This window comes from Rhizobium yanglingense, from assembly GCF_977109285.1.
In genome coordinates this window covers 1598326-1655431 of the sequence record NZ_CDSAWY010000005.1, presented here as the reverse complement: position 1 = coordinate 1655431, position 57106 = coordinate 1598326, and the positions used below count along the sequence as shown (strand labels likewise).

Annotated in this window: 47 protein-coding genes and 15 pseudogenes (1 of these 62 cut by a window edge); 22 read left to right on the top strand and 40 right to left on the bottom strand. The window is 60.1% G+C overall.

Features of this window, described 5'->3' with window-relative positions:
• Positions 1-151: 151 nt before the first annotated feature.
• The 3 genes and pseudogenes from ACW4PC_RS17925 to ACW4PC_RS17915 form a co-directional block, all read right to left on the bottom strand.
• Positions 152-1059 (bottom strand): annotated as a pseudogene (locus ACW4PC_RS17925) (flagellin N-terminal helical domain-containing protein).
• Between the two features lie 245 nt (positions 1060-1304).
• Positions 1305-2216, bottom strand: a complete 912-nt coding sequence (locus ACW4PC_RS17920) for a flagellin N-terminal helical domain-containing protein (protein WP_455874656.1) — start codon at positions 2214-2216, stop codon at positions 1305-1307.
• Between the two features lie 285 nt (positions 2217-2501).
• Positions 2502-3410 carry a flagellin N-terminal helical domain-containing protein gene (locus tag ACW4PC_RS17915; RefSeq protein ID WP_455874655.1) on the bottom strand — a complete coding sequence of 303 codons (909 nt, stop codon included), beginning with the start codon at positions 3408-3410 and terminating at the stop codon, positions 2502-2504.
• Positions 3411-3799: 389 nt separating this feature from the next.
• Here ACW4PC_RS17915 and ACW4PC_RS17910 point away from each other — a divergent pair, with 389 nt between their 5' ends.
• A complete protein-coding gene (locus tag ACW4PC_RS17910; protein WP_455874654.1) occupies positions 3800-4981 on the top strand; it encodes an O-linked N-acetylglucosamine transferase family protein in 1182 nt (393 codons plus the stop codon).
• Positions 4957-5721 (top strand): O-linked N-acetylglucosamine transferase family protein, encoded by a 765-nt coding sequence (locus ACW4PC_RS17905; RefSeq protein ID WP_455874653.1) that lies wholly within the window; start codon positions 4957-4959, stop codon positions 5719-5721. The genes ACW4PC_RS17910 and ACW4PC_RS17905 overlap by 25 nt, the downstream gene beginning before the upstream one ends.
• A gap of 91 nt (positions 5722-5812) precedes the next feature.
• Here ACW4PC_RS17905 and fliP read toward each other — a convergent pair whose 3' ends face one another.
• From fliP to flgF, 13 genes and pseudogenes are all read right to left on the bottom strand, one after another.
• Entirely contained in the window at positions 5813-6520 is a 708-nt protein-coding gene (gene fliP / locus ACW4PC_RS17900) for a flagellar type III secretion system pore protein FliP (RefSeq protein ID WP_455874652.1), read from the bottom strand.
• Between the two features lie 27 nt (positions 6521-6547).
• A pseudogene (locus ACW4PC_RS17895) lies at positions 6548-7071 on the bottom strand (flagellar basal body-associated FliL family protein).
• 12 nt (positions 7072-7083) lie between these two features.
• Positions 7084-7801 (bottom strand): annotated as a pseudogene (flgH, locus tag ACW4PC_RS17890) (flagellar basal body L-ring protein FlgH).
• Complete coding sequence (locus ACW4PC_RS17885) at positions 7798-8340, bottom strand: MotE family protein (protein ID WP_455874651.1); 543 nt, start codon at positions 8338-8340, stop codon at positions 7798-7800. Before ACW4PC_RS17885 ends, flgH begins: the two are co-directional and overlap by 4 nt.
• Complete coding sequence (locus ACW4PC_RS17880; protein WP_183925440.1) at positions 8337-9458, bottom strand: flagellar basal body P-ring protein FlgI; 1122 nt, start codon at positions 9456-9458, stop codon at positions 8337-8339. Before ACW4PC_RS17880 ends, ACW4PC_RS17885 begins: the two co-directional genes overlap by 4 nt.
• Positions 9455-9937: a flagellar basal body P-ring formation chaperone FlgA gene (flgA, locus tag ACW4PC_RS17875; RefSeq protein WP_455874650.1), complete on the bottom strand. Its 483-nt coding sequence runs from the start codon at positions 9935-9937 to the stop codon at positions 9455-9457. The genes ACW4PC_RS17880 and flgA overlap by 4 nt, the downstream gene beginning before the upstream one ends.
• A gap of 17 nt (positions 9938-9954) precedes the next feature.
• Positions 9955-10743: a flagellar basal-body rod protein FlgG gene (flgG, locus tag ACW4PC_RS17870; protein ID WP_022718690.1), complete on the bottom strand. Its 789-nt coding sequence runs from the start codon at positions 10741-10743 to the stop codon at positions 9955-9957.
• Positions 10744-10763: 20 nt separating this feature from the next.
• Positions 10764-11093, bottom strand: coding sequence for a flagellar hook-basal body complex protein FliE (locus tag ACW4PC_RS17865; RefSeq protein ID WP_455874649.1), 330 nt, complete (start codon positions 11091-11093; stop codon positions 10764-10766).
• Positions 11093-11509, bottom strand: a complete 417-nt coding sequence (gene flgC / locus ACW4PC_RS17860) for a flagellar basal body rod protein FlgC (RefSeq protein ID WP_455874648.1) — start codon at positions 11507-11509, stop codon at positions 11093-11095. Before flgC ends, ACW4PC_RS17865 begins: the two co-directional genes overlap by 1 nt.
• A 4-nt stretch (positions 11510-11513) precedes the next feature.
• On the bottom strand, positions 11514-11906 hold the full coding sequence (gene flgB / locus ACW4PC_RS17855) for a flagellar basal body rod protein FlgB (RefSeq protein ID WP_074066678.1): 393 nt from the start codon (positions 11904-11906) through the stop codon (positions 11514-11516).
• Positions 11907-12065: 159 nt separating this feature from the next.
• The gene (locus tag ACW4PC_RS17850) at positions 12066-12623 is read right to left on the bottom strand and encodes a flagellar protein (RefSeq protein ID WP_455874647.1); all 558 of its coding nucleotides are present in this window, start codon (positions 12621-12623) and stop codon (positions 12066-12068) included.
• A 2-nt stretch (positions 12624-12625) separates the two neighbouring features.
• Positions 12626-14032, bottom strand: a complete 1407-nt coding sequence (gene fliI, locus ACW4PC_RS17845; RefSeq protein ID WP_455874646.1) for a flagellar protein export ATPase FliI — start codon at positions 14030-14032, stop codon at positions 12626-12628.
• Positions 14033-14048: 16 nt separating this feature from the next.
• Complete coding sequence (gene flgF, locus ACW4PC_RS17840; protein ID WP_022718684.1) at positions 14049-14783, bottom strand: flagellar basal-body rod protein FlgF; 735 nt, start codon at positions 14781-14783, stop codon at positions 14049-14051.
• Between the two features lie 249 nt (positions 14784-15032).
• Between flgF and motA the strand changes: the two genes are divergently transcribed.
• From motA to ACW4PC_RS17810, 6 genes and pseudogenes are all read left to right on the top strand, one after another.
• Positions 15033-15905 carry a flagellar motor stator protein MotA gene (gene motA / locus ACW4PC_RS17835; RefSeq protein ID WP_455874645.1) on the top strand — a complete coding sequence of 291 codons (873 nt, stop codon included), beginning with the start codon at positions 15033-15035 and terminating at the stop codon, positions 15903-15905.
• A gap of 6 nt (positions 15906-15911) precedes the next feature.
• Entirely contained in the window at positions 15912-16853 is a 942-nt protein-coding gene (locus tag ACW4PC_RS17830) for a FliM/FliN family flagellar motor switch protein (protein ID WP_455874644.1), read from the top strand.
• A 64-nt stretch (positions 16854-16917) separates the two neighbouring features.
• Positions 16918-17506, top strand: a pseudogene (fliN, locus tag ACW4PC_RS17825) (flagellar motor switch protein FliN).
• A gap of 28 nt (positions 17507-17534) precedes the next feature.
• Positions 17535-18576: pseudogene (fliG, locus tag ACW4PC_RS17820) on the top strand (flagellar motor switch protein FliG).
• Positions 18577-18705: 129 nt separating this feature from the next.
• A pseudogene (gene flhB, locus ACW4PC_RS17815) lies at positions 18706-19786 on the top strand (flagellar biosynthesis protein FlhB).
• A 5-nt stretch (positions 19787-19791) separates the two neighbouring features.
• Positions 19792-20231 (top strand): annotated as a pseudogene (locus ACW4PC_RS17810) (hypothetical protein).
• A 56-nt stretch (positions 20232-20287) separates the two neighbouring features.
• Here ACW4PC_RS17810 and visR read toward each other — a convergent pair.
• From visR to ACW4PC_RS17725, 17 genes and pseudogenes are all read right to left on the bottom strand, one after another.
• Complete coding sequence (gene visR / locus ACW4PC_RS17805; RefSeq protein WP_455874643.1) at positions 20288-21037, bottom strand: transcriptional regulator VisR; 750 nt, start codon at positions 21035-21037, stop codon at positions 20288-20290.
• Between the two features lie 9 nt (positions 21038-21046).
• A pseudogene (gene visN / locus ACW4PC_RS17800) lies at positions 21047-21790 on the bottom strand (transcriptional regulator VisN).
• 561 nt (positions 21791-22351) lie between these two features.
• Complete coding sequence (locus ACW4PC_RS17795; RefSeq protein ID WP_455874642.1) at positions 22352-22906, bottom strand: hypothetical protein; 555 nt, start codon at positions 22904-22906, stop codon at positions 22352-22354.
• Positions 22866-23438, bottom strand: coding sequence for a flagellar M-ring protein FliF C-terminal domain-containing protein (locus ACW4PC_RS17790; RefSeq protein WP_455874641.1), 573 nt, complete (start codon positions 23436-23438; stop codon positions 22866-22868). Before ACW4PC_RS17790 ends, ACW4PC_RS17795 begins: the two co-directional genes overlap by 41 nt.
• Before the next feature lie 39 nt (positions 23439-23477).
• Positions 23478-23834 carry a hypothetical protein gene (locus ACW4PC_RS17785; RefSeq protein ID WP_455874640.1) on the bottom strand — a complete coding sequence of 119 codons (357 nt, stop codon included), beginning with the start codon at positions 23832-23834 and terminating at the stop codon, positions 23478-23480.
• A 376-nt stretch (positions 23835-24210) separates the two neighbouring features.
• The gene (gene cheT / locus ACW4PC_RS17780; protein ID WP_039843953.1) at positions 24211-24600 is read right to left on the bottom strand and encodes a chemotaxis protein CheT; all 390 of its coding nucleotides are present in this window, start codon (positions 24598-24600) and stop codon (positions 24211-24213) included.
• 16 nt (positions 24601-24616) lie between these two features.
• A pseudogene (gene cheD, locus ACW4PC_RS17775) lies at positions 24617-25166 on the bottom strand (chemoreceptor glutamine deamidase CheD).
• A gap of 10 nt (positions 25167-25176) precedes the next feature.
• Positions 25177-25564, bottom strand: a pseudogene (locus tag ACW4PC_RS17770) (response regulator); the annotation flags it as partial.
• Positions 25565-25567: 3 nt separating this feature from the next.
• Positions 25568-25732, bottom strand: coding sequence for a chemotaxis protein CheB (locus ACW4PC_RS17765; RefSeq protein WP_455875050.1), 165 nt, complete (start codon positions 25730-25732; stop codon positions 25568-25570).
• Complete coding sequence (locus ACW4PC_RS17760) at positions 25659-25922, bottom strand: chemotaxis protein CheB (RefSeq protein ID WP_455875049.1); 264 nt, start codon at positions 25920-25922, stop codon at positions 25659-25661. The genes ACW4PC_RS17765 and ACW4PC_RS17760 overlap by 74 nt, the downstream gene beginning before the upstream one ends.
• 100 nt (positions 25923-26022) lie before the next feature.
• Positions 26023-26622 (bottom strand): annotated as a pseudogene (locus tag ACW4PC_RS17755) (response regulator); the annotation flags it as partial.
• Between the two features lies 1 nt (position 26623).
• Positions 26624-27533: pseudogene (locus ACW4PC_RS17750) on the bottom strand (protein-glutamate O-methyltransferase); the annotation flags it as partial.
• Positions 27530-27999: pseudogene (locus tag ACW4PC_RS17745) on the bottom strand (chemotaxis protein CheW). The pseudogenes ACW4PC_RS17745 and ACW4PC_RS17750, both read right to left, overlap by 4 nt.
• A 4-nt stretch (positions 28000-28003) precedes the next feature.
• Complete coding sequence (locus tag ACW4PC_RS17740) at positions 28004-30286, bottom strand: chemotaxis protein CheA (protein WP_455874639.1); 2283 nt, start codon at positions 30284-30286, stop codon at positions 28004-28006.
• A 17-nt stretch (positions 30287-30303) separates the two neighbouring features.
• The gene (cheY1, locus tag ACW4PC_RS17735; protein ID WP_003570362.1) at positions 30304-30669 is read right to left on the bottom strand and encodes a chemotaxis response regulator CheY1; all 366 of its coding nucleotides are present in this window, start codon (positions 30667-30669) and stop codon (positions 30304-30306) included.
• The gene (locus tag ACW4PC_RS17730; RefSeq protein WP_455874638.1) at positions 30666-30962 is read right to left on the bottom strand and encodes an STAS domain-containing protein; all 297 of its coding nucleotides are present in this window, start codon (positions 30960-30962) and stop codon (positions 30666-30668) included. Before ACW4PC_RS17730 ends, cheY1 begins: the two co-directional genes overlap by 4 nt.
• A 63-nt stretch (positions 30963-31025) precedes the next feature.
• Positions 31026-32654 carry a methyl-accepting chemotaxis protein gene (locus tag ACW4PC_RS17725; protein WP_455874637.1) on the bottom strand — a complete coding sequence of 543 codons (1629 nt, stop codon included), beginning with the start codon at positions 32652-32654 and terminating at the stop codon, positions 31026-31028.
• 652 nt (positions 32655-33306) lie between these two features.
• Here ACW4PC_RS17725 and ACW4PC_RS17720 point away from each other — a divergent pair.
• Positions 33307-34734: an ArnT family glycosyltransferase gene (locus ACW4PC_RS17720; protein ID WP_455874636.1), complete on the top strand. Its 1428-nt coding sequence runs from the start codon at positions 33307-33309 to the stop codon at positions 34732-34734.
• Here ACW4PC_RS17720 and ACW4PC_RS17715 read toward each other — a convergent pair.
• Positions 34731-35039 carry a helix-turn-helix domain-containing protein gene (locus tag ACW4PC_RS17715; RefSeq protein WP_455874635.1) on the bottom strand — a complete coding sequence of 103 codons (309 nt, stop codon included), beginning with the start codon at positions 35037-35039 and terminating at the stop codon, positions 34731-34733. The genes ACW4PC_RS17720 and ACW4PC_RS17715 overlap by 4 nt on opposite strands.
• Before the next feature lie 33 nt (positions 35040-35072).
• Between ACW4PC_RS17715 and ybaL the strand changes: the two genes are divergently transcribed.
• The 4 genes from ybaL (at position 35073) to ACW4PC_RS17695 (ending at position 40763) form a co-directional block, all read left to right on the top strand.
• Positions 35073-36875, top strand: coding sequence for a YbaL family putative K(+) efflux transporter (gene ybaL / locus ACW4PC_RS17710; RefSeq protein ID WP_455874634.1), 1803 nt, complete (start codon positions 35073-35075; stop codon positions 36873-36875).
• Between the two features lie 79 nt (positions 36876-36954).
• On the top strand, positions 36955-37314 hold the full coding sequence (locus ACW4PC_RS17705; protein ID WP_455874633.1) for a hypothetical protein: 360 nt from the start codon (positions 36955-36957) through the stop codon (positions 37312-37314).
• 87 nt (positions 37315-37401) lie between these two features.
• Entirely contained in the window at positions 37402-39963 is a 2562-nt protein-coding gene (gene secD / locus ACW4PC_RS17700) for a protein translocase subunit SecD (protein ID WP_455874632.1), read from the top strand.
• A 95-nt stretch (positions 39964-40058) separates the two neighbouring features.
• The gene (locus ACW4PC_RS17695) at positions 40059-40763 is read left to right on the top strand and encodes a sensor histidine kinase (protein WP_455874631.1); all 705 of its coding nucleotides are present in this window, start codon (positions 40059-40061) and stop codon (positions 40761-40763) included.
• A 6-nt stretch (positions 40764-40769) separates the two neighbouring features.
• Here ACW4PC_RS17695 and ACW4PC_RS17690 read toward each other — a convergent pair whose 3' ends face one another.
• The 3 genes from ACW4PC_RS17690 to ACW4PC_RS17680 all read right to left on the bottom strand — a co-directional run bounded on the left by ACW4PC_RS17690 (position 40770) and on the right by ACW4PC_RS17680 (position 42762).
• Complete coding sequence (locus tag ACW4PC_RS17690; protein WP_455874630.1) at positions 40770-41207, bottom strand: response regulator; 438 nt, start codon at positions 41205-41207, stop codon at positions 40770-40772.
• Positions 41208-41221: 14 nt separating this feature from the next.
• Positions 41222-41917, bottom strand: a complete 696-nt coding sequence (locus ACW4PC_RS17685) for a response regulator transcription factor (protein ID WP_455874629.1) — start codon at positions 41915-41917, stop codon at positions 41222-41224.
• 464 nt (positions 41918-42381) lie between these two features.
• On the bottom strand, positions 42382-42762 hold the full coding sequence (locus ACW4PC_RS17680; protein WP_455874628.1) for a response regulator: 381 nt from the start codon (positions 42760-42762) through the stop codon (positions 42382-42384).
• A gap of 190 nt (positions 42763-42952) precedes the next feature.
• On the opposite strand from ACW4PC_RS17680, the gene ACW4PC_RS17675 reads away from it, so the two are divergent.
• The 8 genes and pseudogenes from ACW4PC_RS17675 (at position 42953) to ACW4PC_RS17640 (ending at position 52792) form a co-directional block, all read left to right on the top strand.
• Entirely contained in the window at positions 42953-45103 is a 2151-nt protein-coding gene (locus tag ACW4PC_RS17675; protein ID WP_455874627.1) for a PAS domain S-box protein, read from the top strand.
• Positions 45090-45515: a response regulator gene (locus tag ACW4PC_RS17670; protein WP_022718654.1), complete on the top strand. Its 426-nt coding sequence runs from the start codon at positions 45090-45092 to the stop codon at positions 45513-45515. Before ACW4PC_RS17675 ends, ACW4PC_RS17670 begins: the two co-directional genes overlap by 14 nt.
• A gap of 3 nt (positions 45516-45518) precedes the next feature.
• Positions 45519-47136, top strand: a pseudogene (locus tag ACW4PC_RS17665) (response regulator).
• Positions 47133-48776: a VOC family protein gene (locus ACW4PC_RS17660; protein WP_455874626.1), complete on the top strand. Its 1644-nt coding sequence runs from the start codon at positions 47133-47135 to the stop codon at positions 48774-48776. The pseudogene ACW4PC_RS17665 and the gene ACW4PC_RS17660 overlap by 4 nt, the downstream one beginning before the upstream one ends.
• Before the next feature lie 499 nt (positions 48777-49275).
• A complete protein-coding gene (locus ACW4PC_RS17655) occupies positions 49276-50208 on the top strand; it encodes a glycosyltransferase family 2 protein (protein ID WP_455874625.1) in 933 nt (310 codons plus the stop codon).
• 39 nt (positions 50209-50247) lie between these two features.
• Positions 50248-50580 (top strand): annotated as a pseudogene (locus tag ACW4PC_RS17650) (oligosaccharide flippase family protein); the annotation flags it as partial.
• A gap of 38 nt (positions 50581-50618) precedes the next feature.
• On the top strand, positions 50619-51737 hold the full coding sequence (locus ACW4PC_RS17645; protein ID WP_455874624.1) for an oligosaccharide flippase family protein: 1119 nt from the start codon (positions 50619-50621) through the stop codon (positions 51735-51737).
• Between the two features lie 32 nt (positions 51738-51769).
• Complete coding sequence (locus tag ACW4PC_RS17640; protein WP_455874623.1) at positions 51770-52792, top strand: polysaccharide pyruvyl transferase family protein; 1023 nt, start codon at positions 51770-51772, stop codon at positions 52790-52792.
• Between the two features lie 5 nt (positions 52793-52797).
• Here the strand turns inward: ACW4PC_RS17640 and ACW4PC_RS17635 are convergent, their stop codons facing one another.
• A complete protein-coding gene (locus ACW4PC_RS17635; protein ID WP_455874622.1) occupies positions 52798-53697 on the bottom strand; it encodes a DMT family transporter in 900 nt (299 codons plus the stop codon).
• A gap of 125 nt (positions 53698-53822) precedes the next feature.
• Positions 53823-54248: an OsmC family protein gene (locus ACW4PC_RS17630; protein ID WP_455874621.1), complete on the bottom strand. Its 426-nt coding sequence runs from the start codon at positions 54246-54248 to the stop codon at positions 53823-53825.
• A 114-nt stretch (positions 54249-54362) separates the two neighbouring features.
• Between ACW4PC_RS17630 and ACW4PC_RS17625 the strand changes: the two genes are divergently transcribed.
• Positions 54363-55610, top strand: a complete 1248-nt coding sequence (locus tag ACW4PC_RS17625; protein ID WP_455874620.1) for a TIGR03862 family flavoprotein — start codon at positions 54363-54365, stop codon at positions 55608-55610.
• A gap of 42 nt (positions 55611-55652) precedes the next feature.
• On the opposite strand, the gene acs is transcribed toward ACW4PC_RS17625, so the two are convergent.
• On the bottom strand, positions 55653-57106 hold the 3' portion of the coding sequence (gene acs, locus ACW4PC_RS17620; RefSeq protein WP_455874619.1) for an acetate--CoA ligase. 487 nt of this gene lie beyond the right edge of the window; the window shows 1454 of its 1941 coding nt (coding positions 488-1941); its start codon lies beyond the right edge, outside the window; it ends in the stop codon at positions 55653-55655.

Genomic DNA, 57106 nt, shown 5'->3' with positions numbered 1-57106 from the left:
ACGCATCCCCCGAACGCACCGGCAAGCTTGACGCAAGCTCTTGATTTCCAAAATCGAAATCGCGCCATAACGGCGCGATTTGCTGTCTGTTATTGCGGCCGCAAGCCGCCGCTTGCCAGGATCTGTGCCTGGCTTAGCTTCAACCTGAAGCTTAACTGCGGAAGAGCGAGAGAATGTTCTGCGCGCTGGAATTGGCAATCGACAGCGACTGGATCGCTAGCTGTTGCTGCGTCTGCAATGCCGTCAGCTTGCTGGATTCCTCTTCCATGTTTGCATCGACGAGACGGCCGACACCCGAGTTCGATCGAGTCGCTGAGCGCTGAGACGAAATCCTCCTGTAGCTGGATGCGTGTCGAGATCGACCCGAGCTGCGAGGCTGCCCTCGTCATCGCCTCGAGGCCGAGTTCGACGGCCGTCAGAGCGAGTGAAATCCCCTCCGTTCCGAAGGAAGTGATGTCCATCGAGTAGATTGAACCGATGGTCCCGTTCGAAGAGCCGATAATGCCCGACGAGGTTTCGATTGCGCCACCGCTCACGCCAAACAGAACGTTGCCGGTCGACGAGGAGTTCGAGCTTATAGTCGGTGGTCGTAACGGAAGTGTTTCCGTTGCCGTCGCGGACGAAGGAGGAGACAACGCTTTTCGTTTCGTTGCCTGCGACCCAGTTTTCGCCGGAGAAGGATGCGGATTGCGCAATGCTGAGGAGCTGCGCCTGCAGCTGCTTGATCTCTTCCTGGATTTTCGTTCTGTCGACACCCTTCTCGGTCGCTGCAACCAGCTTGGCCTTGATTTCTGTCACCACGTCGACGGCGCTGTCCATCGCAGAATAGGCAGTGTCGACCTTGGCGGCACCGAGGCCCAGAGCGTCGGAGACCGCCGAAAGCGCCTTATTGTCGGAGCGCATGGTCGTTGCGATCGACCAATAGGCGGCATTATCGGCTGCTTTTTCTACGCGATAACCGGATGAAACATGATTTTGAGTTTCCTCCAGACTGTCATTGATGGCGCGCAGCGTCTGGAGAGCGGCCATTGCAGCGACATTGGTCAAAATACTGGTCATAAAATGATTGCCCCTTGTTGGCATATATTGGGAAGGGACATTCCGGACTACCGGGAGCGGCGGTCAGCTTTCATGCCTGTTAACCGAAAATCAATATTGGTTAACCCGCCGTTTCGTTGAGCGCAGAAGACGCCAAAATGGTTAACGAATAGTTAACGCCAACAGAAAAAGCCGCGCTCCAACAAAGCGCGGCTTGCTTATCGTGGCCTGCCGGACGAGCCGGCAGGAGTATGTTCTTCGACCTGTTAGCCGCGGAAGAGCGACAGGATGTTCTGCGAAGAGGAGTTGGCAATCGAGAGAGACTGGATCGCCAGCTGCTGCTGCGTCTGCAGGGCGCTGAGCTTGGAGGATTCTTCTTCCATGTCGGCGTCGACGAGACGGCCGATACCGGAGTTGATCGAGTTGCTCAGAGCCGAGACGAAATCGTCCTGCATTTCGATGCGGGTAGAGATCGAGCCGAGCTCGGCACCAGCCGAAGTCATCGCCTTCAGTGCGGCTTCGACGTTGGACAGAGCCGTCGAGAGCTGGCCCAGCGTGAAGTTGGTGATGTCCATCGAGTAGACGGAACCGGTTGCGCCCGTCGAGGTGCCGAGGATGCCGGTGGAGGTTTCGATCGAGCCGCCGCTCATGCCGAACAGCACGTTGCCGGCCGAGGTGTTGTCGAGCTTGTAGTCGGTCATCTTGACCGAGACGCCGTTCGAACCGTCGCGAACGAAGGTCGAAACAACGCTCTTCGTTGTGTTGTTTGCGCCGGCAACCCAGTTTTCGCCAGAGAAGGCAGCCGACTGAGCAATGCTCAGCAATTGTTCCTGAAGCTGGTCGATTTCTTCCTGGACCTTCGCCTTGTCGACGCCGTTTTCAGTCGCGGCAACCAGCTTGGCCTTGATTTCGGAAACAACGTCGATGGCGCTGTCCATCGCAGCATAGGCCGTGTCGACCTTGGCGGCACCGAGGCCGAGAGCGTCGGAAACGGCCGAAAGCGCCTTGTTGTCGGAACGCATGGTCGTTGCGATCGACCAGTAGGCAGCATTGTCAGCGGCCTTGCCGACGCGCAGGCCGGACGAAACATGATCCTGGGTTTCGCCGAGGCCCTGGTTGATGCCGCGGAGAGTCTGGAGAGCTGCCATTGCAGCGTTATTGGTAACGATACTCGTCATGTCTATTTGCCCCTTTGGCAGGAAAAACAAGGAAGGGACATTCCGGAATTTTTAGCCGGCCCACAGCGATCAGCCTCATGCCTGTTAACCGTATCCATTAAGGTTAACTCGCCGTTTCGATGGGCTTAGGAAACAGCAAGATGGTTAAGGAATACTGAAGCCAAGAAAGAAATTTAGTTAATGAATTCTGAATGTTAAATGTGGTTTGATTAACCTGTTCTTAAAACATTTCGCGGCCGGGATGACCCGGCCGCGAAAACCCGTGCTTGTCGATTTCGACCGCTCTTAGCGGAAGAGCGACAGGATGTTCTGCGAAGAGGAGTTGGCGATCGAGAGAGACTGGATCGCCAGCTGCTGCTGCGTCTGCAGGGCGCTGAGCTTGGAGGATTCTTCTTCCATGTCGGCGTCGACGAGACGGCCGATACCGGAGTCGATCGAGTCGCTCAGAGCCGAGACGAAATCGTCTTGCAGTTCGATGCGGGTGGAGAGCGAGCCGAGCTCGGCACCAGCCGAAGTCATCGCCTTCAGTGCGGATTCGACGTTGGACAGAGCCGTCGAGATCTGGCCCAGCGTGAAGTTGGTGATGTCCATCGAGTAGACGGAACCGGTTGCGCCCGTCGAGGTGCCGAGGATGCCGGTGGAGGTTTCGATCGAGCCGCCGCTCATGCCGAACAGCACGTTGCCGGCCGAGGTGTTGTCGAGCTTGTAGTCGGTGGTCTTGACCGAGACGCCGTTCGAACCGTCGCGAACGAAGGACGAAACAACGCTCTTCGTGGTGTTGTTTGCGCCGGCAACCCAGTTTTCGCCATTGAAGGAAGCCGACTGAGCGATGCTCATCAACTGCGCTTGCAGCTGGCTGATTTCTTCCTGGACCTTCGCCTTGTCGACGCCGTTTTCAGTCGCGGCAACCAGCTTGGCCTTGATTTCGGAAACAACGTCGATGGCGCTGTCCATCGCGGTGTAAGCGGTGTCGACCTTGGCGGCACCCATGCCGAGTGCGTCGGAAACGGCCGAAAGCGCCTTGTTGTCGGAACGCATGGTCGTTGCGATCGACCAGTAGGCAGCATTGTCGGAAGCCGAGCCGACGCGCAGACCCGTCGAAACGTGGTTCTGAGTTCGGTTCAGGCCCTTGTTGACGTTACGCAGCGTCTGGAGAGCTGCCATGGAAGAGTTGTTCGTATTAATACTTGTCATAAGTCTGTCCCCTAGAAAACTAGATACAAAAGGAGGACATTACCGGACTGCTTACCGGCGATGACGGAGCAGCTTCATGCCCCTCGGTGCCCTGTGTTCTTGGCCCAAACCCGTCATGTCGGGGAGCAATCTCGCAGCCAATGCTTGCCAACTTCTTAAAAACGAAGCAGTGCCCGAACGCCGACAGCAGGCGTAGTTAATGCGCGGTAAACATCTGTAATCTCAAGCTAAAAATATTTCGTAGAGCGCATCCACTGGTCACCTGTTTCAAGCAAGCTTCGCCCGGCAATATGCGATGAACCAGGGTTGGGATAATTGCGCCTTTGCGGCGCCGTGGGCGCGACCCTGAACGGCGACATTCAAACGGATATTTCCGCACGGAGTTGGTTTTGAACAGCAAAGTTTCGTTTTCGGCAGCCTCCAAAGACTACCAGATGGGCCGCTATACCCAATCGCTTGCAACACTGAACCAGCTCATCGACAGCCAACAGGACGCCAAAACCTACGCGCTGCTTGCAAAGAACCTTCTGCAGTTGGGCTTCAAGGCAGATGCGGCAAGATCCTATGCGCTCGCTGCTCAATACGACAGCCCGAACGCCTACGAATACCACAAGCAGGCCGCACGTCTGCATTTTGAGTGCGGGAACGAAGACGACGCATTGCTGATCGGCATGCGCAATCTTTCGAAGGCGCAGGATGACGCCGAGCTCGCCTATATCCTGACCTCGATCTACCTGAACCGCCAGCAGCGCGACATCGTAAAGCCGTTCAAGAAAGTGCTGTCGGAAAGTTCCAATCCGGACCACTCCAGGCTCGCCGCCCTGCTCCTGACCGACGACCTGCATGATCAGACCAACCAGATGCTCGCGCGCAATCTGTTCAAGCGGTACCCCGGCAATATCGCTTTCCGCTTTCTCTATCTGGTCTTCTTGCGCGAGTTCAACGATTTCGACGAAACCGACAAACACAGCGCTCCGATCATCGAGCGCATCGCCAAAGGCGATCTCGACGTGCTTCGCAAGGACAACCCGTTCTACCATCTCCACTGGAACGGCGACGAGAGCCTGAATCGGTTTGCCACGATCGGTACGACCCCCCTCAATCCAGAACGCGTCGCCATGCGGCGGAAGATGCCGCACGCCTGGTCCGACAAGATCCGCGTTGGCTACATGTCGTCGGACTTCTGGGATCACCACGCGACGATGAAGCTCCTGCAGCGCATCCTCGAACTGCACGACACGAGCCGCTTCGAAATTACGCTGTTCTGCCACACCGAGCCGGAGCATCTGGCGAAGAACACGACCGACCGCAGCCGTTGGGGGAACGTCGTCGATGTGTACGGCCTTTCCAATGAAGCAATCGCTGCCGTCGTTCGCGAGCATAACATCGACATCATGGTCGACCTGAAGGGCCACACCGCCGGCAGCCGGGCATCGTCTTTCAATCTGCCGCTGGCACCTGTTCATGTCGCCCTGGCTCGGTTTTCCGGGCAGCACGCTCAACATCGATCTCGACTACGTCATCGGCGACCGCTTCGTCCTTCCGGATGCGGCAAAGCCGTATTACCATGAGAAATTCTGCCGGATGCCGGAAAGCTACCAGCCGAATGACCCGAACGAATCGTCCGAAACCGAAGCCGATCACGCGGGCCGACCTCGGCCTGCCTGAAGATGCCTTCATCTTCGCTTCGTTCAACGGCAACCGCAAAATCATCGCCGAGACGATCGACATCTGGTGCAATATCCTGAAGCGCGCGCCCAACAGCGTCCTTTGGATCATGTCCAACGGGACGCGGAACCAGGCAAATCTCTCGAAGAGGTTCCAGCAGGCCGGCATCCCGCAAAAGCGCATCATCTTTTGCCCGCGTGTCACCTACGAAGAACATATCACCCGCCAGCAGGCAGCCGACATCGGCATCGACACATTCCCGGTCAATGGTCACACGACCACGTCGGAGCAGCTATGGGGCGGTCTGCCGGTCCTCACAGTCAAGGGCACGAACTTCGCGTCGCGCGTCAGCGAGAGCCTGCAGCACGCCATCGGCCTGCCCGAACTTGTTGCCCCGGACCTGAAGGCTTATGAAGACCTGGCCGTCGAGCTGGCGCAAAATCCCGAAAAGATCGCCGAGTACAAGGCGCGCCTGAAAGCCAACGGCCCGATCATGCCGCTTTTCGATGCGGAGCGCTTCTGCCATCACCTGGAAAAAGCCTATGAAATGATGGCTGAGCGCGCCAGGAACGGCCTTGATCCCGATCACATCGACGTGCCGGCTTTGCCGCGGCGTACAGAGCCGTTCTACTCGGCGGAATAGCTGCTGTATAAGATGAAGGAAACCGCCGGGTGCAATGCCCGGCGGTTTTTCATCGCGGCCATGCCGGCCGATCGGAATTCGTTAGTGGAGATCAGCTGAAGGATCGCACCAGGCTGCCGACCAGCAGGTTCCAGCCGTCGATCAACACGAAGAACAGGATCTTGAACGGCAGCGAGATCGAGGTCGGCGGCAGCATCATCATGCCCATCGCCATCGTAATCGTTGCAACGATCAGGTCGATGACGAGGAACGGCAGGACGATCAGGAAGCCGATCTCAAACCCGCGCCGGATCTCCGAAATCATGAAAGCCGGAATAAGAACACGGTAGTCGATCTGGGCACCGGTCTGGACGGTCTGGCCGCGCTCACGCGCAAGGTCGACGAAGAGCGCCAGATCCTTGTCGCGCGTGTTGGCGGCCATGAAGGTGCGGAAGGGCTCCGCAATGCGCTGTACGGCCTCCTGCTCGTTGATCTGGTTGGAAAGCAGTGGCTGCACGCCGCTCTGCCAGGCCTGATCGAAGGTTGGCGACATGACATAGAAGGTCATGAAGAGCGCCAACGAAAGCAGGATCATGTTGGAAGGGGTGGAAGAAAGCCCCATGCCCGTGCGCAGGATCGAAAAGGCGATGACGAAGCGCGGAAAGCTCGTCACCATGATCAGGATGCCGGGCGCAACCGAAAGGACGGTCAGAAGGCCGAAGGTGCGGATGATCCAGGCGGCGACGGAGCCATCGACGGGTATGTTCAAAAGATCTGTCGGCAGCTGCTGGGCAACCGCCAATTCCGGCGCCGCCATCATGGCAGCGAAGAAAACTATGAATTCGAATCATTCGATGACAAAGGTCCTGAACATGACCTTCGATACTCGTCCTTGCGAACGCAGGTCAACACGTTCCTGTATGTCATCCCGGAGATATTGAAAGCCGCGCGGCCCTTCGATCTGCTGAAGGGAAACGGTGCGGATGTAAGCCAGGACATCCTGGTGGATATCCTCGGCCACTTTCACATCAGGCGGACCGTTGAAGAGCAGCGCCACTTCGAGGCGGACCCAGTTTTCCGAGGGATAGGCGAGGTTCGACGTGATCGGCTCAAGCTGGACGACGTTGTTCGCCTCGGTGGAAATATGGGGAAGTGCGCCCTCGCCTTCCTTTTTCTCTCCGCCGCTGGCCGAAGCCGTTTCGTGCCGCCTCCTCCGCCCGCTCGGCGCTCTTGACGTTCGGGGCAATCATCGTGCCGACGCAGCCAGCCGCCGCCGGCACCGAGTAGGGTGAGCGCGAGCAGCCCCGCCACCATGATCAGCATGGCGGATTTCGCTTTCGGCTTGCCGTCGGTTTCTTCTGCGTCTGCCATGGTCATCCGGCCTTAGAGCGGCGAAAAGAGATCGATGGCCTGCTGGCCGCGCGGCGGCTGCTGCACTTCCATCAGGCGGCCGCGGCCGCCGTAGGAGATGCGGGCTTCGGCGATCTTCTCGTAGGAGATCTGGTTTTCGGCATCGACGTCCTGCGGGCGCACGATACCGGCAACATTGAGGATGCGGATTTCCTGGTTTACGCGGACTTCCTGCGATCCACTGATGACGAGGTTGCCGTTTTCGAGGATGCCGGTGACGACAGCCGCGACGAGGAGCGTCAGCTTTTCGGAACGCTCGATCTTGCCCTTTCCGTCAGTGCTCGTGTCGGAACCGTAGGTGATGTCCGTCTGGGAGGTCGGGTTCCAGCCGAAGATGTTCGCCTGCACATCCCAATTGAGTCCGCTCGAATTCTGGCGACTGCGATTGGTTTCGTTGTCGAACGTCGCCTTGTCGTTGATCTGGATATTGACCGTCAGAATGTCGCCGACGTTGAGTGCGCGCGCATCCTTGAAGAGGGCCGCCTGGGAATTCGCTCCACAGCGAATAACCCTGCGCTACCTGGCGCGGCTGCTTCGGATAAAGCGCCATCTGCGGTGTTTGGCCATAAGCAAGGCCACTGCCGATCGGGCTCATGGCAGGCGCCCGGCCGATCTCCCTCACAGCCTGCGGCGACTGGCAGCCGGCTAGTAGGGCAACAGCGGCCATGACAGCCGGGAAACGCTTGTTCATGAGGGATCCTTCGACGTATTGGGATCGGACGCACTTGCGATGATATTGGCGATGACGGCCGCCTTCAGCGGGTCCATCTCGTTCAGGATCAGGCTCGACTGACGCGAGCCGAGCCGCATGATCACCGCCGCCGCAACCTCGATCTTGACTTCCTGAAGCTGCAGCGCCGCAGCATCCGGCTTCATATTCTTAAAGATGTCGGTAAGGCCCGCCTGGGCCTGCTTCAGGAAGTCGTCGCGACGCTTCAGCCAGTCCTGATACTCGGCCTTGCGCTTGTCCATCTCCGCCATGCGGGCGTCGATATCGGCGCGCAGCTTCTCCAGTTCCTGCTTCTGCAGCAGATAGCGCTGGTCGCGCGCCGGATCGGCAATGTTGGTGCAGAACTGCTTGATTTCCTCTTCCGAGCTCAGGTCGCCGGCAGGTCTTGCGGCTTCCTGGGCGAACGCGCCGGGGATGGAAAGAAGGACGGCCACGGTAGCCGGCAACGAGAGCCGCCGTAGCAGTTTGGAAATTCTGGTGTCGAACTTCGAGCCGATCATTGCAGTACGAGCTCCGCCTGCAGGGCGCCCGCGGACTTGATACCCTGCAGGATTGCGATGATACCATCCGGCTTGACGCCGATGTTGTTGAGACCTGCAACCAGGGTCCGGAGGTCCGGACCGTCGAGGATCGCGACACGTCCGCCGTTTTGCTGCGCGGCGATATCGGTCTGCGGCTGAACGGCTGTGACGCCGCGCGAGAAGGGCTCGGGCTGGATAATCTGCGGCAGCTCGGTAACCTGTACGGTCAGAGTTCCGTAGCTGACGGCGACCGGCGAGACGCGAACGTCCGCTCCGATGACGATCGTGCCGGTGCGCTCATTGACCACGACCTTCGCCGGCGTATCGGTCTCGACGACGAGATTTTCGATATCGGCCATTAATCGCGTCAGGTCCGCCACACGCGGCTTCTGGACGACAACTTCCTGCGCGTCCCTCGCCTCCGCGACCGGACCGCCGAAGCGGGCAGCGGCATAGCCGTTCACCACATCGGCAATGCGCACGGCCGTCGAGAAATCCGGATTGCGAAGCTGCAGCACCAGATTGACGGAATCCTTGAAGTGCGAGGGAAGCTCGCGCTCGATAATTGCGCCGCCCGGAACGCGGCCGGCCGTCGTGACGCCCTCGGTCAGCGTTGCAGCCTGGCCTTGCGCCTGGAAGCCGGAGACAACGACGGAGCCTTGCGCGACGGCATAAATCTGACCGTCGGCGCCCGACAGCGACGTCATGACGAGCGTGCCGCCACGCAGCGAGGTCGCGTCGCCCAGCGAACTGACGCTGACGTCGATGCGGCTGCCGGGGCTCGCAAAGGGCGGAAGGTTCGCCGTGACCATGACAGCCGCGGTATTCTTCGCATTGGATTCGCCGCCCTGCGTCGAAATGCCGAGGTTCTGCAGCATGGCGCGCATCGACTGTTCGGTGAACGGTGAAGCGCGGAAACCGTCGCCCGTGCCCTGAAGACCGACGACGAGACCGTAGCCGATGAGCTGATTATCGCGCCCGGCCTGCAGCGAGGCGATGTCCTTGATGCGCGAGGTCAGCGCAAATGCCGGCGTCACATGCGCCATGCACATGGAAAGGGCCGCGAGTGCGATAAAAATGCGAGAGACAATCTTCATTTTGCCGCCACGTGTATGGTGCCGTCGGCAAGCACGGTGCCGCTGACGATGACGCCTGAATCCATGTTGCGGGCACGAACGACCTGGCCGGTAGAGCCGTCCTCGAGCGGCGAGCCTGCCGCCGAGATCGTCATCGCGCCGATACGAAAGATAAGGCGAATCTGCGATCCGCGGGTGACGGTGTAAGGCTCGCGCAGCGCCGAAACAGGGATCGTCCGTCCCGGCAGCAGCGTGCGCTTCGAGATCATGCCGCGAACTTCGTCGATGGATTTCGCATAGCCACTCGCAAGGTTCGGATTGGTGACTTCGACCTCCTGAAGCTGGCCGCCGCTGATCGTTTCTCCGGGATAGATGATGGCCGTCGGCACGACCGCATAGCCCATGCCGGCGCTCGCGGCGCCGGGCATGAAGATGCCTGCGATCGCAACCGAGGCTAATGCCGTCAAAGCGACGATATTTCTCGCCCGGCGAAACATCATGTTCGGCCCTTTCCTCTTTATTTCAGGTTCTTGCTGACGATGGAGGCCATTTCGTCGGCCGTGGTGATGACCTTGGAGTTCATTTCATAGGCGCGCTGGGCCGATATCAGCTCGGTGATCTCCTTCACCGGATCGACGTTCGAAGATTCCAGGTAGCCCTGCTTCATGTACGCAAAGCCCTCTTCGTCCGGCGTACCGACGACCGGGTCGCCGGAGGCCGGCGTCTGCTGGAAAAGGTTGTCGCCGAGCGGCTGAAGGCCGGCTTCGTTGACGAAACTTGCAAGCGTCAGCTGGCCGAGCGTCGTCGGATCCGTCTGGCCCGGGAGCTTTGCGGTGACTTCACCGGACCGGCTGATCGTCAGTTCCGTCGAACCGGTCGGGATCGTGATGCCCGGGACGACTTCATAACCATCGACGGTGACGAGCTGGCCCTGGTCGTTCTTGTTAAAAGCGCCGGCGCGTGTGTAGAGCGTTGTGCCGTCCGGGGCCTCGATCTGGAAGAAACCCTTGCCAATCAGCGCCACGTCGAGATCGTTGCCGGTCTGGCTGAGCTCGCCCTGAATGTGCAAATTGCGGATCGCAGATGTCTGCACGCCGAGGCCGATATTGGCGCCTTCCGGAACGATCGCCTGATTGGCGCGGTTTGCCACGCCCTTGGCGCGTTCGGTCTGGTAGAGAAGATCGGTGAATTCGGCGCGTGCACGCTTGAAGCCTGTCGTATTGATGTTCGCGATGTTGTTCGCGATCACTTCGAGGTTAGTCTGCTGGGCATCCATGCCCGTAGCCGCAATGGCGAGCGCTCTCATCGGTTCGTCCTTAAATCCAGTTACATCTGCATCTTGGTGACTTCGAGAAAGGCCGACACGACCTTGTCACGGATTGCGATTGCGGTTTGCAGGGTCTGCTCGGCCTGCAGCATGGAGTCGACCACTTCGCGGGTCGTCGCCGTGCCCTTGATGCCGGCGAAGGACATGCTTTCGGCGCCTTTCATGGTATCTACGGCTTGCGTTGCCATGTTTCCGAGAACGGCCGCAAAGCTCTGGTCGTTCTTGGCGCTTTCGGCGGCAGAAGGGCCCGTGGAGGAATTCTCGGTCGCAACGCTGCCGAGGCCGCGCGTTACGGAAAGAGAGCTAACGTTCTGTACGGTGTTGATCATTATTGGCTCTTCAAGAGATCGATCGTGGAGGAGATCAGGTCGCGGGTCTGCTTGATGGTCTGCAGGTTGGCGTCATAGGAGCGGTTGGCTTCGCGCATGTCCGCCATTTCGACCAGCATGTTGACGTTCGGCAGCTTGACGACGCCGCGCTCGTCGGCGCCCGGATTGCTCGGATCGTATTCCGTCGTGAATTCGGATTCGTCGACGCCGAGCTTCTTGACGCCCACTGTCGTCACACCGCCGGCGCGATCGACCTCCTCGCCAAACGTGATCGTCTTGCGGCGATAGGGATCGGCGCCGGGCGTATCGCCGGTCGAACGGGCGTTTGCGATGTTTTCCGAGACGATGCGCAAGCGCGTCGACTGCGCTTCGAGCCCGGAACCTGCGATCTTCATTGCTGCTGACAAGGGATCCACGACATTACTTCCTTACGGTCATCAACATCATTCGATGGAAGGAGCCCACCAAAGAGGTGTTCAACTCGTACTGACGCTTGATCTCGCCGGACTTGGACAGTTCCTCCGCCAGGCCGACGGTATTGCCCGATTCCTGCACGCCGATTTCCTGGTCAAGTGCAGCTTCCTTGACGTCGATGCCGCCGCTGGTGCTGAAATCGTTGCCGCTGAGATGCGCCGGATTGGTGCGGGCCATGGTGATATCGGCCTTGTCGAGGACGGCCTCGAAAGGCGTCACGTCCTTGGCACGAAATTTCGGCGTGTTTGCATTCGCGATATTGCCGGCCACAACCTCCTGACGGATCGTCAGCCATTCCGCCTGCCGCGAGGCCAAGTCGAAAAGTTGAATCGGTTGCATGGGAACTCTCCGTTTTTACTGAGAGGACCCTAGGGCGGCAATCTTGCGTCAGACTTACGGGGAATTTCGGCTTCTCGCCGAAGCTATCTTTATGGAAGCACCAAAAGGAAAGGGACCCCGTCGCACGCGCGGAGCCTCCACTGATCACAGCAATCGCGATCAATTGTTCTGGTAGACTTGACCATTGGACGTGACGATCACCCATTTGCCGTCGCGCTCTTCCAGCGTGGCAAGACGGCTTTCGTCCGGGAGGATCGATCCGACGCGCACGACATACATGCCCGAGGAATCCTCGATCAGCGCGCGGCCGTTGGCGACATGCAGCAGCTTGAAACCGGAAACGGCTGGAAACGGCTGGTCGTCGGGCATGATACCCTTGTTGCTCTCCCTGCCGACATTCGAAACCGTCGCGGTCGTCAGCGGGTCGAAGGGAAGCGCCGGCTTCTTCTCCACCTCGTTCTTGTTGACCATCGCAAGCGGCGAGACGCTGAAAACGTTGCGTTCCGGCCAGTCCGGCAGGTCACGGCTCCGGTCACCTTGTTCGACTCTGATGGAGAACTTGTCCTCGTTGAAGAAGACATACCATGGGAAAAACGCCGCCGCACCCGCGAGCGCAAGCCCGGTCACGGTCAGCACACGGTCGAGCATCAGCACCTGCCGCTTTTCCAGTGGCTTCAAGGGAGCGATGCGCTCGTCATCATCGTCGAAGGTGGTCAAAGCTAGCCTCTGGGTCTCGTCGGGATCGTCGACGGCTGGTTCGAAATCCCGGCAGCCGTCTTGAGCGCTGCCGCCAGGTCAGCAAAGGCATCGGCCGACTCGCGGTCTCCCGGCGACTGTTTCAAAACATCGTAAATAATTGGTACCTGCTTGACCGCCATGTCCAAATCCGGGTCGGCCCCCGGTCGGTAGCCGCCGATCAGGCGCAGGTCGCGCGTTTCCTCGAAGCGATGGATCAGCGCCTTCAGGCGCGAGACCAGCTTTTCCTGATCCGGCGTCCAGGCCTTGCGGGCAAGGCGCGAAATGGAAGCCAGCGGGTCGATCGGCGGATAGCGACCCTCCTCTGCAAGGCTGCGCTGCAGGACGATATGGCCGTCGAGAATGCCGCGCGTGGAGTCGGCGATCGGGTCGTTGTGATTGTCGCCATCGACGAGGATCGAGATGATTGCGGTGATTGTTCCTGTGCCTTCCGGCCCGGGACCCGCACGCTCGAGCAGTCGCGGCAGTTCGGTAAAAACGGATGCGGGATAGCCGCGGGCGATCGGCGGCTCGCCGGATGCCGTCGCCACTTCACGGATTGCATGGGCAAAGCGCGTGACGCTGTCGACAATCAGGAGAACGTTGTCGCCCTGATCGCGGAAATGTTCGGCGATCGTCACCGCCGTCAACGGCGCCATCTTGCGCAGCATCGGGCTCTCGTCGCTGGTCGCGACAACGGCGATCGACTTCTTCATGTTCTCGCCGAGCGTATCCTCGATGAACTCGCGCACTTCGCGGCCGCGTTCGCCGACGAGCGCAATGACTACCCTGTCAAAGGCATCGGCCTTGGCGAGCATCGAGAGCAGCGTCGATTTACCGACGCCGGAGCCTGCGAAGATGCCGAGGCGCTGGCCGTGGCATAGCGGCGAAAAGATATCGATGGCGCGGACACCCGTCCGGAAGCCCTTCTCGACACGCTTGCGGGTCATCGAAGGCGGCGCGGTATTGGAAATCGAGCGGCGATCGAGGCCCTCAACGATCGGGCCAAGGCCATCGATGGGTTCGCAAAGCGAATTGATCGTCCGGCCGCACCAGCTTTCGGCCGGTGATATTCGAAAAGCTCCCTTGCGGATGACCGTGTCATGAATGCCGATCGGCTCACCCGGTTCGATTGGGCAGACATAGGCCAGTTCCGGCTCGACGCGGACGACCTCGCCGAGATGGATGCCGGTCGCCGACTTGTGGGCGACAAATTCGCCGAGACGGACGTGGCGCGAAAGACCGCTTACCGTATAGTGGCCGGCGGCGATCGTCTGGACATGGCCGCCATGTGCGACCGCATATTCCGGCTTGGCATAGCGGCTGACGAGACCGGCCAGATGATCCAGCTTCGGCGAAAGCGCCTCTTCAGTCAGCGGCATGTTGGTCATCCGTCAAACCTTTCACTCAACGGCTGCCACCCAGCGTCTTGATGGCCTCGTTAAAGGAGCTTTCGCTGTCGGCCGTCAGCGAGGCGATGCTCTCGAAGGCGCGGTTGACTTCGATCAGCTGGGTGATTTCGTGCATCGCGTTGACGTTGGAGTTTTCGAGATAGCCTTGCTCGATGCCGATATTGAACCGGTCGGTCACGGCCCGCGGCGTCTCCGTGGTCATGACGCCGCTGTTCTCATAGCGGAGGTAACCCTTGCTGATATCGGCTTCGAAGAGACCGAGCGAGCCAACCTGCCGGCCGCCCTGGTAGATCATGCCGTCATTGCCGACCTTGGGCTCACCGCCCGCCGTGTTCAGCTGAATCGGCGCGCCGCCAGCGTCGAGAACCGGGTATCCGCGGATCGACACAAGCTCGCCCGTGTCCTTCATGGTGAACCGGCCGTCCTTGGTCAGAACCTGACCTGCCGGCGTATCCAGTGCGAACCAGGCGTCGCCCTTGATCGCAAAGTCCAGCATGTTGCCGGTGTGCTGCAGCTCGCCGCTGTCGCCGGATAGATAGTCGTTGCCCTGCGAGACGAAGGCAACCTTTGCGTTCAGCTTGTTGTCGGTGTCGCTCAGCAACTGATTGAACTTCACCTCCGTCCCGCGAAATCCGGTCGTGTTCACGTTCGCCATATTGTCCGCGATTGTCGTCAGGCGCTTTTCGAGCGCCATCTGGGATGACAAGGAAACATAAAGACCGGATTGCATGATAGGCTCCTGGCATTGGCGATGAACGGAACGAAAACCGGGGTTCCTGTCGTTTGTTCGACCACGGTTTCGCTGAGGCGGCATCTCAGAAACGGACGAATTGGTCCATTCGTCACCTTGAACCTGACGGCAAATCCTTGTGCGAAGCTGGCATGCAGAATGCGGGCTCGAAAGTGCCAACCATCAGCCTCACGCAAGCCAGCAACCCTATCCCTGAGGTTGAGAACAACGTTCAGGTTTGGACTGACGATGAATATCATTATCGGATTTGTGATTACCTGCGGCTGCATCGTTGGCAGCTTCATGGCGATGGGTGGCCATGTCGACGCACTCTGGCAGCCTTTCGAACTCGTCATCATCGGCGGTGCCGGCCTGGGCAGCTTCATCATGGCTAACCCGATGAAGGTGGTGAAGGATTCCGGAAAGGCACTCGGTGAAGCCTTCAAGCACACGGTGCCCAAGGAGCGGAATTACCTCGATACGCTGGGTGTCCTCTATTCGCTGATGCGCGACCTGCGCACGAAATCACGCAACGAGATCGAGGCGCATATCGACAATCCGGCCGAATCCTCGATCTTCCTGTCAGCTCCGACGATCCTGAAGAACAAGGAATTGACGGCATTCATCTGCGACTACGTACGCTTGATCATTATCGGCAATGCCCGCTCGCATGAGATCGAGGCTCTGATGGACGAAGAGATCAATACGATCCTGCACGACAAGATGAAGCCCTATCACGCCATCCAGATCATGGGCGACGCTTTCCCCGCGATCGGTATCGTTGCCGCCGTTCTCGGCGTCATCAAGGCCATGGCGCACATCAACGATTCGCCGGAAGTCCTCGGCCACCTGATCGGTTCGGCGCTCGTCGGCACATTCCTCGGCATTCTGCTGTCTTATTGCCTCTGCTCGCCGCTCGTCTCCCAGATCAAGGTCGTGCGCACGAAGCAGCATCGCCTCTACGTCATCGTGAAGCAGACCTTGCTTGCCTACATGAACGGCTCTGTACCGCAAGTGGCCCTCGAATACGGCCGCAAGACGATTTCTGCCTACGAGCGTCCATCAATCGACGCGGTCGAACAGGAAATGATGAACCCGGGTGGCGAGAACAAGGCGGCCTAAACGACGATGAGCAACCTTTCCCCTCAAAGGCCGGCAATGGATCCGGTCCTTCTTGCGAAGCTGACGGGACGCCTCGGCGACCGCGCGACCATAGAAAAGCGCTGCGCTTCATTGTCGGAGGTCTATGGCGAATTCCTGCCGGATATCTTCAAGAGCGAAACCGGGCTGGACATCGCCGTCGCCTATCTCGGCTGCAGTTCCGGCCACAAGAACGATCTGATTGCCGAACTCGACGCCAACGTGACCCTCGTCGAGGCGACGTTGCGCAACTGGTCGCAGAACATCACCTTTGCCTGCGGCAACAGCTTCGTCATCACACTGATGGAAAACCTGCTTGGGGCTGCGTCCGATACGATCGAACAGCCGGCCGATCGGTCGCTTTCGGTCATCGAGCTTGAACTTGCGGTCATGGTTTTCGAGAAGATCGCCAATGTCTTCCGTTCCGCCGTCAATGCACCTGGCGGTTTCGAACCGAACCTTGAGCCGCCGCATCCGCACGAATTCCGCGCCCATCCTTCCAGCGATATGCCGGACGAATTCGCCTCGGCCATCAACATGTCAATCACGCTTTCGGGTATCACCTCGGAGTTCTCGGTGATCGTTCCCCAGGCGCCGCTGCTCAAGACGCAGATTTCCGCACCGAAGGCAACGAACCAGTCCACCAAGTCCACGGAATGGACCGAACAGCTCACCGAACAGGTCCACCGTTCGCATGTGACGCTCGACGCGAAAATCCGCCTTCAGGATCTGACGCTGCGCACCATCTCCAAGCTCGCGCCGGGCGATGTCATTCCGTTCCGCGACACTGGCGACGTCCGTGTCGAGGTCAGCGCCAACAGCAAGGAATTGTATGTGTGCGAATTCGGGCGTTCCGGCGAAAATTATACTGTCCGGGTCAAAGATACGATCAGCTCCGACGACGAGCTCATCCGTCATTTAATGAATTAATCGGTTCCCCTCCCCTCGGCTGCGACGGCAGTTTGAGGCAAGTTTCAACTGGAATAGTGATTTCATGGCTACGAAGAAAACACAGCAGAACGACGATCTGTCACTGGAGCTTGCGGGCAACGAAGCTGATCTCGACCAGGCGATCGATGATCTCCGCGGGGTTCTGAAGCAGGATTCGGACGGCGGGCTTGCGGAGTTGGGCCAAGAAGCCGATGCATTCGGCGCCGGAACCGGCACCGATTTGTCGGCCTTCGGCGATTTCGGCAGCGATGGCGCAGCCGCGACATCGTTCGACAGCAGCGATTTCGGCGGCGGCGACTTTGGCGGCACTTCGGATTTCGGTGATACCGCTTTGTCCGCGCGCGAGCGCCGAACCGGCACCGCTCGGCAGCGCGCTGTCTTCGAACTTCGAACTGATCATGGACATTCCGATCGACGTCCAGATCATGCTCGGCAGCAGCCGCATGCAGGTTTCCGGCCTGATGAATCTCAACGAAGGCGCGACCATCGCCCTCGACAAGAAGATCGGCGAGCCAGTTGAAATCATGGTGAACGGCCGCAAGATCGCACGTGGCGAAATCACCGTCCTGGAGAATGACGACACCCGCTTCGGGGTTAAATTGATAGAAGTTTTGAGCACAAGAAAAGCCTGACCCCGGTTAGGGGCGGAGAGGTTAGACCATGATGGACTTTGACGATTTCGGCGGCGCACTTGCCGGGAAACCGTTGACCCAGGCTGAAAAGGCAGCGGCTGTACTCCTCGCCATGGGGAAGGGAGTCGCAGGCCGGCTATTGAAGTATTTCACCCAGGCCGAGTTGCAGACGATTATCTCTTCCGCACAGGCTCTGCGGGCCATTCCGCCGGATGAACTTCTTGGCCTGGTAGCCGAATTCGAAGATCTCTTTACCGAAGGCGCCGGCCTTATGGACAATGCCAAGGCCATCGAGAGCATTCTCGAGGAGGGCCTGACCCCGGACGAGGTGGACAGCCTTCTCGGCCGCCGCACCGCGTTCCAGGCATACGAAACCTCAATCTGGGACCGTCTCGGCGAGGGCGATCCGGCCTTCATCGGCAAGTTCCTGCTGCGCGAACATCCGCAGACCGTCGCCTATATCCTTTCGATGATGCCGTCTTCCTTCGGCGCCAAGGTGCTGATGCAGCTTCCCGACAGTCGCCGCGCGGACATCATGAACCGTACCGTGAACCTGAAATGCCGTCAGCCCCAAGGTCGCGCAAATTATCGAAAAGCAGGTGATGACGCTGCTGGCCGAGGTCGAGGCCGAGAAGAATTCGATCGGTTCGAACAAGGTTGCCGAACTCATGAACGAGATGGACAAGCCGCAGGTCGATACCTTGCTGACTTCGCTGGAGTCGATCAGCCGCGAATCCGTCAACAAGGTTCGCCCGAAGATCTTCCTCTTCGACGACATTCTCTTCATGCCGCAGCGCAGTCGTGTCATGCTGCTCAACGATATCTCCGCCGACATTCTTACCATGGCTTTGCGTGGCGCGTCGGCCGAAATCCGCGAAGCCGTTCTCTCGTCGATCAGCCCGCGCCAGCGACGAATGATCGAATCGGACCTGCAGAGCGGCACTGTCGGCATCAATCCGCGCGAGATCGCCATTGCCCGGCGTGCTGTCGCCCAGGAAGCGATTCGTCTGGCAAATTCCGGCCAGATCCAGCTCAAGGAGATGGAGGGCGAAGCGCCGGCAGCCGCCTAAGCTTCTGCTTCTGTTGACAACCCGACGAGAGGCCGCTCACGGCGTTGATCGCGATGCACCACGAGACTACGCTTTTCGGAACGGGCCGCGCCTTGCCGCGGCCCTTTCCATTGATGGAGGGCCGCGAACTTGGCTGATGAAGACAAGGACAGCAAAACAGAAGCCCCGACAGCGAAAAAGCAGGCCGATGCGGCCGAGAAAGGCAATACGCCCTTCTCACGCGAAGTGCCCATCTTTGCCACCGTTCTTGCGACCTTCATCTATCTGACCTTCTATCTGCCCGACGGCATCAGCCGCGTCAGCGAATTGCTTCGCGACATCTTCGAGCAGCCGGACCAGTGGAAGATCGAGACCGGGCCGGACGCGATGTCACTCTTCGTTCATCTCGGCTGGGTGAGCGCCGTGCTTCTCACGCCGGCCATGCTGCTGTTCATGATCTTCGGCGTCGTAGCATCCATAAGCCAGAATTTGCCCACTCCGGTTCTCGAACGCATCCGTCCGCAGCTGTCGCGCCTTTCGCCGGCCAAGGGCTTTTCGCGCATATTCAGCCTGCCCGGCCTCATCGAATTCGGCAAATCGTTGTTCAAAATCCTGATCGTCGGCGTGATCATGTTCTTCGTGCTGAAGAGCGAATATTTCAACGCGATCGATGCGATGTTCTCCGACCCGCAAACCTTTTTCGAGCGGACGATGAAGATCATGCGCAAGATCGTGCTGGTCGTGCTTTTCGCGACAGCCGTCGTTGCGATCGCTGATTTCTTCTGGTCGCGGCATCACTGGTTCACCGAACTCAAGATGACGCGGCATGAAGTGAAGGAAGAAAACAAGCAGGCCCAGGGCGATCCCTTCGTGAAGGGCCGCCAGCGCTCGCTGATGCGCGACCGTGCCCGCCGCCGCATGATTGCCAATGTCGAACGCGCCACGCTCGTCATCGCCAACCCGACGCACTATGCCGTGGCCCTGCGCTACGTGCGCGAAGAAAACGATGCGCCAGTGGTGCGTCGCCAAGGGTCAGGACCTCATTGCGTTGAAAATCAGAGAGATAGCCGAAAAGAACGGAATTCCGGTTTTCGAAGATCCGCCCCTTGCACGCTCCATGTTTGCGCAAGTCTCGATCGATAGTGTCATCCCGTCAGTATTCTACAAGGCAGTGGCAGAGCTCATTCACCGGGTTTACGCCGCCGACGCCAGGAACAAACGGGTAAGATAAGCCGAATGAAGAAATGCCCCTACTCTTCTCAGCGTGAAAGAATTCTTGCCGAAGCCATCAGCCCGGTTGCGACCGAGCTTCGGCTTCTCGACGCTTCGGATCTGATTTCGCTGCTGCGCTTCGAGTATTACGGCAGCATCGCCGATCTGGTGGCCTCGGCTGCGGAGCTCTTCTTTCATCCCGGCACGGTCAATTTCGGCCTTGGAGGCAATTACACGCTGGAATGGGGGGCAAGCCGGAGGTCGTCCTCGATCTCGAGATCAAGCCGCACGGCGTGACGGTCTATGCGCAGCTGACCCTGGCGGAGGAGCATGCCGGCATCGAGATCAATCACATCGCCTTTCATGAACCGTCCTCCGATCCAGACGTGAACACGGCCTTTTTCGAACGCAGCCTGCGCGAAAGCCGGTACAATACCCGGCCGCTGCAGGCGCTAGCCGGCTGATCGAGCTTTCCAACATCAGGCATAAAGAGCCCGGCCGGTCCGCCGCGCCGGGCCTGTCAGCTGATGTAGCCGAGGCGAATCGCCTTGGCGATTGCTTGGATGCGATTGACCGAATCCAGCTTGATCGTCGCCGAGCCGAGGTAAGCATTCACCGTATGAACCGAGAGCCCGAGCTTGTCAGCTATCTCTTCGCTGATGCGTCCGTCGCCGGCAAGCTGCAGGCAAGCGATCTCGCGCTCGCTCAACGCTTCTGCCGCCGCCGCGCGGCGTTCGTCCAGCGACAGCAGATCCATCATGATTTGGCAGCTACGGCCATGAAGCTCTACGATCATGTCACCGCCGGGATCAATATAATCGCCGGTAAGGACGACGAAGCCATTTCCTGCAGCACCGAGCCGCACCGGAAAAGCGAGGCCTGAAAATGGCAGAATGCCGTCCTTCAGCCGCGCCATGAATGGCGCGAAATCGGCTGAACCGGGCGCGGCGCGATCATGGCCGCCGGCCCAAGACAGAGGCAAAAGCGATTTCTCGATATGGTCCAGCAGCGCATCGCCATAAGCGTCCACAAGGGCCTTGCTTGCGGCCGCCGCTGCCGAAGGTCCCCAGTTTTCCAGTTCGCAGACCAGGCGCTGCTTCGCCGGCAGACCTGAGCCGCTCATCCGGTAGACCGCAAAATTCTGGGCATCCGCCAGCTTCTGCATCGCGACCAGCCGCGGAAAAAGGTCGGAGCGGCTGCTTATCCTGTTGAAGCGCACGCTGCGTATGTGTTCCGTACTACCGATCGCCCTGCTTGACGAATGCCCCATAAATTCCCCTTAGACGAGATTATTTCTCACCGCAAACGCTATGGCCTCGGAGCGAGTTTTGGTCGCCGTCTTTCGCATGACGCTCGTAATGTAGTTGTTGATGGTATTGCGGGAGATGCCGAGGATCATCGCGATCTCATCGCTGGTTTTGCCCTCGGCGATCCAGAAGAGACATTCGAGCTCCCGCTCCGTCAACTCAAAATCGCGCGCCGCCCGGGCGCCCCCGCCCCGGAGCGAACTTGCAAGATAACTTGCAAGGAGTCCCACGTCCCGCAGCCGCTCCGGTGACAGGATGAAGCCGTCATCCGAAGAGGAACATCAGCGGCACAGCCGCGAACGGCCGACATTTAACGTCAACGAACAATACTGGCGGCTGGCGCCATCCGGCACGTCGGCATTGTCGGGCAGAAGATCAAAATTTGGCTGGAAGAGCGGCACGCACTTTTCCAGCTCGGTCGTGCGTGCATAGCTGCTCGTCAGTGACGTCGCCAGGTCCTTCACGAGATCGAACGGCCAGTCCGAGGACACGATGAAATCGAGGCCGGCCTCCTGGATGAGGTCGGATCGCGCCAGCAGGTAATGGGACGCTCCAACGTAGTCCGTCAGGGTGCGAAGCGCGACCTGCAACCTCCCGCTGTCGGCAATTTCGCTGAGCTGCCCAATGAGCTCCTGGCGAGAGCAAAGATTGACGGCCTGGAGACCAACGAAATTCGCGACCTGATTTTCGCCCTTAAGCAGTATGTGCATATCCATAGGCGACGTCCCGCGGCTGAGTGCCCGTTCCTGCAAGGCATTGTCTGCGCAGGGCCGACGCCGGCCTGCGGCAATGACTGAACGAATCACCCAAGGGTAAGTCAGACGATAGAAACTACCATATCCGAGTTCTTGGGATTTACTCTTGCCGCTTTCCGTGCGCGTGATTCGCGCTCAGACATCGCTTGATTAAGGTGTCTGGAATCTTATGGTGATTATCTCAATCTCGCAACACGCCACTCCATTTAGGCGAGTCACCATATAAGTAATTCTGCGCCACAATTCATATATACTTTAAACATAGCTAACATTAATTCGAGTATCGAGAGAAAAAACCCGCCGCTGCAGCGCGTGACATATGAATATGTATTTACAGAAAAAATTTTCGGCTTTAGCAGTCTTCCTACCAAGCGATTTACTTTTTATTTGTTTAAAGAGAGACTTCCGCTTTCGCCTCGATCTGGAGTAATCGAGTGCCCTTTTCAATCTTGTGTAAAGTATGTCCCGCACGGCAGCTACCGATAACAAATCCGTGATCTGGCGAGCGGGCGGGTGAAGACGTTAAAAAGGCCGGTCTCCCGGCCTTTCGTTTAGGCGGCGTTGTCCACTGCCCATTTCCTGAGGATTTTCGCGGCGCGTTCCTCGTTGATCTCGACCATTCGCGCGAGCTTCCGCTCCGGGCCTTCCTTGACGCGGCGGTTGAAGTTTCCGTCGTCGTCGCCCAGGCTGAGCAGATCCTCCGTGCTGTCGAAGCCGAAGTCCGAACCGAAGCCGTCCATCAGCGCGCCGCCGGCAGCCGCTCCACCGGCCGGTGCGAAATCGAGGCCGCTCCAGGCCAACGCTTTCTGAAGACGTGTCGCCGATGACGCCCGCACCGCCACCGCTGATGCTGCGCACCAGGGGCCGCACGCCCATCCAGACCACCACGAAGGCGACGCCCAGGAAGGCCAGCGAGTTGATGATGCCCGCCAGGTTGCGGCTCAGCATGTCGAGGACGCGAACGCCGCCGGCGGCATCTTCGAGAAGCTGGTTCTCGAGGAAGTCCATGGCCGTCACCGTGACGACGTCGCCGCGATCAGCACTGATACCGGCTGCCGACGAGACGATCTTCTGCATCTCGGCGAGGTGAGCAGTCGATCTTCGCCTGATCCGCAGGTTCGCCGACCATCTGGGCGATACGGCCCTTGTTGACGACAACGGCGATCGAGAGCTTCTCGATCTCATAGCTGTTGCAGAGTCGTGGCCGTCGTCTTGCTGTTGATCTCGTAGTTTGTCTGCTCTTCCTTCTTGTCCGACTTGTCCTGCGATTCCGGACTATTGCTGCCACCTTGCTCGGGGGCGGCCTGCGGGAAGCGTTCTGCTCGACGGTCGTTGCACTATCGGACTGCTTCTGCTGCGACTGCGAGGCTTCCTTGGTCGCGCGCACGGAGCGCTCCACCTTTGATTCCGGATCGTAGACGGTTTCCTGAATTTCTTGCTGCGCATCCGTGTTGAGATCGGCGGTCACGCTGGAGCGGAAATTATCCATGCCGAGGAACGGAGCCAGCGCCTTGTCGATATTCGATTCGACTTCCTGCTGGACGTTCTGGACGATGTTCAGCGAGCGGTTCAGCGAGCTGTTGCTTGCCTCGTCCCCAGACGCGAGCAACTGGCCGGCGGAATCAAGACATTCGTCACGTCATCGACATCAAGCCCCGGCACGGCTGAGGCGACGAGGTGGCGAATTCGAGGTGGCGGCACGGCGGCCCGCCTCGCAGCGCTCGCCCCGATCATGACGGAGGCTGTCGGGCTTCTGCTTCGGCCTTACGGAAGTTTCCTCATTCCCGACTTCCGGCATAACGATATGGACGCGAGCAGCGGTGATGCCTGAAATGGACTGGATGGTGCGGCCTATCTCGCCTTCCAGCGCACGCACGCGTGTGACTTCCTGCATGAAGGAGGTGAGGCCGAGTGAGCCGACATTGTCGAAGAGTTCATAGCCTGCATTGGCGCCGTCGGGTAGGCCCCGCTCGGCAAGAAGCAGCAGGCGGGCCTTGCCCGTCATACCGGCAGGCACAGTAATACTTGAGCCGTCGGAACCGACCTGGAAGCCGATATTGGCTTCCGCGGAAGAGCCATGCTGATCTGGTTGAGGTCAGGGGTATCAAGGCCGACATAGAGCGTTTCCTGCGCCGGCTTGTTGACGAAAGGGCAGCAGCCAAGATAATTGCAATTGAAAAAACGCCAACGCCAGCGAGCGCCAACAAGCGTGTTCGCCCCAGCGAACCTAAGTTCTCAATGAGCTGAACTAATTGATTTAACAGATTCATTCTGTTCTCGCACGATCCGTCAGAAAGACAAAACAGGCTTATTGCCTCATTTGTTGATAGACGGCGAAACTTGTGCGAGCGTTTCGTCAGGGCAGGTCGGGAGCTTTCAAATCAGAAGAAATCGAAGTCGCCCGCCGCCTTGCTGAGCGGCTGGGAATGGCCGTGGCGCGTGGCACCGCCGAGCGCTTTTTGCATTTCTGCAAGTTTGACCAGGCTGAGCGCGGTCGCAACGTCGACAGCCCAGCTCTGCGGAATCTCGCCGGTGATCGTGTCAATGAATTCAGCGAGACCGCGGGTTTTCTGAACGGCAAGATCGATGCCCTGCATGATCTTCATGCTATCGGGCGAGTGCAGGACATCGGCACCGCCGATTTCGAGAAGCTGCGGCTCGATGCGTTCGATGAGATAGGCGACATCATGCAGTTCGGAAACGATACGCATAAGGATATCCGGAAGCGCTTCGACCGGCGAAGGCAGCTCTATCGTTCCACTGAAAGTCATAGAAAGATCCTTGTCATCAGAAAGATTCGATACTCTTTTCGACCGGCTTGTGGGGTGCGACAGGGCGCTGTTCGAGAGCCACCGTCTTCTGCGTTTCAGCGCCGGTCAGCGGGTACTGGCGCGCGCGGCCCGAAACCGGCCAGTATTCCAGCTTGCGGCCGTGTTCGCCGCCGGTACTGGAGCTGACGACCGGGATGCCTTCATCCCTCAGGAACTGCATGGCGAAGGCGGCGTTCTGTTCGCCGACATTAGAGAAAGTCGAGATCGTCTTCGCCCCGCCGAAAATCTTGGCTTCCAGGCGGTCGCGGCGCGCGCCCTGCTTCAGAAGGCCGTTGATCAGCAATTCCATCAGGTGAACGCCATAGCGCGTTGCGTCTCCGCCATTCATCGGCGTGTTACCCGTGCCTGGGAGAGAAGTCGTTCATACCGCCGACACCGGCAACGGCATATCGCAGACAGGCAGCCACACACGAACCAAGGATCGTCGTCAAAACCACGTCGGGATCACTCAGGACCTTCCACTCGCCCTGAATGATATGAACGCGGCGTGGCCGCAGCCTCGACATCGATTTCAGCGCTCCGAAACACCGCCTCGATCGCCGCGCGTCATCTTGTCGATCGTGAAGGGCTTGGCCAGCACGTTGTTGGCGCCGAGCTGGGCGGCCTTCTGCACCAGCGCGCGGTCGCCCTGCGCGGTCAGGATGATGAAGGCGGCCTTCTTGGTGGCCGGGTTGGCCGCGCACGGCCTGCAGCAGACCGAGACCATCCATCTTCGGCATGTTGAAGTCCGAGATCACCAGATGATGCGGCTGCTGCGCCATGATCTTCATGCCCTGCTCGCCGTCGCCGGCGGCCGTGATCTGCTTGAAGCCGAGCTGGGTCAGCGCATCGCTGAGCAGCAGCCGGCGGTCGCGACCTGATCGTCGACGATCAGAACTTTGATCTTTCTCCGCGATCGAAGCATTAGTCAGTCACCTTCCTTTGCGGGCGGCTGGTCAGTTTCAGGATTTCTTCGCCGATGGCAGGCCAGCGGCAGCTGCTGCTCCACCGCGCCGAGCTCATAGGCCACGCGCGGCATGCCATAGACCACACACGTCTTTTCGTTCTGTCCGACGAGTGCGCGCGCCGGCATGGCGCATCTTCAAGAGCCCGGCCGCGCCATCGCGGCCCATGCCCGTCAGGATCACGCCCACGCGCGTTGCGGCCGGCGAGCTCGGCGACGGAATCTGAAGAGCACATCGACCGAGAGGGGCGATGGCCGTTGACCGGATCGCGCTCGACAAGCCGGCAGCAGGGTGCGGACCGGCATTCGCGACCTGCAGATGGCGTTCCCCGCCCGGCGCCAGATAGATCTTGCCGGTCTGCTAGGCGCGCGCCATCCGTCGCCTCTTCCACGACCGGGGCGCAGAGGCGGTTCAGCCGGTCGGCGAAGCTCTTCGTGAAGGTCGGCGGCATGTGCTGGGTGATGACCGTCGGCGGGCAGTTCGCCGGAAACTTCTGCAGCACCGCGATCAGCGCTTCGACGCCGCCCGTCGACGAACCGATCGCGACGATCTTGCGTCCGACCCGGAAATCGGCGACCGATACCGGCGGAACCGGAGACTCTGGCGGCTGCACGAACTGGCGCTGCGTGCGCGCGGCGGCCTTGACCTTCTCGGCCAGATCGCCGAAGGGACGCGGCTCGCCGGGGGCAGGCTTTCCCGACGCAATCGAAGGCCCCGATCTCGAGCGCGGCGAGCGTCGCCTCCGCGCCGCGATGCGTCATGGTGGAGACCATGATGACCGGCATGGGGCGAAGCCGCATGATCTTCTCGAGAAATTCCAGGCCGTTCATATTCGGCATCTCGATGTCGAGCGTGACGACATCGGGATTGAGCTTTTTGATCGCCTCGCGCGCTTCCAGCGCATCGCCCGCCTGGCCGATGACGTTGACGTCCGGGTCGGAACTCAGGACGGCGCTGATCAGTCCGCGCATCGTCGGGAAGTCATGACAGCGACGAGAACTCTTGCCGGTGCGCTCATCCCTTTCTCCCAATCCTTTTGTGGTGTGGCGATAGGTGGTAACGCCGATATTGTCGAAGACATGCTTTGCTTCGCCGGAAACGCGCTCGGAGTGGCCGATGTTGAAGATATTGCCGCCTTCCGGCAGCAGTTCGGCAAAGCGCGACCAGATCTTCATCTGCGTCGGTTCGTCGAAATAGATCACGACGTTTCGGCAGAAGATGATGTCGAACTTGCCCTTGAAGGGCCACTTCGCCATCAGGTTCAGCTCGTTGTAGGTGATCAGGCGCTTGACACGGTCATCGACCTGGAATTTGCGGCGCATACGACGTTGACTTCCAGTTTGAACCACTGCTTGCGCATGGCCGGCGATACGGTTTCGAGCGCCGTGTCGTCGTAGCATCCGGCGCGAGCGAGATTGAGTATCTTCGGGTCGATATCGGTCGCAAGGATCTTGAAATCGTAGTCGGCGACGTTGGGCATCATCGAAAGCACGGTCAGCGCAATCGAATAGGGCTCCTGCCCATCGGACGATGCGGCCGACCAGATACGGACACGCCCGCCCGTCTTGGCACGATTGAGAAGCTCCGGCAGCACGTGGTCGCGCAGGTGCTCGAAGTGATGGTTCTCGCGGAAGAATCGCGTGAAGTTGGTGGTCAGGTGCGAAAGCATTTCGCGGCGCGGCGCGGCGCCCGCAGGCGAAGAAACCAGCGAGCAGTATTCGCGGAAACCTGACAGGCCGAGATTGCGGATATGCTTGGAAAGACGCGAATAGACCAGCGAAGCCTTGGTCTCGTTCAGGAAAATCCCTGCATCCGAGTAGATCATCGCGGCGGTTTCCATAGATCACGGCGCGTCAGCGGATATTCGCCGCTCGCCAGGACTTCGTCCGGGTTCCCCTGCCTGAGATCTTTTGCACTCAACGCATTCATGCAGCTTCGCTTTCGGTATCGGGGTAGCAGGGCTTCCAATTCGACCAGGCATATCATCCGCTTTTCGATCGCAAGAATGCCCCGGGCAAACTGGCGCTCTATGTCGGAAGAGATTTCCGGCGTCGGTTGAATATTGTCGTCGGTCACGGTGAGGATGTCCGAGACCGCGTCGACGAGCAGGCCGACGACCTTCCGCCGGACCTGCGCGACAATGATGACGTGGCGTACCGACGGCTCGGCGGGTTTCATGCCGAGCCGCGCCGAAAGATCGATGATCGGCAGCACCGCGCCGCGCAGGTTGATGACGCCCTTCATGTGAGCCGGCGAATGCGGCATGGCCGTTGCCGGCGTCCAGCCGCGGATTTCGCGAACCGACATGATGTTTACGCAAAATTCCTGGTCGCCGATGCGGAACGCGATGAGCTCGCAGATCCCCCTGGCTCAGATTTTTCACGGTGTACGACATGACGCTATCCAGCTGCTGCCAACGACATTTCAGGTTTCAGTGCCTGGCCGCGTGAGGCGCCGACGACGGCATCGACATCGAGGATGAGCGCCACGCGCCCGTCGCCGAGGATCGTTGCCGCAGCGATGCCCGGCACATGCGTATAGTTCGCCTCGAGGCTCTTGATGACCACCTGACGCTGGCCCTGGATCGCATCGACCATGAGCGCGCGCTGACCGCCGCCTTCGGATTCCACCAGCAGTGCGACGCCTTCGACCGGGTTTGCTTGCGTTGCGCGGAAGTTCAAGATGCGGCCGACATCGACCAGCGGGCAGAAGCTGTTACGGATCGAGATCAAACGGTGGTTCGCACCGAATGAATGGATCGCAGCAGCTTCCGGCTGCAGTGTTTCGACAATGGCGGTCAGCGGTACCACAAGCGTCTGGCCGGCGACCGTGACCACCATGCCGTCGAGGACGGCGAGGGTCAGCGGCAGGCTCATCGTGAAGACGGAGCCATGGCCCGGACGCGAGGTGATGTTGATGCGGCCGCCAAGGGCCTGGATCGAGCGTTTGACGACGTCCATGCCGACGCCGCGGCCCGAAATGTCGGAGATCTTGTCGGCCGTCGAGAAGCCCGGCAGGAAGATCAGGTTGTCGATTTCCTCGTCCGAAAGGTTAGCGTCGGCGGGGATCAGATCATTGTCGATTGCCTTCTGGCGAACCTTCTCGCGATTGATGCCGGCGCCGTCGTCGGCGAGCTCGATCAGGATGCGGCCGGAACGGTGCTTTGCCGTCAGACGAACCGTGCCTTCGGTGTTCTTGCCGGCTGCTGCACGCTTCTCCGGCGTTTCGATGCCGTGGTCGACCGCATTGCGGATCATGTGCGTCAGTGGTTCGGCCAGCTTGTCGATGACCGTCTTGTCGACTTCGGTGTTTTCACCTTCGGTAATCAGGCGGATGGTCTTGCCCGTCATGTCGGCGATTTCGCGGACGATGCGCGACATGCGCTGGAAGACCGGCTTAACCGGCTGCGCGCGGATCGCCATGACCGAGTCCTGGATCTCGCGGGTGAGCTGTTGCAGCTCTTCGAGACCCATGTTGATGGACGACGTACCGGTCGTGTCGTTCTCGATGACGCTCTGGGAGAGCATCGCCTGGTTGATGACCAGCTCGCCGACGAGGTTGATCAGGCGGTCGACGCGATCGAGATCGACACGGATCGTCTGACCGGCTGCGGCATTGTTCTGGGCAGCGGCGGCAGCGCTTGCGGCAGCCGAAGCGGCGGATTCCTTCTTTTCGACGCGAGCCGCGGCGGCCGCCATCTGGGTGACGTTTGAAGCCGTCTCGGCGGCGGCCACGGCAGCTGCAGCATCCGACTTCGGCTCCGCCGGTGCCTCGGCGGCACCCTCATCCAGGATCGAAAGGTCGAAGGGAACGGGGATCATCGGCAGTTCGTCGTTGGACGATACAGAGGTTGCGGCTTCGACCGCCTTGACGGCCAGGTCGCAATCCCATTCGGCGAATTCGAACACGGCGTGGATGGCATCCACGCCCTTGTCCGTCTTCAGCGTGATATTCCAGCTGAAATAGGCGGCTTCGGCATCGAGATCGTCGAGGCCCGGCAGATCTTCCATGTTGCAGTAGCTACTCATCTCGCCGAGGCGGGAGAGGTCGCGTAGCAGCAGCGTGGCGTCGTTGCCCTTCGAATAGAGGTCGGAGCGCGGCTTGAAGGTGATTTCATAGACCGGAAGACCGGAGCCGGCCTCTTCCTCGCCGCCGAAATCGTCGAAGGAGAAGGGTATCGGCTGGAAACCGCTGTCATCGGCCGCCTTAGGGGCCTCCGCCACGGGGGTAGGCGCAAGCGCCGCCTTTGCCACAGGTTTCGGTGTCGGCGCTTCAGCGGCTGTGGAAGGAGACGGCAGCTCTCCGTTCGCCAGCGCTTCCAGTTCCTTCACCAGGCCGCGGCTGCGGCTCTCGTCGACGCTGCCGCCGTCGCGGGCGGCATTGGTGAGGTCCGCAAGCACGTCGGCCGATTTCAGCATGACCTTCAGGACATCCTGTGTCGGCTCAAGCCTGTTGGAACGAACGCAATCAAGTGTGGTCTCGAACACATGGGCGAAGGCGACGAGATCGTCCAGACCGAAGGCGCCGGCACCGCCCTTGATCGAATGGACGGCACGGAACACCGCATTGACGGTTTCCGGATCGCGATCGCCATCATTCATTTTCATGAGACCGGATTCCAGTTCGGCGAGCTGTTCCTCGCATTCCTGGAAAAAGATCTCTTTGATTTCGTTCATATCCATAGGAGAGAATCCTGGGTTTAAGCGGTTACGCGCTCAATGGCATCGATCAGCTTGGCAGGGTCGAACGGCTTGACGATCCAGCCGGTGGCGCCGGCCTGGCGGGCGCGGTTCTTCTTTTCAGCGTCGCTTTCGGTCGTCAGCACCAGGATCGGGATCGCCCGATACTTCTCGTTGCGGCGAACACCTTCGATGAAGCCGAAACCGTCGAGACGCGGCATGTTGATGTCGGTCACGATGACGTCCGGGTTGGATTCTTCCAGGACTTCAAGGCCTTCAACCCCGTCTTCTGCCTGGATCGTCTCGAAGCCCGCATTGTTGAGCGTCACGAGAAGCATGTTTCGGATGGTCCGTGAATCGTCCACGGTAAGCACTTTTTTCTTCATTGCCGGATCTCCTTGGCAAGCAGGTGGTCGATGTCGACGCCAACCAGCTGCATGGTTTTGTGAAATGCATCGGACACTTTCGTGAAGGTGAACGAATGCTTGTCCTCGTTCCAGGTCTTCGCGCCAGCCATCAGGACCTGAGCGCACAGGCCACCGAGACGCTCAACGGCGGACGCATCGATCGAAAGATCGCTGCCACGCACTGAGATAAGCTTGTCGCGCAAGGCCGAAGCCTCGTTGAGGTCAAGCACCGCTGCCAAATTCAGCGTCTTCCCACTCTTCTTTGCTGCCATCAGCTTTTCCTTGTCCCCTTGTCCCGTGCCCGCAAAACTAAGGCGAGGTCATATTCCGATAGGTTAGTAAACATTCCGGCCGCCTCCGAAACTCACAGCCGGACGGGAAAACCCGAAATCCTCGTTGTCGTATTGCTCGTCCAGCGTGGCGGGACGGGCCGCGATTTCGAGACTGCGTTGGCGGGAAGCGCTGAGCGGCGCGGCCTCGACACGGGCATTTTCGCGGGCGATGCGGAACGCGCGGATCGTCTGCCCCAATTCGAGGATCACCGTGTGCAGATGATCGGCGCCTTCGGCTGCGCGGTTGGCGGATACCGCGCTGTCGGCAACCTGCCCGCCAAGCGCCTTGACGTCAGCTGTCACTGTGTCGAGGCTTGCCGCGTGCTCGCCCGTCTGGCTTGCAATCGTCGCGATCGCCGCATTGATGCCGGTTACCTGCCGCACGATGTTGCCGATCGAATCCTGCGTGCGGCCGACCATCTGAACGCCGGCGTCGACCTGCGCCTTGGTCGTCGTGACAAGCGACTTGATTTCGCGAGCGGCTTCGGCAGAACGCTGGGCAAGTGCCCGCACCTCCTGCGCCACGACCGCAAAGCCGCGGCCGGATTCGCCGGCACGCGCGGCTTCGATACCCGCGTTCAGAGCCAGCAGGTTCGTCTGGAAGGCGATCTCGTCGATTGCGCCGATGATCTGGCCGATCTTTTCGGCGGACTGCTCGATATCCGCCATCGCGCTGATGGCGTGGCCGACGACCTGGCCACTCTCTTCTGCCGCCGCGCGGGTGGAGGCCGCGGCCATTTCCGCAGCGCGGCTTTCCGATGCGCCGTTGCGGACGCTTCCGGCGATTGCTTCAAGCGCTGCTGCCGATGTCATGAGTTGCTGCAAATGACCGGCTGCATTGCCCGAAAAGCCCTGCGAGGCAGCCGCGAGCGAACGCGTGGAGAGTTCGGCTTTTGCCGTGCGCTCGCTGATTGCCGCAAATTCAGCCTGAACGCCGTCGAGTGCCGCATTGAGCGCAACGGCGATATCGGCGTAGGCATCGCCATCGGTGGCTGCGCGCACGGTCAGGTCGCGGGCCGCCAGGCCGTCGACCACGTCACCGAAAATCCGGGCGATTTCCGCCTTGTCGTTTTCACGCTGCTCGGCAAGCGCGCGCTGCTGGGAGGCACGCAGTGAGTTGAAGCGAAGCGAAACGGCGATTTCGACATCGACCATGACGAGGCGAATGATGGCCGTCATCATCTCGGAGATTTCTTTCGCGCGGCGCTTGGCGCCCGGCAGCAGCGGCTTGCCTGCGAGCTCGCCCGCAAGACCGGAAATGATATGCTCCAGCATGACGCCATGGCCGGCCACGTGCCAGCGCGGATCGAGCCCCATCTTACTTTCGCTATCGGAAAGAACCTTGACGCGCTCTGCATAGAGGCTGTCGAAGCGCGCATCGGTCAGCACGTCCCAGTGGGTGGACTGAAGATCGTGCAGGCGATCGAGCTGGCGATCGTTCTGGAAATTGCAGGCCGCGTCCGGGAAAGATTGGAAGCGCTGGAAAAGGTCGCGAAGACCGCTCTTCAGCCGGGCTTCGAGCATCGGCCGGTGACGGCGCACCGCCTCGCATTGCGCGGCATCGAGACCGGCAAAGCGCAGGCGATCGCGAAGGCTGCCTGCCTGCGCGCCCTTGGCCTGATCTGATGGCATGTCCTGCCCCAATGCCTATCCCCAACCACATTCCGGACAAGGTCCGGTGAAAAACCGTTGTGCTCCATCCGACGAGCGCAATGCAGGGAAACGACCTTTGTCGCCACCGGCGCAAACCGGACGGCGGAAGTATCCCGATCAGCAAATCTGTTTCGGAAAAGAGATGGATACCGGATCGAGCCGGTACGGCGGGACGGCTTCATGCCTGGTGGGAACGAGCAAACATCTTCCCATTCCGACGTGTCTCGCAATGTTTATGGTTAATTCCTTGCTTGAAGGTTAATAGGCGTTTTAACAAAGCGCCCTTTCCAAGCATTTCGAGCACGTTCAACGAAATAGTCCGGCGCAGTTGCAGGCGCGCTACAAGTCCCGCGCAAGCTCCATGCTATATCCGGCACCTCAGACATGACATGATGTCGTTAAGGATAGAGCAATGATTGTTCTTGGACTGGGTTCCTGCCTCATCGCGATCGCTACGCTGGCCGCCATCGCCCTGCTCGACCGGATCGAGGCCAATCGCGGCAGCCTCACCCTCCGCGTGCTCTGAATGCAGTTGCCGCCTGCGGCATAGTGCGGCGTTCTTGCGCCGCCCCGTTGGCAGCCCTCTTCCTCTGATGTATCGCAGGCGCCTCAAGCTCAGCGGAAGTTGTTCATGACTGCCAGAACCGGCTTTTTCATCATTCTTGCCGTCACCGTGTGGCGTATTGTGACGCTGCATTTCGACACGACGGATTTCTTCGTCGACGAGGCGCAATACTGGTTCTGGTCGCAGAATCTCGACTTCGGCTATTATTCGAAGCCACCGATGATTGCCTGGTTCATCCGGTCGATGACGGAAATTGCCGGCTCAACCGACATCTTCTGGGTGCGGCTCTGCGGGCCTCTCGTGCATATGGCCACGGCATTGCTGCTGATGCAGTTCGCAAAGCGCGTTGCCGGTCCCGAAATCGAAGGCTGGACCGGTGTCATCTACATCACGATGCCTGCCGTCGCGCTCTCCTCCGTCTTCTTCTCCACCGATGTCGTTCTCCTGTTCTTCATGACGATCGGCCTCTGGGCCTATTTCAGACTGACCGAGAAGCGCTCGGGCGCACTTGCGCTCGTCATGGGTGTCGCCTTCGGTTGCGCCTTCCTGTCGAAATACGCGATCCTTTTTGTCGTTCCCGGCGGGCTGATCGCGCTGCTTCTGGTTCCGGCTGCGCGGATTGCCTGGCGCGACTTCTTCATTTCGGTCGCCGCCGCCCTCGCCGTCGCTTCACCAAACCTTTGGTGGAACGTCACCCATGACGCGACCACAGTGCGCCACACCGAAGACATCGCGAAGTGGGACCAGATGCAGTTGAACTTTGGCGGCGCGCTTGAATTCTTCGCCGCACAGTTCGGGGTCGTCGGGCCGATCGTCTTCTTCGCGATGCTTTGGGCGATTTGGCGCATGCTCAAAGGCAAGAGCGGCGAGAAAGAAAAGCTCCTCATCTGGCTCTCCATGCCCGTCGTCCTGCTGATCACCCTGCAGGCCTTCGTCGCCAAAGCCGAGGCGAATTGGGGCGTGTCGGCCTATGTCGCAGGTACGGTCCTCGCCGTCTGGGTGCTCACGCAGCTATGGCCGAAGGGCCTGCGCATTTCGCTCATCGTCGGTGGCGTTGCGAGCTTCCTTTTTCCGCTTGCGACGATCTTTGCGCATCAATTGATACTTCCGGGCGGCAATGAAGCGATGAAGCGCTATCTCGGCCGCAGCGAAATCAGCCGCGAAGCCGGTGTGCTAGCCAAGCAGGCCGGACTTGGCATCGTCGTCACCGACAATCGCGATTTCATCGCCGACATGTTCCATACGCTCAGGAACGAACCGCTCAAGATCTATTCGCGTCCGCCCACAGGCTTCCCGGACAATTACTACGAGCAGAACTTCGCATTGCCGGTGGATGTGCAGGATCAGGTTCTCTTCGTCACCCGCAACGAACTGACCTGCGCAGCCGCGGCACCGGAACTGGTCAAAAGCTGGCAGCCGGCCGACGGCTACTACCGCGGCAGGACGATCAATGCCTACAAAGCGCCTGCCAGCTGCCTTAGACCGCCGAGCTAAGGACTGGCCGCGGGAGGCAGGCAAAGCCCTGTCCCCGCTCCTTCAATTTCAACGAAGCGAACACCGCCGTCCTCGAAGGCCAGGCGCAGCTGCGCCTCGGTGGCGCGGTGGATTTCATGGTTCTGCCCTTCGTAGTCGCGTATTGTACTGCGCGAAACCGATGCCCGGAAGGCGAGTTCGGCCTGCGTCCAATCGAGCAAACCGCGTGCCGCCCGGCATAAAGCAGGCGTGAGAATCGTCTCCTTTGCGCCTTGACCCATGATCTCAATCCACCCATATTGATCAATATAAGCCATATATGTCACTTTTGAGCAGGAATTCCAGACCGGGAGAGAGCGATGCCGCACGACACGCCTTTGATTTCGACGATCGTCGGAGGTCTCGTGCTCGCGTTTATCCTTGGCGCCATCGCCAACCGCCTGAGATTGCCGCCGCTTGTCGGCTATCTCGTTGCCGGCATTCTCGTTGGCCCACACACCCCGGGCTATGTGGCCGACCAGGATCTCGCGCCCGAACTTGCCGAAATCGGCGTCATCCTATTGATGTTCGGTGTCGGCCTGCACTTCTCGCTCAAGGACCTGCTTTCGGTTCGCGGCATAGCCGTGCCGGGAGCCATCGCCCAGATCGGCTTCGCGACCCTGCTCGGCTGGGGTCTCGGCGCGCTGATGGGCTGGTCGACCGGTGGCAGTCTCGTCTTTGGTCTTGCGCTCTCCGTCGCCTCGACCGTCGTTCTCCTAAAGGCGCTGCAGGAACGCCGCCTCGTGGAAACCGAACGCGGCAAGATCGCCGTCGGCTGGCTGATCGTGGAGGACTTGGCCATGGTCCTCGCGCTCGTGCTGATACCCGCAGCCGCCAGCATCGGCGGTGGTGAACATGCGCCGGTCGAGCCGCTTTCGGCCGGCCTCAACCGCCTGTTCGGGCTCGATCTCGGCATTTCCGGCATCATCGGCATGACGCTGGTGAAGGTGGCGCTCTTCGTCGCCCTCATGCTTGTCTTCGGCCGCAAGCTCATTCCCTGGACGATGCACAGGATTGCCCATACCGGCTCGCGTGAACTCTTCCGCCTCGGCGTGCTCGCCATTGCGCTCGGCGTCGCTTTCGGCGCCGCGAAGCTCTTCGGCGTGTCGCTTGCACTTGGCGCCTTCTTTGCCGGCATGGTGCTTGCAGAAAGCGAACTCAGCCATCGCGCCGCCCAGGAAAGCCTGCCGCTTCGTGACGCATTCGCTGTGCTCTTCTTCGTCTCCGTCGGCATGCTCTTCGATCCGAACATCCTGATCGAAAGGCCGCTGCCCATCCTGGCAACCGTCTTCATCATCGTCATCGGTAAGTCGGTCGCCGCCTTTCTCATCGTGCTGGTCTTTCGAAAGCCGGCCGCTACGGCACTGACGATCTCCGCGAGCCTGGGACAGATCGGCGAATTCTCCTTCATCCTTGCCGCCCTCGGCGTCGATCTCGGCTTGCTGCCGGAAGAAGGCCGCGATCTCATCCTCGCAGGCGCACTCATCTCGATCATCCTCAACCCGCTGCTCTTCTTCGCCTGCGACCGCATGCGCCCGCTTCTCCACCGTCCGAGGCGGGAGGAGGCTCCAGTAGCCGCTGCCGCAGAGGAAACCATCGAGCCCGCTGAACCCGAAGACGAAATCCAGCCGACGTCGCTTTCCGGCCACGCCATCCTCGTCGGCTACGGCCGCGTCGGCAGCATCGTCGGTCAGAACCTTAAGTCTTCGGGCACGCCTTTCTTGGTCATCGAGCATTCCGAAAAGCGGATCGAAGAGCTTGCTGGGCAGGGCGTTGAGACGGTTCTCGGCAATGCCGGCGCCCGCGAAGTGCTCGATCTCGCCAATCTTCCCGGCGCGCGCAGCCTGGTGATTGCCATCCCGAATGCCTTCGAAGCGTGCCGCGTTGCCGAGTACGGCCGCAGCTTGAACCCGTCGATCCTGATCGTCGCCCGCGCCCATTCGGACGCTGAAGTCGACGAGTTGAAACAGTACGGCGCCGATACCGTCATCATGGGCGAGCGAGAAATCGCCATGGGAATGGTTGACCGGCTCGCCCAAGTGCATCATGACAGTCCGGCCTATGAAGATGGGCATGGGACTGATACAATTCCGGGCGCGGCCGCAGTGCCGGTCCGAGAGTGAATGACGGGTTTTTACGCTTTTGAGCCGATTTGAGAGCGAGATCGCAAAGAATGATGCGGAAGGATTCGATGCACGCCGGTTGAGCGCCCGCATCGCGGTTTCGCTCGTCCTTGCGATTACCGCCTATTTCGGCCTTCTCATCGGCGGCAATCTCATTCTCGGTCCCGCAGCCTCAGACAATAATGCGCTGATCTTGCCCGGCAAGGAAACGCAGCCGCCCCAGCTGACGGCGCGCGAGGCGGTTCGCGGCATTCTCGCCGCCGATCGTAGGCTTGCGCCGAAACAAACGCTTCACGATTTGGGTCCAGTCCCGCTGCCGGTACCGCCGCATCTCGAATTCGCAAAGTGGAGCCCGCCTGCGGCTCTGCCGCCGATCGATACTGCGCTTCGTCCGGCCGCTCTGCCGGGCAATCAGCCGCGAGCCCCGCCCGCCGCTTGATATCGCGACCATCGCGCCTTTGCAAAATCACATGACACACCGCCAGCGCACCGCGCCGGTATATGCATATTCAAGGAATACAACGACATGCGCACCTCACCATGGCTGGTGCTCACCTACACGGTGATCATCCTCTTCGGCATTTTCACGGCGTTGCCGAACGTCCTGCCGCAAAACGTCCTCGACCGCGTACCTTCCTGGCTGCCTCACGATCAGGTCTCCCTTGGTCTCGACCTCCGCGGTGGCTCGCACCTGGTTCTCGAAGTCGATGAATCGGAACTGACGAAGGAACGCCTGCAATCGCTCCTGCAGGATACCCGCCGCGTGCTGCGCGAAAAGGGTGTTGCGACCAGCTCGGTCGCCCGCAACCAGAACCAGATCGTCGTGACGCTGACGGACCCGACGCAGCGCGATGCCGCCATCACTGATCTGCAGACGCTGGCGAACCCTGTGGGCGTCGGCCTTACCGCCGGTCAGTCCGACCTCGATATCGCTGCCAGCGGCGCGAACAACGTCACGATGACCTTCTCCAAAGCCGGTATCACACAGAACGTGAACTCGGCCGTCGAGCAGAGCCTCGAGGTCATCCGCCAGCGCGTCGACCAGGTGGGCGTTGCCGAACCGACAATCCAGCGCGTTGGCGCAAACCGTATCCTCGTTCAGCTTCCCGGCACGCAGGATCCGACCCGCCTGCGCCAGCTGCTCGGCTCCACGGCCAAGATGACGTTCCACATGCTTGCCCCGAACAACGCCCCGGCACCGGGCGTGACCATGATGAAAGACGAGGAGGGCAACACCTATCCTGTGGAAGACCGCGTCGAAATCTCCGGCGACCGCCTTTCGGACGCCCGCGTCGGCTTCGACCAAAACACCCGCGAACCGATCGTCAGCTTCCGCTTCGATAGCGCCGGCGCAACCCGCTTTGCGGATATTACCCGCCAGAATGTCGGCAATCCGTTCGCCATCGTCCTCGACGGCAAGGTGCTGAGCGCGCCCGTCATTCGCGAACCGATCACCGGCGGCTCCGGCCAGATCTCCGGCAGCTTCACGGCTGAAAGCGCCACCACGCTCGCGGCAATGCTGCGTGCCGGCGCCCTTCCCGCCAAGCTCACCGTCATCGAGGAACGCACCGTCGGCGCCGACCTCGGCGGTGACGCCATCAAGAAGGGCCTGACCTCCGGCCTCATCGGCTTCGCACTGGTCGTCGGCTTCATGTTCTTCCTCTATGGCGGCTGGGGTCTGCTCGCAAACGTCGCGCTGTTCTTGAACGTGATTTTGACCTTCGCCGGCCTGACACTGATCGGCTCGACGCTGACCCTGCCCGGCATTGCCGGTGTCGTCCTCGGCATCGGTCTGGCGGTGGATGCGAACGTTCTCATCAACGAGCGTATCCGTGAAGAAACCCGCAAGGGCCGCGGCGCATTCGCCGCGATCGACGCCGGCTTCAGCCGCGCCTACTCGACCATCGTCGACAGTAACATGACGGCGCTGATCGCGACCGTGTTGCTGTTCTGGTTCGGCTCCGGCCCGGTTCGCGGCTTCGCCGTCACCATGGGCCTCGGCATCATGATCTCCATGTTCACCGCCGTTTCCATCGTCCGTGTCGCGATGATGGCAATCGTCCGCCGCACGAAGATGAAGGTCATCAACATCAAGCCGCTGCTTCCGATCAGCCTCGTTCCGGACGGTACGAAAATCCACTTCATGAAAGCGCGCTTCTTCGGCCTTGCGCTTTCCGCCGCCCTTTCCATCATTTCCGTCGTGCTGTTCGTCACGCCGGGCCTCAACTACGGCGTCGACTTCCGCGGCGGCATCCAGTTGGAAGTGAAGACGGCACAGCCAGCCGATCTCGCCTCCTTCCGTGAAGGCCTCGATGCACTAGGCCTTGGCGAAGTGGCGCTGCAGTCCTTCGGCGACAGCAACCACGTGCTTATCCGGGCCGAGCGCCAGCCGGGGGGCGAAGAAGCGCAGACGACCGCCGTCAATCAGCTGAAGGCAGAGATCGTCAAGGTCGATCCGTCGGCAACGATCGAACGGACGGAAGTCGTTGGCCCGAAGGTCAGCGGCGAGCTCGCGGTCGCCGGTTTTCTCTCGGTCGTTCTCGCAAGCCTGGCGATGCTCGTCTATATCTGGGCGCGCTTCGAATGGCCATTTGCGGTCGGCGCCATCGCGACCCTCATCCTCGATGTGACGAAGACCATCGGCTTCTTCGCGCTTACCGGGCTTGACTTCAACCTGACGGCCATCGCGGCCCTTCTGACGCTGGTCGGTTATTCGGTGAACGACAAGGTCGTGGTCTACGACCGCATGCGTGAAAACATGCGCCTCTACAAGTCGATGCCGCTTCGCGAACTCATCGACAAGTCGATCAACGAAACGCTCGGCCGAAGCCTCTATACCTCAGCCACCGCCTTCCTCGCCATGCTTCCGATGGCGATCTGGGGTGGCAGCGCGGTCGAGAGCTTTGCGATCCCGATGGTGTTCGGCATTGCCGTCGCCGCGCTCTCGTCGGTCTTCATCGCAGCGCCGATCCTGCTCTTCCTCGGCGACTGGCGCCGCCGCCACGCCAAGGCAGTGGCGGCATCCGCTGGCGCCGAGCCGGAAATCATTCCGCCGGAAGCCACCGAGCCGCGCAAGTCGATCGGCTAATAAATCTTCGACACAGACATTCCGAAAGGGCGCCGGTTGCCGAACCGGCGCCCTTTTTCTATTTTCACTTCAAAGAAGCGGGAGGTTGCGTCTCAATGTCATCCGGTCCAACGCCAACTGCTGTTTCGAGCACCAGCGAGGAGCGCATAAGGCGTTTTCTGGCGACGGCTTCACACGACCTTCAATCGCCGCTCCGGCACATCGCGATGTATGCGGAAATCCTCCTGGATGAGCTCGGCGAGAAGCTCGATGGCGAACAGCTCGAAAGCCTCACGGCGATCCTTCAGAAAGCCCAGACTGCGCAACGCCTCACCAAGGCGCTGATGAGCTTTGCTGCCGGCACGCCGCAGGTTTCGCCAGCTCCGGTGGCACTCGGCCCGCTCGTCGACGGTCTCTGGACGGAATTGAAGACCGAGATGGGTGCCCATGACGCGAGTATCGGCCATGGCACGCTTCCAACTCTCAACAGTGATGCGGCCCTTCTCTCGACCGTGCTGAAGAACGTTCTCGGCAATGCGCTGCTTTACCGGGGGGCGGCCGATCCCCGTGTCGACCTGGCGGCAGAAAGGAGCGGCAGCGATTGGCTGATCCATATCTCCGACAACGGGCGGGGCATCGAGCCGGTCCATCAGGAGCGGATATTCGAACCTTTCTGGAAACTGCCCCAGCCAGGCGCCGTGACCGGTCCCGGCCTGGGACTGACGGCTTCGCGCGACCTCTTAAGCGCGCTTGGCGGCGAACTGACGCTCAGCCATTCGGACCACACGGGGAGCCGCTTCACTATCCGGCTGCCCGCCTGAACTCTATCAAATCGTGTAGTCGTCCTTCCAGAAGTCGGGCAGGTCGTACTTCACGAATTCGCGGATGATATATTGCAGCGTCCGCGCGTCGATCTCATCCTTGCCGATACGAAAATCGACGCCATAGTCGGGAAACTCTTGGAAATAGCCATCCGAAATGTCCGTTGAAACAACGCCGATTGGTCCTGTGTAGCCGATGCCACGAAGCGCGGGCACCGTCTCGCGGAAATCGGCATTCGGCAGCAGTCGGTTGTCGAGTAGAATGAGATCGAACCGGCCGCCCTTGACCTTCTCCAGCGCGTCGCTGATGGACTGCGAATATTCGACGTCGACGGCAGGTTCGGAAAGGCTGCCAATCTTCTTCTTCAGCGACCTGAACTCGACGAATTCGTCATCCACGAACAGGACCTTGACGGCATCTCCCGGAACCGCTTCGGCGCTCATGCTGTTTTCCCCGGTCACGAAACCAAACCATTCCTGAGGGCAATCGCCACCATATGAACGCGGTTCACTGCATCAAGCTTCCTGGCGGCGGCGGTGATATGAGAATTGACGGTGTGCTCCGACAATCCGAGAATGATCGCGATCTCGGCTGAAGTCTTGCCCTCGCTGGTCCATTTGACGATTTCCGCCTCCCGTTGCGTCAGGCGCCCTGACATCTCCTGCGTCAAGATTTCCTCGTAAAGTTTGTCGAAAATACGCATGGCATCGAGCATAACGTCGGCAATTTCTCCCTGATCGGGCTCAGACCGTATGCCGCTGAGCACGAGGCAGTAGCGCCGCCCCTCCGGCGTGAAGAGAGGAATGAGCAGAAAGGTATTGCCATTGAATTCGTTGAATACGAGGTCGGCCCCGATCGATCCGCTCTTGCCGTAGACCGGCGTCGTCAGGAACTGCGCGGTCTTTGCTTTCAGCGCGCCCAGCGCCTCCTTGAGCATCCGGACGAAAAGCGGGACCCTGCGTTCGGCAATATTGGTGATGACGATTTCGCGCTCGCCGAAGGGCGCGTTCGCCTCGGAAATCCGAGCAAGCGCAAAGTTATCGAAGTGATAGTGCTGTGCCGCCGCCTTGAAGAGGCGGAAAAAGTCGGTGCGATTGATCGCCCGGCTGAGCTCGGGCCCTGTGTGAAATGGAACCGCCGCAGCGTTGGTCATTCCCGCAAAATCCTTATGTCGAACCTCCGGAAGTCATCTTCATCCCGAAATCTTGGGATATACGTCGTGCATGCGAGCAGTTAGAAGAATTCCGCGAGACAATTGATGAGGATAAAGGGATGGGGACCCCAATATCCTGAAAAGCGGAAACGACATCAATTCTCTCAACCGCAAGTGATACACAGGATAGTCGTAGTTCTTACCTAGGTATCGCAATTCCGTTGTTCACCATCCATGAAGAGCGGAAGAAGTGCCGGAGTAAGCGCGAGAGAGCTGATAGACCCACCCAGCTAAGGGGTTGGCTGAAATTCGTGGCGGCGAATGTGGGTCGGTCGGCTCTCTCAGTGCTCAATCACTCCTCTTCCCCATGGTTGTGTATTTTGAAATTCTGAAACGGCCTTGTCAATCGCAGTTTCCAGCAGCGCCAAAGGCCGGATCTGCGGCTTTGTCGCGCGGTCTTCCCTTCAGCGCGACGTTTGGGGACGCAGAATCGCCGCAAAGTCGAGGGGTTTTTGAAGATAGGAATCAGCACCCGCAACCAGAGCGCGCTGCCGATCTTCCTCGGCATCCGATCCGCTACAGACACAAAGCCGCATCGTTTTGAACCGGGCTTCCGCTCGAAGCCGCGCAATGAGCGCAAGGCCGCTATCGAGGGGCATATAGAGATCGGCGATGAGCATGTCTGGAAGCGCGGCGCGCTCGGCCGATCGGTGCTCCAAGGCGGCAAGACCCGCCTCCGCCGTTGCGAAACAGAAAAGATCAACAGCGATCCGCTCCTTCTTGCGGATATAGTCGAGGTAGAAAAGATCATCCCTGCTGTCATCGATATAAAATATGACTGGCATCGGTGCTCGCATCCGGCGGTCTCGGAACGCTCCTCGATTGTGCGTTTTCGCAACACTAGCCGCATTTTCCTCCAATCGATAGCAGCGGCGGACCGCCAACCGATGAATCGGTCGCGCAACCATGCGTTTTCCTATCGTGTCTTGCGGGTTTTCGGAAAAAATTGGCACGCGACTGGGGAGGTGTGACGACGTGTGGAATGCAGCAGCGGCAGGACTGCAGGACGATCCGCAGAAAAAGCGGAAGCGCTATCGCTCCGCCGTCACCGCTATCGGCTCTCTGCTTGCCCTTCTCGGCCTCAGCGCGCTGGCCGGCTGGCTCCTGCAGCTCGAAGTCATCATCGCGGTCGTCCCCGATTTTCCGTCGATGGCGTTCAACACGGCACTCTGCTTTGTTCTGTCTGGCGGCGCCCTTGCCACGTCCGTTACAGGCCGGCGGCTGGTATCCGTGCCTTCAACTGCACTTTCGGCGATCGTCGTTGTCATCGCGCTTGCCCGGCTGACAGAGATCACCATCTTCGGCCGCGCCGTTCATCACACCGACCGGCTGTTGACCGATATTCTTATATCGCCCGATTTTGCCGCTCAGATCGGCGGCGGCATGGGACCGAATGCGGCCGTGATTTTCCTGATGGGCAATCTGTCGCTGATCGCCGCTCAGAATTGGCGGGTCGCGCGAGCGCCGCTCGTCCAGGAATTGGTGAGCTATGTGGTCATCACGCTCGGCATGATCGCCCTTACCAGCTACATCACGAATGCCGAACAAGGCTATCGCTGGGGGCCTTATGCAACGATGGCTTTGCCAACCGCGATCGGCATGGTGCTCTTCGGCGGCGGATTGCTCGCAAGTGCCTGGTGGCGGCAGCCCGAAAGCCGTGGCCGAATACCGCTCTGGGTTCCCGCACTCGTGTGCTTCACGGGGCTTACCGCAGACCTCTATACGCCGCTTGGTGTGGCGAATGGCATTCTTTACGTGCCACTGGTGCTGACCGCTCTCTGGTTCAGAAACCGGAAGGCGTCGCTTCTCTTCGCCCTCGTGTGCACCATCCTCGTCCTGCTCGGCTTCTTCGCCGTGCGCCACGACAACGTAGGCTTCTGGCAGGAGGTTACGAACCGGGCGATCACCCTCGTCATGCTCTGGCTGATTGCTTTGCTCGTATTTTACTACGTGCGGAACAGGTTGAACCTCGAGACCGAACGCATCCGCTTCAGCGCCTTGGTGCGCAGCACGCCGGACGCGGTGCTCACGATCGACGAAAAGGGAACGATCTTAAGTTTCAATCCGGCGGCCGAGCAGATGTTCGGTTACACGCCGCAGGAAGTGATCGGCAGGAACATCAAGATGTTGATGCCCGAACCGTATCATTCAGAGCACGACGGCTATCTGCGCCACTATGCCGAAACCGGCGAGCAGCGCGTCATCGGCACCACGCGCAAGGTTTCCGGACAGCGCAAGAATGGCGTCGCCTTTCCGCTCGATGTTTCCGTCAGCGAGGTAAAGAGCGGCGGAACGAAGGCCTTCGTCGGCATTGTGCGCGATATCAGCGACCGCGTGACCCAGGAGGAGCGGCTAAAGACGACGCTGGCGCAACTTGAGGATTATACCGCCGATCTCGAACGTAGCAATCACGACCTCGACGAGTTCGCCTATATTGCTTCGCATGATTTGAAGGAGCCGCTGCGTGGGCTCCACAACCACTCGCGCTTCCTGTTGGAGGACTACGAAGGCCTCCTCGACGAGGATGGCGTACGGCGCCTCAACCGCCTGGTGCGGCTCAGCCAGCGTATGGAGAAGCTGGTCAACGACCTGCTCTATTTTTCGCGGATCGGTCGGCAGCAGCTTGCGGTGAAGCGGACCGACATCAATCTTGTCATCAAGGATGTAATCGCCACCATGGAGCTGCTTCTGGAGGAGCGCCATGCCAAGGTTGTCATCGATGGCCAATTGCCGGAAGTGGTCTGTGATGCGCTGCGGCTCACGGAAGTCTTCCGGAACCTTATTACCAATGCGATCAAGTACAACGACAAGCCTCATCCGCTCGTCAGTATCGGCTATCTCGAACGCTTCGTCGCCAGGGACGGCACGACGGCGCGCAACGTCTTCTTCGTTAAAGATAACGGCAAAGGCATACCCAAGGAATTCCATGAGGATATTTTCCGCATTTTCAAACGCCTGGAAAAATCGCAGGATTCGGATGACGGAACGGGCGCCGGCTTGACCTTCGTCCGCAAGATCATCGCCCGCCACAACGGCGAGATATGGCTGGAATTGGAAGTTGGCGCAGGCACGACGTTCTATTTCACTTTGGGCAGGAAGCGCGAGGAGCAGAATGCAGCAGCGTGATACGCAACCGATCCTCATCGTTGAGGACAGCGAGGACGACTTCGAAGCGACGATGCGTGCTTTCAAGCGCACGAACCTGCGCAACCCGATCTACTGGGCGGCTTCGGGACAAGAGGCTCTCGATATGCTGGCGACCATCAGTCCGCGGCCGGGTCTGATCCTGCTCGATCTCAACATGCCGGGGCTCGACGGCCGCAAGACGCTGGAGGCGATCAAATCCAATACGCACTGGCACAAGATACCGGTCGTTATCCTGACGACCTCCGACGACGAGCGCGACATCGAGGGCTGCTATGCCCTCGGCGCCAATACCTATGTGCAAAAGCCCGTCGATCTGGACGGCCTTTTCGCAGCCATACAAAGGCTGAAGGAATATTGGTTCGAGATTGCCATACTGCCCCTGGAGGAGTGACGATTGGCAGAAGTCTGCTCGGTACTGATCATCGACGACAATATGGACGACCGCGACTTCTACCGTCGCATGCTGGGCCGTATAACGGGGACGACCTACACGCTGGCAGAGGCCGAGACCGGCGATCAGGGTCTCGCGATGATCGCCCGCAAACGGCCGAACTGCATCCTGCTCGACTACTCTCTGCCCGGCCGCAACGGCCTCGGAGTGCTTGCGCAAATCCTCGAACTCGATGCCTCCGCCAATGTCGTCATGCTGACAGGCCAGGGCAACGAGGCGGTTGCCGTCGAGGTGATGAAGAGCGGCGCACGCGATTACCTGACCAAGGATGCGCTTTCGCCAGAAGGGCTGCACCGCTGCATTCAGAACGCCATCATGCACGGCGCACTGGAGACCAAACTGGAGCAGAAACGCCAATCCCTTGAAATTTTCACCCGAGCAATGGCGCATGACCTCAAGGAACCGCTGAGGACAATCAAGTCGTTCAGCAAGATCCTGCACGGTTCGCCATCGCTGCTGCCTGAGGATCGCGAGCTTTTCGACTATGTGCTGAGCGCTGCCGATCACATGGAGGATCTGATCGTCAAGGTTTCGGGCTTCACCAAGCTCGAGGCCTCTGGCGAGCTGGAGCTGAAGCCTGTCTCGCTCGTCTCGGGTGCTCGATCAGGTGGAGGATAACCTCCATCGGCAGATCGAAAGCCGTCAAGCGGTGATCAGCCGGGCAGACCTGCCCGAAGTGATGGGCGACGCGACGCTGCTGATCCAGCTTCTGCAAAACCTCGTTTCGAATTCGATCCGCTACTGCGAAAACCGCACACCGGAAATTAGGATCGCTGCGACGGCAAATAGCGGCGTTTGCCGGCTTTCCGTCTGCGACAACGGCCCGGGCATCGATCCCGCCCATCGCGAGCTGATTTTCCAGCCGTTCAAACGGCTCGTCGGCCGCGGCATCGAGGGAACCGGCCTCGGTCTGGCCATCTGCCGCCGCATCGCGCAATTGCACGGCGGTGCGATCTGGTGCGAGGCACGCGACGGCGGTGCGATTTTCATCCTCGAAATACCCCTTGCACAGGCAGCCGTCGCGGCGCCCGCAACCATGCCTGCGGCCCAGAGCGTCCGGCATTCCGACCAGGCGACGGAGGGGACGGGCAGGCTTGCCGAGGTGCTGCTTGTCGAAGACAGCCCGGCCGACATACAACTTCTGAAACTGAAGCTCATGCGCCGCGAGAAAGTCAGCTTCAATCTCCATGTCGCAAACAACGGTCGTGAAGCGATGCTGCTGCTCGAGCAGCGTGCCGCAATAGCCGATCAGCCGCCGATGGACCTGATGCTGCTCGACATCAACATGCCGATCATGGACGGTTTCGAGGTCCTTAATGCGCTTGCGGCCGATGGGCGGCTCAGCGGGATTCCGGTCTGCATCCTCAGTACGTCAAGCGACGAAGGCGATATTCAAAAAGCGAAGGAGCTTGGCGCGCTCGCTTATATGGTGAAGCCGCCAAACCTGCAGCAACTGGAAGAGGCATTGGAGAAAGTTGATACGTTGGAATTGCAACCGCGCGGCGATTCGTTCGTTTTATGTGTAGAACAATCAAGGCAATCTTCCACGGCACTAGTATGACTTTCGCATCAGCTCTCGTTCTGGCATTGCTCGCCACTCCTTTCCAATCCGGACTGCTATCGATGGTTTCTGGAATACATCACGTCACGGCGATTACCCGCAAAGTGCAGGCGAACGTCGATTTCTACGCAGGCTTCCTGGGCTTGCGGCTCGTCAAGCAGACGGCCGGATTCGAGGACGCGACGCAGCTACATCTCTTCTATGGCGACGCTACGGGCACGGCCGGTTCGCTCGTCACCTTCCTCGCCTGGGAAGATGGTTCGCCCGGACGCGCTGGCTTCGGGCAAATCAGCGAGATCGCGCTTGCCATCGATCCAACGAGCATCGGCTATTGGCTGACGCGGGCAATGAGTTTCGGTCTGCGCATGGAGGGGCCAGGAGACGAGTTCGGCGAGACGGTGCTGCGCCTCAAGGATCCCGACAACATCATTCTGAAACTTGCCGGGAACAGGCAACTGAAGAGTGCCGCCCCCTGGCATGGCGGTCCGGTGCCGGTGGAGCACGCCGTGCAGCGCATCCGCGGCGCGACCATGCTGACGGAAGTGCCTGAGGAAAGCCGCAGCTTCCTCGAAAGTCACTTCGGCTATCGCTTCCAGGTGAGCAAGGGCGCGATCGATCGTCTCGTCTCGCAGTCGGGCGACGTCATCGATGTCCGCAATGCCCGCGGCTTCTGGTCCGGTGCACCGGGAACAGGCACGGTCGATCACGTGGCTTTCCGCGCCACCGACGATGCGCAGTTGTCGACGGTTCACGAAGCGCTCGAGAAGATGAATTCCTCGGCAACCAGCACGCATGACCGCAAATATTTCCGCTCTCTCTATGCCCGCGAGCCCGGTGGCACGCTCGCCGAGCTTGCAACGGACGAGCCCGGCATGACCGTCGACGAACCGGCCGAAACCCTCGGCTCCAAGCTCTTCCTGCCGTCAAAGGATGCGATCACCAATCTTGAGGACCTGAAGGTCGTCCTGCCGCAGTTTTCCATGCCCGGTGAACCTCGCGTGAACTATCGCGATCTGCCTTTCGTCCACCGTTTCTATACGCCACCGGATCCAGATGGCAGCGTGTTCGTGCTGCTTCACGGATCGGGCGGCAACGAGACGACGCTGATGCCGCTGCTGCATAAAGTGGCGCCGCGCGCTACACTGCTGGGCGTGCGCGGCCGCGCGACGGAAGAGGGTTTCCCGCGCTGGTACAAGCGCATAACGCCGTTCTCCTTCGATCAGGACGACATCAAGAACGAGGCGGAAGCCTTCGCCGCCTTTATCGACAGCGCCGTCAAATCCTACGGCCTCGACCCGAAGAAAATCGTCTATGTCGGCTATTCCAACGGCGCCAATCTGCTGAACTCGCTGCTCTACCTGCATCCGAGCCTGATACATCGCGCGGTGCTGCTCCGCTCCATGCCGGTTCTAACGGACTATCCGCATGCCGACCTTACGGGCACGGATCTTCTCGTCATCAGCGGCAAGACCGACGCTTATGGCCAATATGCGAACGAGCTTCGGACACGGCTGAAAGCCTCCGGCGCGACCGTCGATTCGGACGTCATCTTTGGCGGCCATGACCTCGGCGATGCCGATGTGCCGATCATCCAAAAGTGGCTTCTGCAGAAAGACCGCCAAGCTAGCGTCCCGCAATAGCACTCCAGAACGACTTCCGAAGTGTGATGATTTCTTGGAACGGACTTCCTCCAGCGAGTTTAGTCCAGATGTGTTTCGAGCTGGCATCTTTGTCGGTAGAGCTTTTTTGCTCAACTCTTGTCGGCATTTCTCAGTTCGCTGATCGCTGCATTTGCTTCAATGAAAACGGAACCATTCCATCCCTCTAAACTCAAATATTATTTGAACTCGCCCCAGATAAAATCACAATTTATTCACATAATAAAAACAACAAAACACAACTAAGTTTGCTGATAGCTATTCATTAAGTCATTAAATACAATAACTATAAATTATTATTACATGTTTCTTCATTGGATATTCTATCCATCGCCAAACAAAAGGTCTTCGTCAACAAATTACCTTATTTCTTCTATTTTTTCAGCATCTGTTCTATTTTGCTGCACTGCAAAAAAATCCTTGCCGATCCTCGATGTGCGGCCTATCTTCGCCCGGACATTGATCACAGAAGGGGAAACGTATGCCTCCTCGGCCTGTTGACATCAGCCTGATCATCTCTTCGAGAAATCGGGCCTATGGCCTATTGAACTGCCTGGATGCTATCGCCACCGCCGCGCGGCAGGCAAGCCATTTGCGCCTTGAACTTGTCTTCGTGGACAATGGGTCGAGCGACGACACCTCGGATATCTTCAGCAAATGGGCGGCCTCCGCGCCGATCGATACCAATCTCATCTACGAAACGCTACCCGGCCTTGCCAATGCTCGCAATACAGGGATCGCCGCCGCCACCGGCCGTATCCTTGCCTTTACGGACGACGATTGCGAAGTGTTCTCAGATTACTTCACGGCAATCGATGCGGTCTTCGCCGATGATACCGAGATCGTCATGCGCGGAGGACGCGTCGAGCTTGGCGATGCGCGCGATCTTCCCGTCACCATCAAGACCGAACGCGAGCCCGCCGTGTTGACCAGCGAGCTCCACGCGGGCGGCTTCATCCACGGCTGCAACATGGCCTTCCCGAAGGCGCTTTGCGAAACGATCGGCCTCTTCGATCCGCTCTTCGGCGCCGGCTCGCGGTTTCGCTCCGGCGAGGATACGGATTATATTCACCGCGCCTCCAACGCCGGCATCCGCGTCGAATACTTTCCCGATCTCGTCGTCAAGCATTTCCATGGCCGCCGCAAGATCGAGGACATCCACCACCTGCACGCGGGCTATGCCTTCGGCAACGGCGCGCTCTATGCGAAATACATGTTCGACCGGCGCTCCAACATGCGCGGCATGCTGCGCTGGGATATCCGCCAGGCATTGAAGGAACTGATCGGTGGCCGGAAAATGAGCGAGGAAATGGGGCTTACCTACCGCCGCCAGCTTCGCGACAATATTACCGGCATGCTCGCCTATTGGCGGAGCGCCAGACGCACCGCGACGCCAACGGCGATCCGCCGCTGATCCTCACGGACGGCAGTGCCACATTCGATTGGAATCTGAATGGCAGATAATGCAGTTGCGCATGCCGACCTGAAGAAGAAGACCGCGCTCTCCGTCCTCTGGTCGGTGATCCGCGTTGCGTGGAGCACCGTCGCAACCTTCGTCATCTTCGTCATCCTTGCCCGCATCCTTGGGCCTGCCGATTTCGGAACCTTCGCGCTCGCCAGCCTTTTCGTCGAGATCGGCCGTGTGCTTGCCTATGCAGGCCTCGGTGATGCGATTACCCGGCAGCTCGATCTCGACGAGGAACTTGCCGATACCTGCTTCTGGGCAACGGTCGCCTTCAGCGCCATCGTCGCGTTGCTCGTCTTCGTCTTCGCTCCCTCTTACGGCCAATTCGTCCGCGATCCTTCGGTGGCCGGTATCCTGCAGTGGCTCGCGCCGCTGCTGCCCCTTCCTCGCTTGCGGTTATCCACAATGCGCGGCTTGCGCGCGACTTCGGTCACAAGAGCCTTGCAGCGCAGAGCATCACTGCAAGCCTGCTTTCCGGCACCACGGCTGTCATCTGCGCCTATCTCGGCTGGGGGATCTGGGCGCTGGTGGCGCAGACTGCCGTCAATGCGGCCGTCACCGTCGTCCTCGGCTGGGTGTCTTACCCGTGGATGCCGCGCCTGCGCTTCAATCTCGAAAAATTCCGTTCGGTCTTCCTTTTCAGCGTTAGCCTCGTGGTGACGCAGCTCATGTGGATGCTGCTTGCCCGCGTGCAGGATATCTTCATTTCCCGCTGGTACGGCGCCGTCGAAGTCGGCCGCTATCGCATCGCCTGGCGGCTGATCGAACTGATCGGCCAGGCCGTGCTGGCGCCCATCGGCAGTGTTTCGCTGGTCACGCTGTCGCGCCTGCAGAACGATCGCACCGCCTTCCGCAACGCCTACAACAAGATCGTCGGTGCCGCGGCACTTGGCACGATCCCGTTGCTCTTCGGCTTCGGCGCGCTGTCGAACGACATGATCGCCCTGCTCTTCGGAGACAAATGGGGCAATGCCGGCGATATCGCCACCGTTCTGGTGCTGATGTCCGTGCCTTTCGTCACCAACTTCTTCGCATCCTCGGCGCTCTCGGCCGTTAACCGCGCGGAATCGATCCTCTCGGTCGCCGCGCTCCAGCTTGCGGTGACGCTGATCCTCACCTGGCTGCTGGTTCCCTACGGCATCTTCGCGGTGGCGGCAGGCTATGTGCTGCGGGCCTGGCTGACGATGCCTTACCAGCAATATGTGCTGAGCAGATATGCCGGGATCGATGCAGCCGGCACTTTCAAGGCGGTTGCCCTTCCCTTCTGCGGCGGCGCTGTCATGGCTCTCTGCGTCTGGTTCGCCCATCCCTATATCGCCGGGTATCTTCAAAGCCGCTGGCTGTCACTCGGCCTCAGCATCGGCCTTGGTGCCGTCATCTATCTGGCCTTTCTTCCGATCTTCGGCAGAAAGGCCATCCGTCCCTACATCGCACTCGGCAAGTCGCTGCTGCCGTTCGGCAAACGGGCTGAGGCCTAGCTTCGCCGCCTGGCCAGCAAACAGGAGCTTTTATGCAGGAAACCAACATTACGATCATCAACCGCCTCCAGGGTCTGATCGCAAACAACCTCTCCGATCTTGTCGATCCGGCGGAGCGCTTCGCGCTGCTCGATTTCCCTAACCACTACAATATCGGCGACAGCGCCATCTGGCTCGGGGAGCTCGCCTATTTCGACCGCCGCAAGACGCGGCCGGCCTATGTGACCGAGATTCCGACCTACGACGAGGAGCGGATGCTCGCGACAATTGGCAACGGCCGCATCTTCCTGCACGGCGGCGGCAATTTCGGCGACATATGGGCCGGCTATCGCCAGTTCCGCGAAGGCATGCTGACAAAATTCAAGGGCCGCCCGATCGTCCAGATGCCGCAGACGATCCATTTCAGGGAGCAGGCCAATATCGACAGCACGGCCCGCGCCATCGAGCAGCACGGCAACTTCACGCTCCTGGTGCGCGACAAGAAGAGCCTGGAATTCGCGCGCCGCTGGTTCCAGTGCGAAACGCGCCTTTGCCCGGACATGGCCTTCTGCATCGGCCCGGTCGCGCGCCCGGGCCCGCAGCACGAGTTGCTGCTCAACCTCCGCGAAGATCAGGAAGTCGGAACTCCGCAGGATCTCACCGCTGCCACGGGACGTCCCGGCACCGTCAAATCCGACTGGCCGGACGAGCCCGCCGATTTCCAGCGGCAAACCAAGCATACCGCGATCCTGAAGGGCCTGATGTCGGGGAAGATCGGCGGACGCGCCCGCATGACGGAGCTTGCCTATCGCGAGCGCGCACAGCAGCGTTTCGATCGCGGCGTGGCCTTGCTCGGCTCGGCGCGCCAGGTCATCACCGACCGCATGCACGGCCACATCATGTGCGTATTGATCGGCGCCGATCACTGCGTGCTGGACAACAGCTACGGCAAGACGAGCAGCTTCATCGAGGCCTGGGGCACTTGCAACACCGAAAAGGCAGCCCTTGCCGCAACCGTCGACGAGGCGCTCGCCATCCTCGACGCCCGCCGCGTGCGGCCTGCCGCAGTCGCCTGATCCCGTCAGCCTCGCCGGGCGATCATGATCCCGGCGAGCACGACTGCCCCGCCGATCGCCTGGATCGGGCCGATCGTTTCGTTGAGCAGTATCCAGGCGAGAATTGCCGCGACGACGGGCTGGAGCAGCAGCGTCAGCGAGGAGAAGGCGGCTGGCAGATAGGCGAGTGCATAAGTGATCGCCACTTGCCCGCCTGCATGGCTGACGAAGGAGAGGCCGAAAACCATCGCCCAGCCGTAGACCGTGGCTGGCCAGATCTGATCCTCGAAGGCGAAAGCCAGCGGAAATACGAAAACCGCCGCAGACGCCGTACTCCAGAGCATGATGCGGATGGTATCAAACCGGCTTCTGAGCCTGCCGATCGCAAGGATGTATCCGGCATAGAACAACGCCGCGACGATCGCGATGCCATCGCCCAGCAGGTCCCCGTTCCCAAAGGCCGAAGGCCCGCCCTTCAGGATGATGACGCCGGCCAATGCCAGTGCAAGGCCAAGAACGAAGAGCCGCGTCACCGCCGCTTGGAAGAACAGGAAGCCGATGACCGTGACGAAGACGGGCGCAAGATTGGCCAGCAGCGTCGCATTGGCAACCGATGTCATCGTGATCGAAAGATGCCATGCAGCAAGATCCATGGCGAGGATCGCACCTGGCAGGACCAGAAGCGCATAGTCCGAAAGCTTTTCCGGCTTTGACCCGGCATCCTTACCCTTCTTAATCAGCGAAAAGATGAAGAGCGGTATCAGGGCGAGCGCGACGCGCCAGAACGCCGTCGCCATCGGTCCGACTTCCGACAGCCGCACGAAGATCGGCGAGCCGCCGATCGCCGCCCCGCCAAGGATCAGTGCCGCGAGGGCAAGGCGATTGGAAGGTGCGGTTTCGACGGTTGCGGAAGCGGCCTGCGACATGATCTCGATGCTTTCTGCGCCGCGAGCAGTGAAAGCGGCGATCGGCAGCGAATTACCAGATGAGGGCCGCCGACGATAGCGCAGGAACGACAAAGGCAGGCAAAAGTATTCGACAGTCAGCGGCCTCAGCCGAAAATTTCGGTAGCGAATTGCGGATTGCCGCGGATCGTATTGCTTACGGTGCAGATTTCCTCCGCCGCATGCGCAATCTTCTGCCGCGTCCTCTCGTCGATGTCGCCCTTGATGGCGAAGACGATATTGAACATCTCAACGCGCGAGGGCCCTTCCGTCGCCTTCTCGCCGGTCACGTCAGCAGTCAATTCAGTGATCCTGTCGAGGACGCCCATCTGGCTTGCGGCGATGCGCGCGCTCAACACCAGGCAGGCCGACAGCGAGGAATAAAGCAAGTCCAGCGGATTGAAACCCGGCTGCGACGGGCTGGTGACGATGTCGAGCTCACCCTTCGTCGCCGAGGTGACATGCGCAAAGCCGGTGCGCCCGAGAACGGCGGTGGCGCCTGTGGGTCTTGGTCTTGCCTTGAGGTCGGCCATGCCGGGACACTCCGTTGATATACTTCTCAAGTAATGGGTTTGCCGGTCGCCCGCAATTCGTGCTTTACCGCAAATCCGCAGACGCGCAGATATGAATCCTGTATCAGGCGAGCCATGAAGAAAAAACAGATCTCGATCATCGGCGGCGGACCGGCAGGCTTGATGGCGGCCGAGGTACTCTCGGCAGCCGGGCACGCCGTCACCATCTACGAAGCGATGCCCACGGTGGCGCGCAAATTCCTGCTCGCCGGAAAGTCCGGCCTCAATATCACCCATTCGGAAGATTATGCGCGCTTCGTTGCCCGCTTCGGCAAAGCGTCCGACCGGCTGCGCCCCGCCTTGGACGGCTTCAGGCCCGACGATGTCCGGGCCTGGGCGGAAGGGCTTGGCACAGAGACCTTCACTGGCTCCTCCGGCCGCGTCTTCCCGAAAGTCATGAAGGCCTCGCCGCTGTTGCGCGCCTGGATCGCGCGTCTGGAAGCCCACGGCGTTTCGGTCCTGACACGCCACCGCTGGACCGGCTTCGAAGGCGGCGGCTACGCGTTCGAAACGCCGCAAGGCCATCGTGTCATCCACCCTGATGCCGCCTTGCTGGCACTTGGCGGCGCCAGTTGGCCGCGCCTCGGCTCGAATGCCGCCTGGGTACCGTGGCTCCACGAAAAGGGCGTGAGCATCGCGCCGTTCCGCCCCGCCAATTGTGGCTTCGACGTCGATTGGAGCGAGACCTTTCGCGGCCGTTTCGCGGGCGAGCCGCTCAAATCAGTCACCGCCACCTCGCCCGCCGGCACCTTCCCCGGCGAATTCGTCATCACCCGCCACGGCATCGAGGGCAGTCTTGTCTACGCCCATTCCGCAGCACTGCGAGACGCGCTCGAAACCGGCAAGCCCGCATCCCTGCTTGTCGACCTCGCACCCGGCCGAAGCGCTGAGCGCCTTTCAAAGGACCTCGCCCGCCAGGACAGGAAAGGCAGCTTCGCCAACCGCCTCCGCAAAGGCGCCGGCCTCGACGGCGTCAAAACCGGCCTGCTGCGCGAACTCGCAAAGGAAACCGACCTTCAGGACCCATCGAAGCTCGCAAGCCACGTCAAATCCCTGCCGATCCCTCTCACCCGCCCCCGCCCCATCACTGAGGCCATATCCTCCGCCGGTGGCATCGAATGGAGCGCGCTTGACGATGGCTACATGCTGAGTGCCATTCCCGGCCTTTTCGCCGCCGGAGAAATGCTCGACTGGGAAGCCCCGACCGGCGGGTATTTGCTGACGGCGTGCGTGGCGACGGGGAATGCTGCGGGGGTGGGGATCGGTAAGTGGCTGGGGTTTGGTGGTCGCCCTGCGATAGCCGCAATAAACCCTGTGCGGTAGGGCGGATGCCGCGCTGCGAGAGAGGTTCAACACAGAGAATGTCTACGCTCGATTGGCGATGAGGTCATCGACGACCGCGGGATCGGCAAGCGTGGACGTATCTCCGAGCGCGCCGAAATCGTCCTCGGCAATCTTGCGCAGGATACGGCGCATGATCTTGCCGGAACGGGTCTTCGGCAAGCCGGGCGCAAACTGGATCTTGTCCGGAGATGCGATCGGGCCGATTTCCGTGCGAACATGCTTCACCAACTGTTGGCGCAACTCATCGGATCCTTCGTTGCCGGCCATCAGCGTGACGTAGCAATAGATGCCCTGTCCCTTGATCGAATGCGGGTAGCCAACGACCGCGGCTTCCGAAACCAGATTATGCGAGACGAGCGCGGACTCCACCTCGGCCGTGCCGAGGCGGTGGCCGGAGACGTTGAGCACATCGTCGACACGACCGGTGATCCAGTAGTAGCCGTCTTCATCGCGGCGGCAGCCGTCGCCGGTAAAATACTTGCCCTTGTAGGTGGAAAAGTAGGTCTGGATGAAGCGCTCATGGTCGCCATAGACCGTGCGCATCTGCCCGGGCCAGCTGTCGGTAATGCACAGGTTGCCGTCGGCAGTGCCTTCCAGCACCTTGCCGTCATTGTCGACCAGCTGCGGTTTCACACCGAAGAACGGGACGGTCGCTGAACCCGGCTTCAGGTCGATCGCACCAGGCAACGGCGTGATCAGGATGCCGCCGGTCTCTGTTTGCCACCAGGTATCGACGATCGGGCAACGGCCATCGCCGACGACATTGTAGTACCACTCCCAGGCTTCCGGGTTGATCGGCTCGCCGACCGTCCCGAGCAGGCGCAAGGACGAGCGGGACGAGCGGGTGACAAAATCGTCGCCGGCGCCCATCAACGAACGGATCGCTGTCGGAGCGGTATAGAAGATGTTGACCTTGTGCTTGTCGATGATCTCCCAGAAGCGGCCCTGGTCGGGAAAGTTCGGCACGCCTTCGAACATCAGCGTCGTCGCGCAATTCGCAAGCGGACCGTAGACGATGTAGGAATGGCCGGTCACCCAGCCGACATCGGCCGTGCACCAATAGATATCGCCATGGTGATAGTCGAAGACGTATTCATGCGTCATCGACGCATAGACAAGATATCCGCCCGTCGTGTGCAAGACGCCCTTCGGCTTACCGGTGGAGCCGGAGGTATAGAGGATGAACAGTGGATCCTCCGCTTTCATCTTCACAGGCGGGCACTCGGCTTTCACCGTCGCCGCTTCCTGGTGGTACCAAAGGTCGCGGCCGGGAGCCCAGCCCGTCTTGCCGCCGGTCCGGCGCACGACGAGGACCTTGCCGACCGTCACATGCTGGCGGGCCGCGATGTGGATCGCGGTATCGGCATTGTCCTTCAGCGGCACCGGCTTGCCGCCGCGAACGCCCTCGTCGCAGGTGATGATGAACGTCGAACCACAGTCGACGATACGGCCGGCAAGCGCTTCCGGCGAGAACC

What these genes read in the sequence shown, in the direction of transcription:
- ACW4PC_RS17920 (WP_455874656.1), bottom strand. Translation starts at nt 2,216, where the DNA reads ATGACGAGTATCGTTACCAATAACGCTGCAATGGCAGCTCTCCAGACT.
- ACW4PC_RS17915 (WP_455874655.1), bottom strand. Translation starts at nt 3,410, where the DNA reads ATGACAAGTATTAATACGAACAACTCTTCCATGGCAGCTCTCCAGACG.
- ACW4PC_RS17905 (WP_455874653.1), top strand. Translation starts at nt 4,957, where the DNA reads ATGCGGCAAAGCCGTATTACCATGAGAAATTCTGCCGGATGCCGGAAA.
- fliP (WP_455874652.1), bottom strand. Translation starts at nt 6,520, where the DNA reads ATGATGGCGGCGCCGGAATTGGCGGTTGCCCAGCAGCTGCCGACAGAT.
- ACW4PC_RS17885 (WP_455874651.1), bottom strand. Translation starts at nt 8,340, where the DNA reads ATGATCGGCTCGAAGTTCGACACCAGAATTTCCAAACTGCTACGGCGG.
- ACW4PC_RS17880 (WP_183925440.1), bottom strand. Translation starts at nt 9,458, where the DNA reads ATGAAGATTGTCTCTCGCATTTTTATCGCACTCGCGGCCCTTTCCATG.
- flgA (WP_455874650.1), bottom strand. Translation starts at nt 9,937, where the DNA reads ATGATGTTTCGCCGGGCGAGAAATATCGTCGCTTTGACGGCATTAGCC.
- flgG (WP_022718690.1), bottom strand. Translation starts at nt 10,743, where the DNA reads ATGAGAGCGCTCGCCATTGCGGCTACGGGCATGGATGCCCAGCAGACT.
- ACW4PC_RS17865 (WP_455874649.1), bottom strand. Translation starts at nt 11,093, where the DNA reads ATGATCAACACCGTACAGAACGTTAGCTCTCTTTCCGTAACGCGCGGC.
- flgB (WP_074066678.1), bottom strand. Translation starts at nt 11,906, where the DNA reads ATGCAACCGATTCAACTTTTCGACTTGGCCTCGCGGCAGGCGGAATGG.
- fliI (WP_455874646.1), bottom strand. Translation starts at nt 14,032, where the DNA reads ATGACCAACATGCCGCTGACTGAAGAGGCGCTTTCGCCGAAGCTGGAT.
- flgF (WP_022718684.1), bottom strand. Translation starts at nt 14,783, where the DNA reads ATGCAATCCGGTCTTTATGTTTCCTTGTCATCCCAGATGGCGCTCGAA.
- motA (WP_455874645.1), top strand. Translation starts at nt 15,033, where the DNA reads ATGAATATCATTATCGGATTTGTGATTACCTGCGGCTGCATCGTTGGC.
- ACW4PC_RS17830 (WP_455874644.1), top strand. Translation starts at nt 15,912, where the DNA reads ATGAGCAACCTTTCCCCTCAAAGGCCGGCAATGGATCCGGTCCTTCTT.
- visR (WP_455874643.1), bottom strand. Translation starts at nt 21,037, where the DNA reads ATGGGGCATTCGTCAAGCAGGGCGATCGGTAGTACGGAACACATACGC.
- ACW4PC_RS17795 (WP_455874642.1), bottom strand. Translation starts at nt 22,906, where the DNA reads ATGCAGAAGATCGTCTCGTCGGCAGCCGGTATCAGTGCTGATCGCGGC.
- ACW4PC_RS17785 (WP_455874640.1), bottom strand. Translation starts at nt 23,834, where the DNA reads ATGACGGGCAAGGCCCGCCTGCTGCTTCTTGCCGAGCGGGGCCTACCC.
- cheT (WP_039843953.1), bottom strand. Translation starts at nt 24,600, where the DNA reads ATGACTTTCAGTGGAACGATAGAGCTGCCTTCGCCGGTCGAAGCGCTT.
- ACW4PC_RS17765 (WP_455875050.1), bottom strand. Translation starts at nt 25,732, where the DNA reads ATGCCGGCGCGCGCACTCGTCGGACAGAACGAAAAGACGTGTGTGGTC.
- ACW4PC_RS17740 (WP_455874639.1), bottom strand. Translation starts at nt 30,286, where the DNA reads ATGGATATGAACGAAATCAAAGAGATCTTTTTCCAGGAATGCGAGGAA.
- cheY1 (WP_003570362.1), bottom strand. Translation starts at nt 30,669, where the DNA reads ATGAAGAAAAAAGTGCTTACCGTGGACGATTCACGGACCATCCGAAAC.
- ACW4PC_RS17730 (WP_455874638.1), bottom strand. Translation starts at nt 30,962, where the DNA reads ATGGCAGCAAAGAAGAGTGGGAAGACGCTGAATTTGGCAGCGGTGCTT.
- ACW4PC_RS17725 (WP_455874637.1), bottom strand. Translation starts at nt 32,654, where the DNA reads ATGCCATCAGATCAGGCCAAGGGCGCGCAGGCAGGCAGCCTTCGCGAT.
- ACW4PC_RS17720 (WP_455874636.1), top strand. Translation starts at nt 33,307, where the DNA reads ATGACTGCCAGAACCGGCTTTTTCATCATTCTTGCCGTCACCGTGTGG.
- ybaL (WP_455874634.1), top strand. Translation starts at nt 35,073, where the DNA reads ATGCCGCACGACACGCCTTTGATTTCGACGATCGTCGGAGGTCTCGTG.
- secD (WP_455874632.1), top strand. Translation starts at nt 37,402, where the DNA reads ATGCGCACCTCACCATGGCTGGTGCTCACCTACACGGTGATCATCCTC.
- ACW4PC_RS17695 (WP_455874631.1), top strand. Translation starts at nt 40,059, where the DNA reads ATGTCATCCGGTCCAACGCCAACTGCTGTTTCGAGCACCAGCGAGGAG.
- ACW4PC_RS17690 (WP_455874630.1), bottom strand. Translation starts at nt 41,207, where the DNA reads ATGAGCGCCGAAGCGGTTCCGGGAGATGCCGTCAAGGTCCTGTTCGTG.
- ACW4PC_RS17685 (WP_455874629.1), bottom strand. Translation starts at nt 41,917, where the DNA reads ATGACCAACGCTGCGGCGGTTCCATTTCACACAGGGCCCGAGCTCAGC.
- ACW4PC_RS17680 (WP_455874628.1), bottom strand. Translation starts at nt 42,762, where the DNA reads ATGCCAGTCATATTTTATATCGATGACAGCAGGGATGATCTTTTCTAC.
- ACW4PC_RS17670 (WP_022718654.1), top strand. Translation starts at nt 45,090, where the DNA reads ATGCAGCAGCGTGATACGCAACCGATCCTCATCGTTGAGGACAGCGAG.
- ACW4PC_RS17660 (WP_455874626.1), top strand. Translation starts at nt 47,133, where the DNA reads ATGACTTTCGCATCAGCTCTCGTTCTGGCATTGCTCGCCACTCCTTTC.
- ACW4PC_RS17655 (WP_455874625.1), top strand. Translation starts at nt 49,276, where the DNA reads ATGCCTCCTCGGCCTGTTGACATCAGCCTGATCATCTCTTCGAGAAAT.
- ACW4PC_RS17640 (WP_455874623.1), top strand. Translation starts at nt 51,770, where the DNA reads ATGCAGGAAACCAACATTACGATCATCAACCGCCTCCAGGGTCTGATC.
- ACW4PC_RS17635 (WP_455874622.1), bottom strand. Translation starts at nt 53,697, where the DNA reads ATGTCGCAGGCCGCTTCCGCAACCGTCGAAACCGCACCTTCCAATCGC.
- ACW4PC_RS17630 (WP_455874621.1), bottom strand. Translation starts at nt 54,248, where the DNA reads ATGGCCGACCTCAAGGCAAGACCAAGACCCACAGGCGCCACCGCCGTT.
- ACW4PC_RS17625 (WP_455874620.1), top strand. Translation starts at nt 54,363, where the DNA reads ATGAAGAAAAAACAGATCTCGATCATCGGCGGCGGACCGGCAGGCTTG.